The sequence below is a fragment of the Roseibium sp. FZY0029 genome (assembly GCF_036350355.1).
Classification (GTDB): Bacteria; Pseudomonadota; Alphaproteobacteria; order Rhizobiales; family Stappiaceae; genus Roseibium.
The window spans coordinates 229,451-287,121 of sequence record NZ_JAZDVZ010000007.1; the positions used below are offsets into that span (position 1 = coordinate 229,451).

51 protein-coding genes and 1 tRNA gene (2 of these 52 running past the window's edge) are annotated in these 57,671 nt (G+C 59.9%); 16 read left to right on the plus strand and 36 right to left on the minus strand.

What is annotated here, in order from left to right:
• Together rpsU and V1T76_RS20665 are read left to right on the plus strand one after the other, a co-directional pair.
• Nucleotides 1-142, plus strand: the 3' portion of a protein-coding gene (rpsU, locus tag V1T76_RS20660) for a 30S ribosomal protein S21 (RefSeq protein WP_008188883.1). 86 nt of this gene lie to the left of the window's left edge; the window shows 142 of its 228 coding nt (coding positions 87-228); its start codon lies beyond the left edge, outside the window; the stop codon is at nucleotides 140-142.
• Nucleotides 143-310: 168 nt separating this feature from the next.
• Complete coding sequence (locus tag V1T76_RS20665) at nucleotides 311-1,165, plus strand: tetratricopeptide repeat protein (RefSeq protein ID WP_330562572.1); 855 nt, start codon at nucleotides 311-313, stop codon at nucleotides 1,163-1,165.
• Between the two features lie 130 nt (nucleotides 1,166-1,295).
• Here V1T76_RS20665 and V1T76_RS20670 read toward each other — a convergent pair whose 3' ends face one another.
• The 5 genes from V1T76_RS20670 to V1T76_RS20690 form a co-directional block, all read right to left on the minus strand.
• Nucleotides 1,296-1,967: a pseudouridine synthase gene (locus V1T76_RS20670; RefSeq protein ID WP_330562574.1), complete on the minus strand. Its 672-nt coding sequence runs from the start codon at nucleotides 1,965-1,967 to the stop codon at nucleotides 1,296-1,298.
• A gap of 101 nt (nucleotides 1,968-2,068) precedes the next feature.
• The gene (locus tag V1T76_RS20675) at nucleotides 2,069-2,350 is read right to left on the minus strand and encodes an aa3-type cytochrome c oxidase subunit IV (protein ID WP_006932187.1); all 282 of its coding nucleotides are present in this window, start codon (nucleotides 2,348-2,350) and stop codon (nucleotides 2,069-2,071) included.
• Between the two features lie 155 nt (nucleotides 2,351-2,505).
• Nucleotides 2,506-3,885: an ABC1 kinase family protein gene (locus V1T76_RS20680; RefSeq protein WP_330562575.1), complete on the minus strand. Its 1,380-nt coding sequence runs from the start codon at nucleotides 3,883-3,885 to the stop codon at nucleotides 2,506-2,508.
• A gap of 279 nt (nucleotides 3,886-4,164) precedes the next feature.
• A complete protein-coding gene (locus tag V1T76_RS20685) occupies nucleotides 4,165-5,073 on the minus strand; it encodes a heme-dependent oxidative N-demethylase family protein (protein WP_330562576.1) in 909 nt (302 codons plus the stop codon).
• Between the two features lie 11 nt (nucleotides 5,074-5,084).
• Nucleotides 5,085-6,956 carry a M3 family oligoendopeptidase gene (locus V1T76_RS20690; protein ID WP_442970154.1) on the minus strand — a complete coding sequence of 624 codons (1,872 nt, stop codon included), beginning with the start codon at nucleotides 6,954-6,956 and terminating at the stop codon, nucleotides 5,085-5,087.
• A 144-nt stretch (nucleotides 6,957-7,100) separates the two neighbouring features.
• Here V1T76_RS20690 and V1T76_RS20695 point away from each other — a divergent pair, with 144 nt between their 5' ends.
• Nucleotides 7,101-8,675 carry a sigma-54-dependent transcriptional regulator gene (locus tag V1T76_RS20695; RefSeq protein ID WP_330562578.1) on the plus strand — a complete coding sequence of 525 codons (1,575 nt, stop codon included), beginning with the start codon at nucleotides 7,101-7,103 and terminating at the stop codon, nucleotides 8,673-8,675.
• 234 nt (nucleotides 8,676-8,909) lie between these two features.
• Nucleotides 8,910-10,745: a DUF882 domain-containing protein gene (locus V1T76_RS20700; protein ID WP_330562579.1), complete on the plus strand. Its 1,836-nt coding sequence runs from the start codon at nucleotides 8,910-8,912 to the stop codon at nucleotides 10,743-10,745.
• An 82-nt stretch (nucleotides 10,746-10,827) separates the two neighbouring features.
• Here V1T76_RS20700 and V1T76_RS20705 read toward each other — a convergent pair whose 3' ends face one another.
• The 3 genes from V1T76_RS20705 to V1T76_RS20715 form a co-directional block, all read right to left on the minus strand.
• Entirely contained in the window at nucleotides 10,828-11,097 is a 270-nt protein-coding gene (locus tag V1T76_RS20705; protein WP_040439064.1) for a DUF2312 domain-containing protein, read from the minus strand.
• 154 nt (nucleotides 11,098-11,251) lie between these two features.
• Nucleotides 11,252-11,548, minus strand: coding sequence for a DUF1244 domain-containing protein (locus tag V1T76_RS20710; RefSeq protein ID WP_006932200.1), 297 nt, complete (start codon nucleotides 11,546-11,548; stop codon nucleotides 11,252-11,254).
• 37 nt (nucleotides 11,549-11,585) lie between these two features.
• Entirely contained in the window at nucleotides 11,586-12,395 is an 810-nt protein-coding gene (locus V1T76_RS20715) for an N-formylglutamate amidohydrolase (protein WP_330562580.1), read from the minus strand.
• A gap of 461 nt (nucleotides 12,396-12,856) precedes the next feature.
• Between V1T76_RS20715 and V1T76_RS20720 the strand changes: the two genes are divergently transcribed.
• Complete coding sequence (locus V1T76_RS20720; RefSeq protein ID WP_006932202.1) at nucleotides 12,857-13,294, plus strand: DUF1036 domain-containing protein; 438 nt, start codon at nucleotides 12,857-12,859, stop codon at nucleotides 13,292-13,294.
• Nucleotides 13,291-14,727, plus strand: a complete 1,437-nt coding sequence (gene pyk, locus V1T76_RS20725) for a pyruvate kinase (protein ID WP_330562581.1) — start codon at nucleotides 13,291-13,293, stop codon at nucleotides 14,725-14,727. Before V1T76_RS20720 ends, pyk begins: the two co-directional genes overlap by 4 nt.
• Nucleotides 14,728-14,784: 57 nt before the next feature.
• Here the strand turns inward: pyk and V1T76_RS20730 are convergent, their stop codons facing one another.
• The 5 genes from V1T76_RS20730 to cpdR form a co-directional block, all read right to left on the minus strand.
• On the minus strand, nucleotides 14,785-15,663 hold the full coding sequence (locus V1T76_RS20730; RefSeq protein ID WP_330562582.1) for an alpha/beta fold hydrolase: 879 nt from the start codon (nucleotides 15,661-15,663) through the stop codon (nucleotides 14,785-14,787).
• A 229-nt stretch (nucleotides 15,664-15,892) separates the two neighbouring features.
• Nucleotides 15,893-16,555 (minus strand): tetratricopeptide repeat protein, encoded by a 663-nt coding sequence (locus V1T76_RS20735; RefSeq protein WP_330562583.1) that lies wholly within the window; start codon nucleotides 16,553-16,555, stop codon nucleotides 15,893-15,895.
• 162 nt (nucleotides 16,556-16,717) lie between these two features.
• A complete protein-coding gene (ykgO, locus tag V1T76_RS20740) occupies nucleotides 16,718-16,843 on the minus strand; it encodes a type B 50S ribosomal protein L36 (RefSeq protein WP_006932207.1) in 126 nt (41 codons plus the stop codon).
• 149 nt (nucleotides 16,844-16,992) lie between these two features.
• Nucleotides 16,993-17,067: transfer RNA gene (locus V1T76_RS20745), tRNA-Val, on the minus strand.
• Between the two features lie 149 nt (nucleotides 17,068-17,216).
• Nucleotides 17,217-17,576, minus strand: coding sequence for a cell cycle two-component system response regulator CpdR (gene cpdR / locus V1T76_RS20750; RefSeq protein WP_006932209.1), 360 nt, complete (start codon nucleotides 17,574-17,576; stop codon nucleotides 17,217-17,219).
• Between the two features lie 443 nt (nucleotides 17,577-18,019).
• Here cpdR and V1T76_RS20755 point away from each other — a divergent pair, with 443 nt between their 5' ends.
• Nucleotides 18,020-18,865, plus strand: coding sequence for an N-formylglutamate amidohydrolase (locus tag V1T76_RS20755; RefSeq protein ID WP_330562686.1), 846 nt, complete (start codon nucleotides 18,020-18,022; stop codon nucleotides 18,863-18,865).
• A gap of 268 nt (nucleotides 18,866-19,133) precedes the next feature.
• On the plus strand, nucleotides 19,134-19,940 hold the full coding sequence (gene hisN / locus V1T76_RS20760; protein ID WP_330562584.1) for a histidinol-phosphatase: 807 nt from the start codon (nucleotides 19,134-19,136) through the stop codon (nucleotides 19,938-19,940).
• A gap of 30 nt (nucleotides 19,941-19,970) precedes the next feature.
• Here the strand turns inward: hisN and V1T76_RS20765 are convergent, their stop codons facing one another.
• Nucleotides 19,971-21,044, minus strand: coding sequence for an alpha/beta hydrolase (locus V1T76_RS20765; RefSeq protein WP_330562585.1), 1,074 nt, complete (start codon nucleotides 21,042-21,044; stop codon nucleotides 19,971-19,973).
• 214 nt (nucleotides 21,045-21,258) lie between these two features.
• Entirely contained in the window at nucleotides 21,259-21,771 is a 513-nt protein-coding gene (locus tag V1T76_RS20770) for a hypothetical protein (protein WP_330562586.1), read from the minus strand.
• Between the two features lie 182 nt (nucleotides 21,772-21,953).
• Between V1T76_RS20770 and V1T76_RS20775 the strand changes: the two genes are divergently transcribed.
• Nucleotides 21,954-22,400: an Hsp20 family protein gene (locus V1T76_RS20775; protein ID WP_006932220.1), complete on the plus strand. Its 447-nt coding sequence runs from the start codon at nucleotides 21,954-21,956 to the stop codon at nucleotides 22,398-22,400.
• 103 nt (nucleotides 22,401-22,503) lie between these two features.
• Here V1T76_RS20775 and V1T76_RS20780 read toward each other — a convergent pair whose 3' ends face one another.
• From V1T76_RS20780 to V1T76_RS20800, 5 genes are all read right to left on the minus strand, one after another.
• A complete protein-coding gene (locus tag V1T76_RS20780) occupies nucleotides 22,504-23,562 on the minus strand; it encodes a threonine aldolase family protein (RefSeq protein ID WP_330562587.1) in 1,059 nt (352 codons plus the stop codon).
• Between the two features lie 43 nt (nucleotides 23,563-23,605).
• The gene (locus tag V1T76_RS20785; RefSeq protein WP_330562588.1) at nucleotides 23,606-24,190 is read right to left on the minus strand and encodes a DoxX family protein; all 585 of its coding nucleotides are present in this window, start codon (nucleotides 24,188-24,190) and stop codon (nucleotides 23,606-23,608) included.
• Between the two features lie 43 nt (nucleotides 24,191-24,233).
• Complete coding sequence (locus V1T76_RS20790; RefSeq protein ID WP_330562589.1) at nucleotides 24,234-25,019, minus strand: HvfC/BufC N-terminal domain-containing protein; 786 nt, start codon at nucleotides 25,017-25,019, stop codon at nucleotides 24,234-24,236.
• Between the two features lies 1 nt (nucleotide 25,020).
• The gene (bufB, locus tag V1T76_RS20795; protein ID WP_330562590.1) at nucleotides 25,021-25,917 is read right to left on the minus strand and encodes an MNIO family bufferin maturase; all 897 of its coding nucleotides are present in this window, start codon (nucleotides 25,915-25,917) and stop codon (nucleotides 25,021-25,023) included.
• A 188-nt stretch (nucleotides 25,918-26,105) separates the two neighbouring features.
• A complete protein-coding gene (locus V1T76_RS20800; protein ID WP_006932228.1) occupies nucleotides 26,106-26,405 on the minus strand; it encodes a BufA1 family periplasmic bufferin-type metallophore in 300 nt (99 codons plus the stop codon).
• Between the two features lie 613 nt (nucleotides 26,406-27,018).
• Between V1T76_RS20800 and gltB the strand changes: the two genes are divergently transcribed.
• Together gltB and V1T76_RS20810 are read left to right on the plus strand one after the other, a co-directional pair.
• Nucleotides 27,019-31,749 (plus strand): glutamate synthase large subunit, encoded by a 4,731-nt coding sequence (gltB, locus tag V1T76_RS20805; RefSeq protein ID WP_442970155.1) that lies wholly within the window; start codon nucleotides 27,019-27,021, stop codon nucleotides 31,747-31,749.
• 91 nt (nucleotides 31,750-31,840) lie between these two features.
• Entirely contained in the window at nucleotides 31,841-33,271 is a 1,431-nt protein-coding gene (locus V1T76_RS20810; RefSeq protein ID WP_330562591.1) for a glutamate synthase subunit beta, read from the plus strand.
• A 79-nt stretch (nucleotides 33,272-33,350) separates the two neighbouring features.
• Here the strand turns inward: V1T76_RS20810 and V1T76_RS20815 are convergent, their stop codons facing one another.
• The 3 genes from V1T76_RS20815 to V1T76_RS20825 all read right to left on the minus strand — a co-directional run bounded on the left by V1T76_RS20815 (nucleotide 33,351) and on the right by V1T76_RS20825 (nucleotide 37,474).
• Nucleotides 33,351-34,628: an SGNH/GDSL hydrolase family protein gene (locus V1T76_RS20815; protein WP_330562592.1), complete on the minus strand. Its 1,278-nt coding sequence runs from the start codon at nucleotides 34,626-34,628 to the stop codon at nucleotides 33,351-33,353.
• Between the two features lie 34 nt (nucleotides 34,629-34,662).
• Complete coding sequence (locus V1T76_RS20820) at nucleotides 34,663-35,934, minus strand: lytic murein transglycosylase (protein WP_330562593.1); 1,272 nt, start codon at nucleotides 35,932-35,934, stop codon at nucleotides 34,663-34,665.
• 76 nt (nucleotides 35,935-36,010) lie between these two features.
• On the minus strand, nucleotides 36,011-37,474 hold the full coding sequence (locus V1T76_RS20825; RefSeq protein WP_330562594.1) for an outer membrane beta-barrel protein: 1,464 nt from the start codon (nucleotides 37,472-37,474) through the stop codon (nucleotides 36,011-36,013).
• A gap of 205 nt (nucleotides 37,475-37,679) precedes the next feature.
• Between V1T76_RS20825 and V1T76_RS20830 the strand changes: the two genes are divergently transcribed.
• From V1T76_RS20830 to V1T76_RS20840, 3 genes are all read left to right on the plus strand, one after another.
• Nucleotides 37,680-38,693: a KpsF/GutQ family sugar-phosphate isomerase gene (locus tag V1T76_RS20830; protein WP_330562595.1), complete on the plus strand. Its 1,014-nt coding sequence runs from the start codon at nucleotides 37,680-37,682 to the stop codon at nucleotides 38,691-38,693.
• 156 nt (nucleotides 38,694-38,849) lie between these two features.
• Complete coding sequence (locus V1T76_RS20835) at nucleotides 38,850-39,617, plus strand: motility protein A (protein ID WP_006932237.1); 768 nt, start codon at nucleotides 38,850-38,852, stop codon at nucleotides 39,615-39,617.
• A 127-nt stretch (nucleotides 39,618-39,744) separates the two neighbouring features.
• On the plus strand, nucleotides 39,745-40,602 hold the full coding sequence (locus V1T76_RS20840) for a flagellar motor protein MotB (RefSeq protein WP_330562596.1): 858 nt from the start codon (nucleotides 39,745-39,747) through the stop codon (nucleotides 40,600-40,602).
• A 61-nt stretch (nucleotides 40,603-40,663) separates the two neighbouring features.
• Here V1T76_RS20840 and V1T76_RS20845 read toward each other — a convergent pair whose 3' ends face one another.
• The 12 genes from V1T76_RS20845 to V1T76_RS20900 all read right to left on the minus strand — a co-directional run bounded on the left by V1T76_RS20845 (nucleotide 40,664) and on the right by V1T76_RS20900 (nucleotide 54,916).
• Nucleotides 40,664-41,119, minus strand: coding sequence for an NfeD family protein (locus V1T76_RS20845; protein ID WP_330562597.1), 456 nt, complete (start codon nucleotides 41,117-41,119; stop codon nucleotides 40,664-40,666).
• On the minus strand, nucleotides 41,116-42,099 hold the full coding sequence (locus V1T76_RS20850; RefSeq protein WP_442970157.1) for an SPFH domain-containing protein: 984 nt from the start codon (nucleotides 42,097-42,099) through the stop codon (nucleotides 41,116-41,118). Before V1T76_RS20850 ends, V1T76_RS20845 begins: the two co-directional genes overlap by 4 nt.
• A gap of 232 nt (nucleotides 42,100-42,331) precedes the next feature.
• Nucleotides 42,332-43,411, minus strand: coding sequence for a ferrochelatase (gene hemH, locus V1T76_RS20855; protein ID WP_330562599.1), 1,080 nt, complete (start codon nucleotides 43,409-43,411; stop codon nucleotides 42,332-42,334).
• Between the two features lie 297 nt (nucleotides 43,412-43,708).
• Nucleotides 43,709-44,947: a phenylacetate--CoA ligase family protein gene (locus V1T76_RS20860; RefSeq protein ID WP_330562600.1), complete on the minus strand. Its 1,239-nt coding sequence runs from the start codon at nucleotides 44,945-44,947 to the stop codon at nucleotides 43,709-43,711.
• A gap of 40 nt (nucleotides 44,948-44,987) precedes the next feature.
• Entirely contained in the window at nucleotides 44,988-45,842 is an 855-nt protein-coding gene (locus V1T76_RS20865) for an ABC transporter ATP-binding protein (protein WP_330562601.1), read from the minus strand.
• 61 nt (nucleotides 45,843-45,903) lie between these two features.
• On the minus strand, nucleotides 45,904-47,235 hold the full coding sequence (locus V1T76_RS20870) for an ABC transporter substrate-binding protein (RefSeq protein ID WP_330562602.1): 1,332 nt from the start codon (nucleotides 47,233-47,235) through the stop codon (nucleotides 45,904-45,906).
• 104 nt (nucleotides 47,236-47,339) lie between these two features.
• Nucleotides 47,340-48,416: a branched-chain amino acid ABC transporter permease gene (locus V1T76_RS20875; protein WP_330562603.1), complete on the minus strand. Its 1,077-nt coding sequence runs from the start codon at nucleotides 48,414-48,416 to the stop codon at nucleotides 47,340-47,342.
• Between the two features lie 13 nt (nucleotides 48,417-48,429).
• Nucleotides 48,430-49,383: a branched-chain amino acid ABC transporter permease gene (locus V1T76_RS20880; RefSeq protein ID WP_330562604.1), complete on the minus strand. Its 954-nt coding sequence runs from the start codon at nucleotides 49,381-49,383 to the stop codon at nucleotides 48,430-48,432.
• A 12-nt stretch (nucleotides 49,384-49,395) separates the two neighbouring features.
• Nucleotides 49,396-50,223 (minus strand): ABC transporter ATP-binding protein, encoded by an 828-nt coding sequence (locus tag V1T76_RS20885; protein WP_330562605.1) that lies wholly within the window; start codon nucleotides 50,221-50,223, stop codon nucleotides 49,396-49,398.
• Entirely contained in the window at nucleotides 50,220-52,148 is a 1,929-nt protein-coding gene (locus V1T76_RS20890; protein ID WP_330562607.1) for an AMP-binding protein, read from the minus strand. Before V1T76_RS20890 ends, V1T76_RS20885 begins: the two co-directional genes overlap by 4 nt.
• 374 nt (nucleotides 52,149-52,522) lie before the next feature.
• Entirely contained in the window at nucleotides 52,523-53,551 is a 1,029-nt protein-coding gene (locus V1T76_RS20895) for a LacI family DNA-binding transcriptional regulator (protein WP_330562608.1), read from the minus strand.
• Between the two features lie 234 nt (nucleotides 53,552-53,785).
• On the minus strand, nucleotides 53,786-54,916 hold the full coding sequence (locus V1T76_RS20900) for a porin (protein ID WP_330562609.1): 1,131 nt from the start codon (nucleotides 54,914-54,916) through the stop codon (nucleotides 53,786-53,788).
• Between the two features lie 728 nt (nucleotides 54,917-55,644).
• On the opposite strand from V1T76_RS20900, the gene V1T76_RS20905 reads away from it, so the two are divergent.
• Nucleotides 55,645-56,067: a MucR family transcriptional regulator gene (locus tag V1T76_RS20905; RefSeq protein ID WP_006932259.1), complete on the plus strand. Its 423-nt coding sequence runs from the start codon at nucleotides 55,645-55,647 to the stop codon at nucleotides 56,065-56,067.
• A 46-nt stretch (nucleotides 56,068-56,113) separates the two neighbouring features.
• On the plus strand, nucleotides 56,114-56,392 hold the full coding sequence (locus V1T76_RS20910; RefSeq protein WP_330562611.1) for a hypothetical protein: 279 nt from the start codon (nucleotides 56,114-56,116) through the stop codon (nucleotides 56,390-56,392).
• 34 nt (nucleotides 56,393-56,426) lie between these two features.
• Here V1T76_RS20910 and V1T76_RS20915 read toward each other — a convergent pair whose 3' ends face one another.
• Nucleotides 56,427-57,671: the 3' portion of a S8 family peptidase gene (locus tag V1T76_RS20915; protein ID WP_330562612.1), read on the minus strand. Its footprint extends 669 nt past the window's final position; the window shows 1,245 of its 1,914 coding nt (coding positions 670-1,914); the start codon falls outside the window, past its right edge — the gene reads right to left on this strand; the stop codon is at nucleotides 56,427-56,429.

Genomic DNA, 57,671 nt, shown 5'->3' on the forward strand with positions numbered 1-57,671 from the left:
AATGAAACTTCGCGGTCATTTTGAAAAACCGTCTGAAAAGAAGGCGCGTGAAAAGGCTGAAGCAATTCGCCGTGCACGCAAGCTGGCTCGCAAGCGGGCACAGCGTGAAGGCCTGCTCCCGGGCAAGTCCGCTCGCCGCTAAGTTCGGCTTGAGCGTTTCTGGCGGGTTTGGCCGCCAATCTTCTCAAAATTGCCCTAAGGCCGACCGAAGTCCCGGTCGGCTTTTGGCGTTTTGCGGAGAACGCTTCGGGCTCGTCCCAAAGAGCCCTGTGCAGCCATACTCACGCCCTATTGGAGGCAGATGAACGGCATGTCTAATCGTTTGACCCTTAGAGATCGTCTGTGCCGCATGCGCAAATTTCTGCCTCATGCAACGCTGATCGGCCTGGCTTCCATGCTGGCGGCCTGTAACACGTCGGGCGTCTACGACGATGTGCCAACCAACGCTTCCGCCGGGTCTTCGACAAACATTGCCTCATTGACAGCGGTGATCGATGCCAATCCGAACGATGCCAGTGCCTACAGCACGCGCGGCATCGCCTACGGCCAGGCAGGCAAGCTGGACAAGGCCGTCGAGGACTTCAACAAGGCGCTGCAACTGAACCCGCAGTCCTATCAGACCTATGCAAACCGCGGTCTCGTCTACCGCCGCATGGGCCAGAACGAGCAGGCGGTTGCCGACTACACCCGCGCCATCAACATCAAGCCGGATTATGACGTGGCTTATGTTGGACGCGGCAACATCTATCGTCAGCAGGGCAACTACAACGCCGCCCTCGCCGACTTCAATTCCGTCATCACCCGAGACAGCAGCGATGCCCGTGCGTTCTACAATCGCGGCCTGATCTACCAGGCCCAGAACCAGCATCAGCGCGCGATCGAGGACTTTGCGACAGCCATCGGCCTCAACCCGAAGGCAAGCGCGCCCTATATCGCCCGCGGCATCTCCTACATTGCGGTGAACGACCCGAACGCCGCCTTCTCGGACCTGTCGATGGCCGTCAATCTCGACCGGGATTCCGCCATTGCCTGGGCAAACCGGGGCCTCGCCCAGGAAATGCTCAACAATCCGAAGGATGCCCGGCGTAGCTTTACGCGTGCGATTACGCTGGACAACTCCAACACGATCGCCCGCGAAGGTCTCCGCCGCGTCGGCAACGGCTAACCCGGCCCAAACGCAAGCTTTCCAAAAGACCTGAAGTCATCATGCGCGGTGGCTGCCCAGGCCTGTTTGCGGTGTCTCGCCCGGTAACGGCTGAAGCTGGCCGGTGGCACCACTCAGGCCGAAGGGCTATCTAGAACGGCACCTCGGACCGGAAACAGATCCGTCCGCCATGCGCCGGGTGGTGCAGCTCCAGGGTTTCCGCGTGGAGCGCCAGCCTGGGAGAGGCTACCAGCGCCTCACCTTCCGCATAGAACCTGTCTCCGGCAATCGGATGGCCCAAAGCCAGCATGTGGACGCGCAATTGATGCGAACGGCCGGTATGCGGGAACAGGCGGACCCGTGTCGTCATGGCTTTCCGCTCCAGAACCTGCCACCGCGTCAGCGCGGGCTTGCCGTGTTCGAAACTGACCATCTGCTTGGGCCTGTTCGGCCAGTCGCAAATGAGCGGGAGATCGATCTCCCCCTCATCTACCGGCGGACTTCCCCAGATATCGGCAATATAGGTCTTGAGCGTCTTGCGCCGTTCGAACTGAAGCCCCAGATGCCGGTGTGCCGCCGGGTTTCTTGCCAGAACCATGACACCTGAAGTGTCCATGTCGAGCCGGTGAACGATGCGCGCATCCGCATACCGCTCCTGCGCGCGGCTCTCGATGCAGTCAGCATGTTCGGCGGCCTTGCCCGGCACACTCAGCAGACCGCTCGGCTTGTCGACGACAAGAAGATCGTCATCTGCGTGCAGCACCGTCAGGAACGGCTCCAGCGGCGGGGCATAGACAAAGGATGCTGGCGCGGCCTGGCTCATCGCAGTTGGGGTCCAATGACAAAAGGCGCGGATCTGACCGCGCCTTTCCAAAAATATGTGTTCGTCTGTGCTCCTCGAACCTATGAGGTCCGGCAAAAGCCTCAGACGGTCAGGATCGCCAGGATGCCGCTCAGAACGAATACGGCTGCGGGCGGGATCCAGCCGGATGAACCCAGCGCCATGCCGACGGCAGTGGCGACGAGGGTTGCAATCAGCATCAGCCAGCCGAAGACGGTGGCAGCGGTGCCGCCGAAAGCGAACATGATCAGGCAGACAACAATGGTCAGGACTGCGATCGTGCCGATCTTGGAGAAGTTGATGAACCCCTCGTAGGTCTGCTCGTGAGAGTCATAGTCCATTGCGGGCGCAGTTTCGTCAGACATGAAGTCCCCCAGGAAAATTCGTTAGTCGGCAGCCTACATACAATAAAGCTTCCCGGTTCGGCAATGATGGGAAGTGCACAATTCGTCACTGGGGACGCGACTTTTTGACAGTCTGCGGTGCGGCACCCTTGCCGGCAGGACAAACGGGCGGACAATCAGGCGGCGTGCGAGGCTCCCGCAAGGCCTGCAGCAGTCAGGACATCGTCCTGGCGCTTGCGCACGATTGCCGCGTCAAATCCGTCGATCTGTTCGTTGAAGAGCTGGAAGAAATTGAGTTCCGCCCGCAGGTGCAGGAAGACACCCCCCAGTCCGATGGCAGCCCTGTCCATGAAGACGAACTCTTGCGGCACGGTGAGCGGGCCCAGCTCCTTCAAGGCAGAATGCACCCGGAACGCCTCCTTGCGCCCATATTCGGCGGCCGACACGCCATCTGCGATGGAGCGGACACGGTCGCTGAGCAGCGGACCGTAAATGAACCTTGCCCAGATATTCAGGATCTCGATGACTTCCTTCTTCAGATCCTTGAAACCCCAGCGCTCGTAGGCTGCAACGACCCGGTCGTTGTCTTCTTCCAGGAGACCGCGATAAAGCTCGACGACACCCTCGACAAAGGCTTCGGGGAAAATGCGAATACAGCCGTAATCGAGCAGATTGATTCCCGCCGGCTCACCCTCATGCTCGAACACCGTGTAGTTGCCCAAGTGCGGATCGCCGTGAATGACGCCGAAATGGCTGAACGGATGCCACCAGGCGTGGAACATGGTCCGGGCGAGCAGGTTGCGCTCGTCCTGGCTGCAGTCCTTGTAGTCGAGCAGCGGTTTGCCGGTGAGCCAGCCCATTGTGAGCAGGCGTTTCGTCGACAGGTCCTCGATCACTTCCGGTACGCGGATGCGGTCGAAGTCGCCCAGAATTTCCTGATAGACGGCGATATGCCCGGCCTCTCTGGCGTAATCCAGCTCCTCACGGACCCGGGCGCTGATTTCCTTGGCGATTTCCCGCGTATCGATGGCCGGGCTCATGCGACGGTGCAACGAGAACAGCATCTGCAACTGCTTGAGATCCGCCTCGACCGCAGAAGCCATGTCCGGATATTGCAGCTTGCAGGCCAGAACCCTGCCATCGTGGCCGGTAGCCCGGTGCACCTGCCCAAGGGAAGCAGCCGCAGCCGGTTCCTTGCCAAACTCAGCGAACCGCCCCTGCCAGTCCGCGCCGAGTTCAGCACGCATCCGGCGCTTGACGAAGGCCCAGCCCATGGGGGGAGCATTTGCCTGAAGCTTCGCCAGCTCGGTCGTGTATTCGGGTGGCAAGACGTCGGGGATCGTCGACAGAAGCTGCGCCACTTTCATCAAGGGGCCTTTCAGCCCGCCAAGGGCCGCGGCAAGTTCGGCTGCATTCTTGGCATTGTCCAGTTCCATGCCGAACAAACGTGCCCCGGCCACCTTTGCGGCAATCCCGCCCATGTTGGTGCCGACCTTGGCATAACGGCCCATGCGGGCACTGAGGCGATTGCTTTCGCGGTCTTTCGATTCGGCCATGCGGTGGCGGGCTCCCTTGGTGACACCATACGTTCCACGGACCGCCCGATGTGCCAATCGGGTGACTGCGGTCTCTGGAAACTACATATGACCTACCGCAGCAATATCCAGATCCGCCAGCCGCTATTCCGACGCAGGCCCGCAACGAGCACCCGAGGGACGGCTATTTTCAATAGCGTTGCCCGGGCCCCTTCGCAGACCATCCGCGGCGTTGCCGCTATCTGCCCACGCCGGAGCGAAGTCAGGGAACTGCCCGAAACAAGGTAATCTGCGCGGTAGTCACGGCTTTCCGGAGCTGATTTTTTCAAGCGCCCGGGCCAGATCGTCCCGCGTTGCCACAAGCCCCTTGTAGGTAAGCTGATCCGCATCAAGCGCAAGAAGCTGCGTCCGAAGCCCCGCCGCAAGCTCCGCGCACCCATCCTGCGCTTCGAGCGCAGCCAGAGGGTCGTGATGGATCTTGATGGTGAACAGGATGTCGCCGGACCCCGGCAAACGCCGCAAGGTCTGCCGTTCGACCCGGAGGAAAAGCTGAGCCAGCGCGCCGTCGTCAATCTTGACGCGGATCTGTTTCGGCAGGGGATGGTGCAGATCGCCGTCGGGATAGATCGACCAGTTGAAGCGCTCCAGAAACTGTCCGGCTTTCAGATTGTCGAAGATCCGCGCCACCATCATGCCCATTCGGCTTCCGTTGAAACCGGGGACATTGTCGTGAATGCCCGTCATGGACTGCCCGAATTTCTCCGCCAGTGACCAGGATGAGGGAAAACAGAGCGCAGCGGCCACAAGCCTGTAGCCGTCCGGACCGGGCCGCATCAAAACGAGGTCTTCCTGCACGAGACGCGCCGCGATCATCAGAGGCGGCGAGCCGGAAAGCACAACGCGCTCGCCGGTTTCGGCAATCTCGACCGCGTCATCGCCCACCCGGTGGGTCTCTTGATGGAACCTCGAAAGGTTTTCTTTCACGAGCTCCAGCACTTCCTGCTGCGCGGGTGTCGTATCCGCCTCCGCCCGGAACACCGTTTCAAGGTGTTCCGAGAACAGGCGGCTTTTCTCGCGGAGGTGCCTTGCCAGAAAGGGATCCGGCTCCAGCCAGGCCTCCTCACCGATCGGCTTCAGGCCGACAGTGAAGGGCTGGCTGGTGCCGTCGTAGGGCGTGTGGTGGAAGGGTGGCGACGGTTGCCGTGTCATTGGATACCGCGTCAGGCCTCTTCCAGCGCTTCCAGTTCGTCGATGATCCGTTCGATCACCGAGAGGCCCTTCTTCCAGAAATCCGGATCGACCGCGCTCAGTCCGAACGGTGCCAGAAGTTCGGAATGATGCTTGGTGCCGCCCGCCTTCAGAAGGTCGAAATACTTCTCCTGGAAGCCCGTTTCCGCTTCCTCGTAAACCGCATAGAGCGAATTCACCAGGCAGTCGCCGAATGCATAGGCATAGACATAGAACGGCGAATGGATGAAGTGCGGAATGTAGGTCCAGAAGGTTTCATAGCCTTCGCTCAACTTGATCGCGGGCCCTAGGCTTTCACCCTGCACGGACAGCCACAGTTCCCCGATCTTGTCCGACGTCAGCTCACCGTTGCGCCGTTCTGTGTGAACCTTGCGCTCGAAGGTGTAGAAGGCGATCTGGCGCACCACGGTGTTGATCATGTCCTCCGCCTTGGAGGCCAGCATCACCTTGCGGGTCTGCGGATTGTCCGCCTTGGCAAGCAGGGATTTGAACGTCAGCATCTCGCCGAAGACGCTGGCCGTTTCGGCCAGGGTCAGCGGTGTCGGCGCCATCAGCGGCCCGTTGGGCGCTGCCAGCACCTGGTGAACACCATGGCCAAGCTCATGCGCCAGGGTCATCACGTCGCGGATCTTGCCCTGGTAGTTGACCAGCACATAGGGGTGCGCGCTTGGCACGGTCGGATGGGCAAAGGCACCGGGGGCCTTGCCGGACCGGGCCGGTGCATCGATCCAGCGCCGGTCGAAGAACCGGCCCGCGATTTCCGCCATGTCGGGGGAAAACGCGCTGTAGGCGGACAGGACCGTGTCTTTCGCTTCGTCCCAGGGGATCACCCGCGTGTCGGCGTTCGGCAGGGGCGCGTTGCGGTCCCAGGTGTTGAGCTGGTCCATGCCCAGCCACTTTGCCTTCAGCTTGTAGTAGCGGTGCGACAGGCGCGGATAGGCATCGCGCACGGCGGCCACCAGCGCGTCGACCACTTCCCGCTCGACCCGGTTGGACAGATGGCGGCTGTCGGCAATATCCGTGAAATTCCGCCAGCGGTCGGAAATTTCCTTGTCCTTGGCCAGCGTATTGGTGATCAGCGTGAAGGTGCGCAGGTTTTCCTTGAACGTCTTCGTCAGGGCTTCCGACGCCTTGCGCCGGGTTTCGGACTTGGGGTCCACCAGCAGGTTGAGCGTCGGCTCGATGGACAGTTCCTGTCCGTCGACATCGAAGGTCAGCGAGGCCATCGTCTCGTCGAACAGCCTGTTCCAGGCACCAGCGCCGGTAACGGACTTCTCGTGGAACAGTTGCTCCACCCTGTCTTCAAGCTGATAGGGCTTGCCCTTGCGCAGATCCTCGATCCAGGGCCGGTAATGCGCGAACTGGCCATCCTCGAGCGCCTTGTCCATCACGGCGTCGTCGATCTTGTTCATTTCCAGCGTGAAGAACAGAAGATGCGAACTTGCCGTCGTTATCTGCTCCTGCACATCGCCGTAGAATTTCTGCGACGCCGGTTTGATCGTGTTTTCCGAATAGACGAGACCGGCGAAGGAAATCAGCCTGCCCATCAGGTCTTCAAGGTCCTCATAGGCGCGAATTGCCGTGACCAGCGCGGAAACGTTGCTCTGAGCCATTTCGGCCAGCCGGCCCTTGTAGGAGGTCTCGAAGGTTTTTGACCGGTCGAGGATCTCCTTCAGATCGGCAGCAACCTCCGGCGCGTCGACGGCAGGATATAGATCCGTGAGGTCCCATTCGGGAAGAGACCCGAGATCTGCGGAAGCGGCGGCCTGCGGGGCAAAGACGGGATGTGGAATGGGCAAGTTTTCTCTCCGGTGCGTCTGCGGACGAACGGGTCCGGCAATCATCTGTTGTTAGAATTAGTAGGCCGGGAAAAGGTTCGCCCGCAATCAGAGTGTGAAAACTTTTTTGCCGACGCTTGGACGATTTGTTTACCCAATTGCGACCAGAATGGTTCGAAACGAGACAATTCGGGACGAGCGAAACCGCAAATGCAAGCACTCAGCGGCAAAATTCTCATTGTTGACGACGACCCCATCCAGCGCAGGTTGCTGCAGGAAGCCGTGAAGAAATTCGGCTACCGGTCGAAAACCGCCGAGAATGGCGCCGAAGCGGTGCGCATCATGTCGAGCGCAGAAGCAAGCGAGATCGATCTGATCATCCTCGATATGGTAATGCCCGAGCTTGATGGCCTGGGTGTTCTGGAGCGGCTGCGGTCCGACAAGAACGCAACGCCGGTGATCGTCCAGACCGCTCATGGCGGCATCGATACCGTTGTCACCGTGATGAATGCCGGCGCTCAGGATTTCGTGGTCAAACCAGTGGCACCGGAGCGGCTGAATGTCTCGATCCGCAATCTCTTGAAGACATCCGCGCTGGAAGGCGAGATCACCCGGATCCGCAAGCAGGCCTCCGGCACGCTGACCTTTGCCGACATCATCACCCACTCGCCGGCGATGGAACGGGTGATCAATCTCGGCAAGCGGGCGGCCGCATCGAACATTCCGATCCTGATCGAAGGGGAAAGCGGCGTCGGCAAGGAAATGATCGCCAGCGCCATCCAGGGCTCAAGTGACCGCAAATCCAAACCTCTGGTCACCGTCAACTGCGGCGCGATCCCTGACAATCTGGTGGAATCGATTCTCTTCGGACACGAGAAAGGCGCCTTTACCGGCGCGGTCGACAAACACATCGGCAAGTTTCAGGAAGCGCACGGCGGAACCCTGTTCCTAGATGAAGTCGGCGAACTGCCGCAGGATGTCCAGGTCAAGCTGCTGCGCGCCTTGCAGGAAAACGAGATCGACCCGATTGGTGCACGACGTCCCGTGAAGGTGGATTTCCGGCTGATTTCTGCAACCAACCGACGGCTGATCGATCAGGTGAAGGAAGGCGTCTTCCGCGAAGATCTTTATTACCGTCTGAACGTTTTCCCGATCTGGATCCCCCCGCTTCGCGACAGGCGCGAGGATATTCCGGCGCTCACCCGCCATTTCCTGGCCCGGTTCGCAGCCGAGGAAGGCAAGCCCCAGGTGGCAGGTGTTACCGCAGACACGCTCGCCATGCTTCAGGAGTATCATTGGCCGGGCAACATCAGGCAGCTTGAAAACGCTGTTTTCCGGGCGGTCGTCCTGTGCGATGGCCCGCAACTGACGATCAACGATTTCCCGCAAGTTGCCGCCGCTACGGAGCAGACAACGGCTCCTGGCGCTCCGCACCATCCGCAGGCACCAACGTCTTATGCGGACAGGTCGTCCGGCGGCGATCTTGCTGCGGCTCCGGTTCGCCCGAGCGAACCCACGGCCACGCCGCATCATGCTCCTTCAGCCCCGCCCCCTCAGGCAGGCTTCGAGCAAGCAGCGCCATTCGGCTTCATGCGCAACCTTGATCAGGATGGTCATGTGCGCAAGCTGACCGATATCGAAGAGGAATTGATTCGTGCTGCGATCAATCATTACTCCGGGCGCATGACAGAGGTTGCCAAACGGCTCGGAATCGGCCGGTCCACACTCTATCGCAAGCTGAAGGAATACGGGCTCGACGAAAGCGGTAGCGACGCGGCAGCCTGAATTGAGGCAAATCATAGCGCAAGCCGTCGATTTCGACGATATTTTGACGCATTCTCCGAGTAACCACCACTACCGGGGTGTTTTTGCACTACGCGCTTGCGCCGTTGCAGTTCTGCAACGATTATCAGCTAAGCGAAAATAGGGTAAAAACTTCTTAACCTGCGGCAGCTAGGGTATGTGACCTGCTGGGGAGCACGGGATGGGTGAAAGCCCTCAAAAACGGCGAGATAGAGATTGCGTACACGGTTAGTTGATTTCGACGCCGTCGGTTGGCTGAAGCGTGCCGCGAAAGCGGCCGGCGCGTTTGCTGTTGTGTCTGTGTGTCTGGTCACTTTTGCCCAGGCGGAGACGCGCACCCTGAAGCTGTACAACACGCACACGAAAGAGCGTGTCTCCATTACCTTCAAGAAAAACGGTCGCTATTTGCCCGACGGTCTGCGCGAAGCCAACCGCTTTCTGCGCGACTGGCGCCGCAACGAGATGACCAAGATCGATCCGGAGCTTCTGGATCTGGTCTGGGAAGTGTACCAGCAGGTGGGCGCGAGCCAGCCGATCCACGTCGTTTCCAGCTATCGGTCTCCCGCGACCAACAACATGCTGCGCAAGCGGTCCTCGGGCGTAGCCAAGAACAGCCAGCACACGCTCGGCAAGGCCATGGACTATTTCATTCCCGGCGTAAAACTTGCGACCCTGCGCGCCACCGGCCTGCGCAAGGAAGTGGGCGGCGTCGGCTACTATCCAAGGTCCGGCTCTCCGTTCGTTCACATGGACACCGGCAGCGTCCGTCACTGGCCGCGCATGAGCCGCTCCGAGCTGGCGCGCGTGTTCCCGGACGGCAAGACCCTTCACATTCCTTCCGACGGTAAACCGATGAGCGGCTACAAGGTTGCTCTCGCAGAAAGCAAATCCGGCCGCTCGAGAAGCTCCAAGCCCACGATCGTTGCGTCCAACTCGCGCTCCAGCTCCTCCAATGGCCTGAGCACCCGCGACCAGAAACTGACGAGCCCGGGCAAGCCCATTCCGGTGGCCGCGCAGAATGACAAGCCGTCTTCTGGCGGCGGCAACCTCTTCGCCAGCCTCTTTGGTGGTGGCAACAACCGCGACGGCAATGCAGCCAAGCGTCCGGGAGCCGTCGGCAACAATACACCGCCCGCGCCGATTACGGCCGAAGCGCCCGCCGTCGTGATCGAAAATCCGCCGGTTCCCAGCCGGAAAATCCTGGGCGACGAACCGGAAGCACCGGCAGCAGCACCGATTGTCGTTGCCAGCAGCGCTCCCATCGTGAAACCGCCTGCGGATATTCCCGCCGTCGCAGCAAGCAAGGCGCCACCGCCTGCGCCGAACACGCTTGACGCACAGCGGTTTGCCATCGAAACCGGTCAGCCGGGTGCTCAAAGCCCCGCGACGGGCTCCGTTCCAGAGAAAACGATCGATTCGCGGTTCCAGGTTGCCACGCGCACGCCGTTGCACAAGCCGAGCAAGGGCCTCAGCGACGCAGCCAAGGTCGCTGCAGCAAATCTTGGCCTGAGTGGCGATGTCCCCGTTCCGGGGTCCGCACCGACCGACGATCCGGTCGCTGCAATCGCGGCAGCCACTGGCACGTCGGTGCCCTCTCCGGTGCCCGCTCCCCGGTCGGACACCACGCTTGCCTACGCATCAGCCTCGGCGACACCGCCCAGCCTGAGCCGCTCGCTGCGGCCGTCAGTGACCGAACCTGCACGGACACAGGCCAACCGGCCGGCAGCTCCCGCCGCAACAGCCAAGGCCGCCCCGGCCCGCCAGCCGTCGGTTTCGGGCCGGATCCCGCGTGACCAGATTGTCGATCCGCTTGCCGGCTTTGCGAGCTTGCCAGACAAGTCCGCACCGACGCTTCTGTCCGGAGCAGGCACCACGCGGCATCAGGCGTTCGCTTCGCTCAGCCACCCCAACCAGCGCCAGCTGAAGAATGTGATGATGCCCGGCAACCGCTTTGTTTCCGCCAGCTTTGAAAGCAATCCTTACGGCGGCCTGCGCACAGACCGGTTCGACGGTCCGGCCGTCGTCATCCTTCCGGTCCGCTTCGCGCGCTGACCGGTCAGACGGAAAATTCAGACAAAAAAAGAGCGGCATTTCTGCCGCTCTTTTCATTTCAGAGTGCGGATCTTGCCGCTGATCAGCCTTCAGCGCCGCCGGCGCCGCCAGCCATGCCAAGTGCGTGCAGGTAGAGATCGAGAACCGCCTCTTCTTCTTCACGCTCATGAGGCTGCTTCTTGCGCAGGGAAACCACCTTTCGCAGGATCTTCACGTCAAAGCCGTTGCCCTTGGCTTCCGCATAGACGTCCTTGATGTCATCGGAGATGACTTTCTTTTCTTCTTCAAGACGCTCGATACGCTCTACGAATGCGCGCAGCTGGTCGCCTGCCACTCCACCGGGATCGGACATGTTTACTGTTTCTCCTTCTCGTTCTTCCTTGTCGCGCTCAGCGCGGTCTTAATGGCTGCGGCTGGTCTTCAGCCGCCGTCAATCACCTGGGCCGTGCGTTGCCAGACTGCGCATCGCCCGTCAAGCAGCGATGCGCGTCCAGGCAGATGCGGGCTCAATGCTGGGGTTTGTTCTTTTCGAAAGCGGCCTGCTGATCCGCCGTTGCCTCGGTCTGGTATTTGGCCTTCCAGTCGTCATAGGGCATGCCGTAGACGATTTCGCGGGCTTCCGACTTTTCCAGGGGAACACCCTTTTCCTGCGCAGCGTCCTGATACCAGTTGGACAGGCAGTTGCGGCAGAAGCCGGCCAAGTTCATCATGTCGATGTTCTGCACGTCGGTGCGCCCGCGCAGATGGTCCACAAGGCGCCTGAATACGGCAGCTTCCAGTTCGAGTTTCGTCTGATCGTCCATAGCGAAGGTCTCCCTGTCCCGGACCGGTGGCCCGGCCTTAAGCGGCGTCGCTGCGCGACTTGAAATGCTGGATGCGCCGGCAGTCGGACATGCCGGCAATTTTTCTGATGACCGGCTCGAGGCGGTCCGCCCATTCAAGCGCTCCGGCATCGTCGGCAATCAGGTCCTGTCGCAATTCCAGAAGCGCATGCGCCAGCCCACGGCGCGTTGCGTGCCGATACATTGTGTCGTTTTTGAGAGCCCCGTCATAAGGCTCATTGTCGCCCACAATGATGTCGTTCTGCGCCCTCAACCCCTCCAGCAGTGGATCAACGGCCCGCGGGTCGCTGTCCCAAAGGACGGTGACATGCCAGGGCCGCGGCACACCGCGCCAGACCGGCGTGAAGCTATGAATGGAAAAGATCACCGGCGGATCGTTCACCTTGATCATCGCGTCCAGTGTCTGGTCGATGAGGTCGTGATAGGGTTTGTGAAACCGGTCGATCCTGTTCGCCCGCTCGGTCGTGTCGACCTTGGCATTGCCCGGCACGACAGCGCCGTCCGACAGGCGCATGATCAACGTCGGATCGTCATCGCCCCGGTTGGGATCGATCAACAGACGCGAATAAGTGGTCAGGCACGCCGGCGCATTCAGCCGCTTCGCCAATTCGAGCGTAACCGCGCGCGCGCCGATGTCATAACCGATGTGCCGCTCGAACTGTTCGGCCGGAACGCCGAGATCGCCATAGGGCTCCGGAACGGTATTGCGGGCATGGTCGCACAGGAGCAGCAATCCGGACGCTAAATCGCCATTGACATATTCGGTCGGCTGAAAGGCCCGGCCGGTTTCGGCAGCTGGTTCTATCATGTCTCGCTTCGTGGAAACTTCTGTGGCTCACTATCGTGCAGGCGGTCAGGTTTACGGCAAACCAGCGAAGGAACCAAGCCCGAAAACACCGCTTTCAGACGGCGTTTCTGCAGACCATCCACACCTTCCGCACGCCAGCGCCCGATCTGTACCCCTGCGATTTTGCCAAGGTCTTCACAACGCGGTATACGCTTTATTGACATCTATCGACGATCTGAGGCGGAGCGGTCATGTTCCCGCCCCATTTCTGACGGCATAGGGGGTGGGACTGTTCAATTGGACAAAAAATCCGGGCGGTTCGGGAAACAAGTCTGGGCGAAAGACTGCGTATCCCGTTAACGACGTTGACAAGGCCCCCTTGTCGACGCAAAAAGCGAATGTCTGTAAAGCAGCAAAGCGAACGACTGCATATGTTTAAGGTTGGGGAACGGAACCAGGGCGGGTCTCGGGCATGTGTCAGCGTGCCTGTGAAATTTGCCTTTGCTGCTTTCCTTGCCGTGCTGTTTTTCTCCGCATCCAGTGACGAAGCCAGAGCCGATCTGCGGCTTTGCAACAAGACCGACAGTCAGGTTGGTGTGGCCATCGGCTACAAGGACAAGACCGACTGGGTTACCGAAGGCTGGTGGAACCTTGCTTCCAACTCCTGCGAGACCCTGGTACCCGGGGCACTGGTGTCACGATACTATTACATCTACGCAGTTGATTATGACCAATTCGGCGAATGGGGTGGCCGGGCGTTCATGTGCACCCGGGAAAAGGAATTCACCATTCGCGGAATTGAAGACTGTGTGGCTCGCGGATTCGAGCGGACGGGCTTTTTTGAAATCGACACGGGCGAACAGAGCAGCTGGACGGTCCAGCTGACCGAACCCGTGCAACAGGGGACAGGTGGGCGATGAGGCGTAACCGGCGAGTCAAAATTCTTGCAACTCTCGGACCCTCTTCCTCAGAACAAGACATCATCGAAAAACTGTATCGCTCAGGTGCGGACGTCTTCCGCATCAACATGAGCCATACCGATCATGATCGTCTGAAGATGCTTGTCGAACGCATCCGTTCTGTTGAGGAGAAGGTTGGACGGCCGATCGGCATTCTGGCCGATCTGCAGGGGCCCAAGCTGCGCGTGGGAACCTTCGCCGACGGTCCGGTCATGCTGGAAAACGGCGCAACCTTCACACTGGACGCCGACAAGTCCAGCGGCAACGTGGACCGTGTGCATCTGCCGCATCCCGAAATTCTTCAGGCGCTCGAGCCGGGCCACCGCCTGCTGCTCGACGACGGCAAGATCCAGCTCAAGGTTCTGGAAGCCGACCGCACCAAGGCGGTGACGGAAGTCATCGTCGGCGGCAAGCTGTCCGACCGCAAGGGCGTCAGCGTTCCCGATTCGGAAATCGCGACCAGCGCCATGACCGAAAAAGACCATAAGGACCTGATCGCGGCGCTCGACCAGAATGTCGACTGGGTTGCCCTGTCCTTCGTGCAACGCCCGGACGATATCGCCGAAGTGCGCAAGATCACCCGTGGCCGCGCCGGCGTTCTGGCCAAGATCGAAAAGCCCCAGGCCATCGGCCGGCTGGACGAGATCATCGAGCTGTCCGACGCCATCATGGTTGCCCGTGGTGACCTGGGTGTTGAACTGCCGCTGGAACAGGTTCCCGGCCTTCAGAAGCGCATCACCCGCGCCTGCCGCCGTGCCGGCAAGCCGGTCGTGATCGCCACGCAGATGCTGGAATCCATGATCAACGCACCGGTGCCGACCCGCGCCGAGGTGTCCGACGTTGCCACCGCCGTCTTCGAAGGCGCAGATGCCGTCATGCTGTCGGCAGAATCCGCCGCCGGTGAATTCCCGATCGAGGCGGTCTCCACCATGGACAAGATCGCCCAGCAGGTGGAACAGGATCCCAACTACCGCACCATCATCTACGCTCAGCGGACCGAACCGGAAGCTACCGGCGCCGACGCGATTTCGGCAGCAGCCCGGCAGATCGCCGAAACGCTGAACCTGGCCGCTGTCGTCTGCTACACGACCTCCGGCGCGACGGGCCTGCGCGCCTCGCGTGAGCGTCCGTCCAGCCCGGTGATCGTTTTGTCGCCGGTGCTTGCGACCGCACGCCGCCTGTCGCTTGGCTGGGGCCTGCACTGCGTGGTCAGTGAAGACGCCGCCAACGAGGAAGACATGATCGACCGCGCCTGCCGCATCTCCTTCTCCGAGGAGTTTGCAAAACCGGGCCAGCGTATCATCGTGACCGCGGGCGTTCCCTTCGGCACGCCGGGCTCCACGAACATGCTGCGGATTGCCTTCGTCGGCAACGACGGCCAGGGCGGTATTTGACGATCTAATCGGTTAAACAGACCGGATCACGAGAAGGCGGCCTCCAGGCCGCCTTTTTCATTCCGCCGGCACGGCTTCGGTCTCTGCTTCAGCCGCCCTCGCCTTGCGACCGGACCCAGCGACCCGTTCCACCAGCCTGTCGATACCGGACACGATCTGAGCCGTGTGGGTATGCTGCGGCATGTGCCCCGCCGCGCCCAGCATCAGCAGTTCCGCGTCCGGAAGATCCTGCAACAAGCCTTCACAATGGATCGATGGCCAGACCACCGTATCTTTCGTTCCCGTGATGATCAGGGACGGTTGGCCAAGTTGCCCATATCGCCTCGACTGCTGCCGAACAGCCTGCTTCAGACTGCAGATGTCCGCCGCATTCGAGCGAAAGCTTTCGGGCCGGAACAGCAGCGGCAGACGGACCGACGCAGCATAGCCGGCAACCGGCGGATCGGGATGGAAGACATGCTTCAGCATTTGCGGCACCAGCCGCTCACCGACCGGGATCGTCAACGTTCTGGAAAACAGCCAGCCGACGACGGGCAGTGCCGCAACCGTGTAGTACCAGTTGACCCCACCGGGCCACACGTGGCTGACGGGTGCCAGGAAGACGAGCCCTTTTACCCGCTCCGGCGCGGCAAGGCCCACTGCCGCCGTTACGGCCCCTCCGAGCGAATGTCCCACCACAATGGCCGACTCGATGCCAAGGTGCGCAATCAGACCGGTGATCAGCTTTGCCTGGCTTTCCGGTGTGTTACGCCCTGATCTGGAGCGCTGCGAGAACCCAAGCCCAGGCCGGTCGATGAAGAGCAGCGGGTAACGGCCCTCAAAAGCCCCTTCAAACGCAAGCTTCATGTCATAGGCATTGCCGCTGGCTCCATGCAGGAACACCAGCACAGGCTGCCCACTGGCCGCCTGAGATGCAGGCACGAAGTGATAGTGCATTTGCGCTCCATCCACCTCTGCAAGACTGCCGTCGGGTACATAGACACGCGAAATCTGCCTTGCCCTGAAAAGAGAGTAGGCGACAAACAAAACGGCGGCGGCGAGGAGGACAGTCAGGAATGAAATCATAATGCGGACATAGCACTGCGCCATCTGCAATCAAGTCTGGCGGCAAACAAGTCTGCACCATTAAAGTCTGGCAGCACGCGAGGAAAAGGGAGAGCCGTCCTCAGGCGGGTTCGCCCTCGGCATCCTTTTCCAGGTCCTTCACGGCCTTGTTGGCATTTTCCAGGCTGGGGTTGATTTCAAGTGCTCGCTTGAAAGTCGTCAGCGCTTCGCTTTCAAAGCCCAGACGCCGCTGGATAATCGCAAGGCCCGACAAGGCACCCCAATGACGCGGTTCCAGCGCCAGCGTGCGCTCGATATCCACCAGGGACTTGCCGAAATCCTCTTGCATGTAGTGGACGGTCGCACGCCTGTTCCAGCCTTCCGCATAAGTCGGCTTCAGGATCACGACCGTGTCCAGCAGATCAAGCGCCAGGGCATGATCGTCGGCCTGGATGGCCTTGCCGGCGCGGGACATCAGCACGTCCACCGTATCGCTGCCCGAATCCATCCAGAGCATCTGAATTTCCCGCCCGATACGCGCGGCTTCCTTCGGATTGTCCGATTTGGCCAGGTTGGCAAAGAGTTCATCCAGACGGGATTGCTCGTCGTCGGGATCGCTCTCCTCGACAACCACCTGCCCACCTTCTTCCGGAAGTTCGTCGGGTAGCGCGTTGAAGTCTTCGGCAGACGGCGGCTCTGCCTCCGGACCAAGATCCGGAACAGGTTGGGCGCTCGCGATACTGGCGCCGGCGAAAAACAGAAAGGGAAACACAAAAATCCGCATCCGACGATTATGGATCGTTGGATGCGGCGGTCAATCCTGCAATTTGACACATCTTCGTGCGCCACGTTGGCGGGGACCCGTTCCACTCCCGCTACAGCAAGACAATGTCTTGTTCAGCAAGAGATTTCCTGGTCTTCCGCCACGCGATGCGCAGCAGCAAGATTAGCCCTGGCGCGCTTTGAAACGCGGGTTTTTCTTGTTGATGATGTAGACGCGGCCTTTGCGGCGAACCATGCGGTTGTCGCGGTGGCGGGTCATGAGCGCTTTGAGCGAGTTCTTGATCTTCATGTCACTGTCCCCACAAGGGTCCTGCTTCTTTAAACCAAATGAGCGCCAAAGGCGCTCACGTTTGACTGGATTGGCCTTGAAGCAGCGGCAGGTCCTGCGCCTATCTTCAGATCAACCCGCGCTTCTCGAAACCTCAATCAGCGCAATAATGGTGGGCGTGACAGGGATTGAACCTGTGACCCCTTCGATGTCAACGAAGTGCTCTCCCGCTGAGCTACACGCCCGAATTTCTCGGTAGTCCGGCGCCCCAGCGCCGTGGTGGAGTGCGATATAACGGGGATCGGCAAACTGTGCAACCCCCCTTTTTCACCGAACCGTCAAAATTTCCCCAGCCCGGTTGGCACTCCCAGTTTTCCGCGGCGTCAACGCCTTGTCAGGCCGCCAGCATGCGCTCCACTTCCTGCACGAGGTCTTTCAGATGGAACGGCTTTGAAAGGACTTTCGCGTCCTTCGGAGCATCCGATTCCGGGTTCAGCGCAACGGCGGCAAACCCCGTGATGAACATCACCTTTAGGTCCGGATCGAGTTCGGTCGCCCGGCGGGCCAGCTCAATCCCGTCCATTTCAGGCATCACGATGTCGGTCAGCAGCAGTGAGAACGGTTCTTCGCGCAGGCGCTCATAGGCGCTTCTGCCGTTATCGAACGAAACGACGTCGTGACCGGCATTTTCCAGCGCCTTCGCCAGAAAGCGGCGCATGTCATTGTCATCTTCGGCAAGCAGGATACGCGGCATCGTAATTGACCAGGTCCTTTGTTCGTGTGGGTTATGTTCCCTTTCTGCCGGTTATAGCTCGAATTCCACAGAATGATAGGGTGAATTGGATCACACAGCCACGGTGTGGATAGCCAGTTGTTGAGAACGCCGCCCCTTTGACGTTTCCGCACGGCAAGGCTTCTTACGCAAGGGAAAAGCGCCCGACCGTCTCCCTTGACTGCGCACGGTGGGTGCACGAAGCCCGCACGGACCGTCCGGCCCCGCCGTCAACCGAGGCATCATTGCCCACAAGCGCGCACGCTTTTGATGCTGTCGAGGTGGACGGCGCACCGATTCCTTGGCACCATAGGAAACGGCCTGCACCGGGCGCCAACCAGGACACAGCATTGACGGACGACAAGCAGCCTTCCTCCCCAGCCTCTTTCGAGGCGGATTTCAACGGCTTTCCCGCTTTCGAAGTTCTGTGCCCGGCAGACCAGAGGGTGCCGTTCGTTTTCAATTCGCCTCATTCCGGCCGGCAGTATTCCAAAGGCTTCCTTGCCTCCTCCCGTCTGGACGAAATAGCGATCCGGCGGTCGGAAGACGCTTTTGTCGATGATCTTTTCGCCCATGTCGTGCCGCTCGGCGCGCCGCTTCTGCGTGCGCACTTTCCCAGAGCCTACCTCGATGTGAACCGCGAACCCTACGAACTCGATCCGAAAATGTTCGACGGACGCCTGCCGACCTATGCGAACAGCCGCTCGATCCGGGTGGCAGGTGGTCTTGGAACCGTGGCCCGCATCGTCAGCGAGAACCACGAGATCTATCGGCACAAGCTGCCTGTTGCAGAAGCGCTCAGCCGGGTAGAGGAAATCTACAAGCCGTATCACACCACATTGCGACGCCTGCTGGCACAGACGCACGTAACCTTCGGCTACGCCGTTCTGATCGATTGCCACTCGATGCCGTCCAACGTGAAATGCCAGACAACCGACACAAGGCCGGACTTCATCCTTGGCGACCGCTACGGCACAAGCTGCAGCAGCGACCTGACGGAATTTGCCTGCTCGGTTCTGAAGGAAATGGGCTATACCGTCTCTCGCAACAAACCCTATGCAGGCGGCTTCATCACCGAACATTACGGTCGCCCCACAAGCGGCCTCCATGCCCTCCAGATCGAAATCAACCGCGGCCTCTACATGAACGAGGTCACGCACCAGCCAACTCCGGGCTTCGGCGACCTCTTTCATAACCTGCGCCAGTTCGCCCGCGAGCTGACCTCCATGCCGGACGCCGCCTTACCGGCGGACTCCATCGCAGCGGAATAAAATCTCAGGACAAAAAAAAAGGCCGCTCTCGAAAGAGGCGGCCCGAGTCTAGGGAGGAAACGCCCAAGGAGGGCGGTACGACACAACGTATCGCACCGCAATAAAATCGCATTGCACCGCACAAACGTCAAGACCGACAGCCCTCTCAAACTGATCAAAGTATGAGCAGTCATTCAGGTTTTGCAGATTCATTTTTTTGCAGAACAGGTTATACAAGCGGCAATTCGTAATAATTTCGGTTTCGCGCGGTTTCCGAAGCCAGGAGGTAATGATGTCGACAGGGCCTGTTTCCAGCTCAAATATGTTTGCCCCGTTCCTGGACAGGCTCGCGGAAGCAGCCAGTGGCGCGATCATGCCGCATTTCCGCCAGGGCTTTGCAATCGACAACAAGCGGGAAGCCGGTTTTGACCCTGTCACCATTGCCGACAGGAACGGCGAAACCGCAATGCGCGCCCTGATCAACGAAACCTATCCGGACCACGGAATCCTTGGCGAAGAACACGGTCCGGAAAATCTCGACGCGGAACATGTGTGGGTGCTCGACCCGATTGACGGCACGCGCGCCTTCATCACCGGCCTGCCCACCTGGGGAACGCTGATCGGCCTCAGGACCAGCGGCATTCCGAGCCTCGGAATGATGGTTCAACCCTATATCGGCGAGCGCTTCGGCGGCGATGGCAAGACGGCCTGGTACGATGGCCCCCTGGGCGGAAGACAGCTTCAGACACGCCCCTGCGCCAGCCTGGAAGATGCCACTATTTTCACCACCACTCCTGCGCTTTTTACCGAGGGGGAACGCCAGGCTTTCGACAAGATCGAAGATGCCGTGCAACTGTCCCGCTACGGGACCGACTGCTACGCCTATTGCATGGTCGCGGCCGGCCATGGCGACGCGGTAATCGAATCCGGTCTGCAAGCCTATGATATCGTTGCCCTTGTGCCGATCATTGAAGGCGCCGGCGGTGTTGTCACCACATGGACCGGCGGCTCACCGGCAGATGGTGGCCAGATCGTTGCGTCAGGCGATCCGCGTCTGCATGAAATTCTTCTGCGGGACCTGGCAAGAGCTGCCTGACGGCCCCCACGGCCTCATCAGGGTGCAGGATCAGCTTGTGGCGCGGTCCAGCGCCTGTTCGGCCTCAAGACCCGGAACAAAGGCATCGAACGCCGCCCAGAACTGATCGCGGAAGACATCACGCTCCATCATGAGTTCATGCTCGGCGCCTGCGATTTCCACATAGGCTGCCGCCTTCGCCCGTGCGACGAAATCCTCGATCATGGGCGTTGAGACGATCCGGTCGTTCCCTGCCGCAAGCACAAGGCAGGGCAACTTGATGTTCGGCCCGGCTGCCCGCCGGCGCAGCGCCAACATGGCCCGACCGGTCGCGGCCAGCCATCCGAGCGTCGGGGAGCCGACACCCAGTTCCGGTGCCTTTTCCAGAACCTTGTTGAATCGTTCGAAGCGAACCCTGTCGGTGGTTTGCCGGTTGACCTCATAGGCCACGGCAATCTCGGCGTTTCCTCCGGGCACAAACAGCCTGCCCAGGCCGAAAAGGGACAACACCCGCGCAGTTGGAATGGCAACCTTTTCGATCAGCCAGGATGTCTTGGGGGCGGTTGCCTTCAGTCCCGGACGCCCGAACAGACCGAACGTGAGCTTGCGCAAGATCCAGCGATAGCCGGTTACAAGGCCGGGTGACCATGTTCCCGTCGGCAGGCCCAGAAGCGGTGCGGTCAGCACCGCCCGGTCCAGCATGGTCCGCAGCCTGTCGGTATCGGACAGGACCACGAGCGCGCCGGTGGAATGGGCCAGCGCAAAATGCGGCCCGGGATAGGTCGCCAGCGAGACTTCCTTGAGCACCGTGCGCAGATCCAGCTTGTACTTGTTGAAGTTCGAAACGTGGCCGCGCCTGGGGTTGCGGGTCAATCGTTGAGAGCCGCCCTGCCCGCGCCAGTCGAACGCAATGACGGCAAAGCCCCGCTTGCGAAGATCCCCGATCACCTCGAAGTATTTTTCGATAAACTCCGCCCGCCCCTGAAGCAGGGTAACCGTGCCCTTGCGCCGGGCGCCCGCGGCCGGCCAGTGTGCATACCGGATCTTCTTGCCGTCCGGCGTCGTGACGAACCCGGATCGCGCGCCGTCTGGCACCGGATTGTCGGGATGATCGATCAGGGTCATGCGATGCGAATCACTCGGGTTCGTTGGGAGCTTATTTCTCAAACAGATAAAGGTTTTTCGTCAAGAACTCGTCACCCGTGCCGGCGCTGGTGGCTCCGTTCGGCGCACACGCGTACCCTACGTCATACCCGGCTCTCGCATCCGCCTCAACAAGGTTCAGGCCGGCTCCCTGGGAAGCCGGCCCTGAAAATGTCAGATAAGGTTGATCAGCCGATCAGTACCAGCGGCGCTGCCACTCACCGCGATGACCGATCGGCTGGCTGCGAACGATGTTGGCATTCCGGCTATCGACAACCAGCCGAACCGGCATACCGCGCCAGCCCTTTGCCCGCACGATGTACATCGGGCCGCGGCGGTCGAGGATGCGGATATGGTCAAAACCACGGTGGCGCAGGCTGCGGCGGATCTGGCGCGGGCCCATTTCGAAGTGGCGGCCACCATGACGGCCATCCCAGTTGCCACCACGCCCGTTCCCGCGGCGATGATCGACCTTGACCACCAGCTCGGCCTTGGCCGGTTCGATCTGGGTCTTGCCGGCCAGCGGCGCAGCAGACGCGGTGGAAATGAAACCGGCGGAAACCAGCAGAATGGCACCGGCGATCGGGGCGGACAATTTCGAAACATTGGCAAACATCTTCAAATCTCCAGTCTGTTCCGCCAGCGCCGTGCTGACGTTGGACTGAAGATGCACCGGGCCACTTGAACGCAAACGGAAGGCATCGTTCATGTGGCGTTCATGTTTCGGCGACAGCCGCTCTTGCCTGCCCTCTTGAAATGAAAATCCGAATTACCAAATCTCCTCATGCAAGCGCCAACATGGGTTTGCACCGCAGCCTGTCCCGCCATTCCGGGGGACGAAGGACTGCTCAACATCAGTGAAGTATCAGTTGCTCAAGAGAGGACAGACACATGCGTCACTTCGACTTTTCTCCGCTTTACCGCTCCACCGTCGGTTTCGACCGGCTTTTCTCGATGCTCGATGCCGCCGGCAACGAAGCCCCGAGCTATCCGCCCTATAACATCGAGCGCACGGGCGAAAACGCCTATCGCATCACGATGGCAGTGGCCGGTTTTTCCGACGACGAACTGAGCGTCGAAGCCAAGGAGCACACGCTCACGATCAAGGGTGAAAAAGCTGAAGAAGATGCCGGCCGGGAAATTCTCTACCGTGGCATTGCCTCGCGCACCTTTGAACGCCGCTTCCAGATTGCCGAACACGTTCGCGTGGAAGGCGCAAGCCTCGAAAACGGCTTGCTGCACGTCGATCTTGTCCGGGAAATTCCTGAAGCCATGAAGCCGCGCAAGATTGAAATCACCAGCGGTGAAACCAAGCAGATTGAAACCACGGCGCACTAAGCGTCGGGTTCAGCTTGCTGAAATCGCATCTTTGGGGCGCCTGGGTAACCAGGCGCCTTTTTTAATGGCTTGTGTGCGGAAGATCACTAACTGCAACCGGCTCTCAAACCGTCCCGGCAAGCACTTTCAAAAACGCGTCGACGTCTTCATCCGTCGTTGCGAAACTGGTGACCAGACGCATGCAGGCTTCGTCTGCGGCAGGAGCGTGACCTTTGGCAAGACCCTTGGCAGGCCACTCGTAGAGCCTGGCTCCGGCCGCCTGCAGCGCTTCCATCTGGCTGCGCTTGAGGATCGGAAACAGCTCGTTGGCCTCCACCGCCCAGGCAGTTCGCCCGCCGGCTTCCCGGATGCCTTCGGCAAGGCGCGTCGCCATGCCGTTGGCGTGGCTTGCGGTCGCCAGCCAGGTGTCGTCTTCGAAATAGCCTTCGAACTGGGCAGCCACAAACCGGCTCTTGGAAAACAGGTGACCACCGCGCTTGCGGAAATATTCGAAGGATTTTGCCGCTTCCAAGTCGAAAAACACCACCGCTTCGGCGCACCAGCAGCCGTTTTTGGTGGCTCCGAAGGACAATACGTCTACCCCGGCCTTCCAGGTCATGTCGGCAGCCGAACAGCCCAGTGTCACAAGGGCGTTGGCGAACCGTGCACCGTCCATGTGAAGCGGTACGGACCGCGAGCGGCAGACCTCCTTGATGGCGCTGATTTCATCCAGCGTGTAAACAGTGCCGCATTCGGTTGCCTGGCTGATGGAAACGGAGGCCACCTGACCGTGATGAACAACGCCGTCCGGCACCTGCGCCATCTTTTCACGAAGCGCATCAGCAGAGAACCGGCCATTTGCCCCTTCGACGCTGAGGAGTTTGTTGCCGCCGGTCATGAACTCGGGGCAATTGCACTCGTCAACCTGGATGTGTGCGGCGGAATGGCAGAAGATCGCCCCGCCCGGCTTGGCAAAGGCAGCCAGCGCCAGAGAATTCGCCGCCGAACCGGTCGCCACGAAAAACACGGCAACTTCCCGTTCGAAGATCTCGTTGAAGGTGGCGGAGACGGCCTCGGTCAAAGGGTCGGTGCCGTAGGCAGGCGAGAACCCTTCATTATGGCGGGCCAGCGCCGACATCACCGCCGGAGCCGCACCCGCCCAATTGTCGCTAGCAAAATTCATGTGCCGGTTTAATCACTTGGCATCACAACCGGCAACTGGTTTTTCAGTAGTACATCTCGCGTTTGCGATAAGACCGGCCAAGCAGCCAATCGAGCGAAACCACACCCGGCCCCTTGAGCACCGGCACCAGCAGCAGGAAGATCCAGAGCAACCGGTCGTCGGCAATGATCGCGTAAGGCTCGCCGTCGAACAGGGCTCCGATGGTCTTTGCATCGGCCCCATGCCCGTAAACATCGACATAGGTCATCACGCAGATGAAGACGATCATGCCGAGGCTGGCAAAGCGGGTGAAAAGACCGACAACCACCATGACCGGCAGAACGAATTCACCCCAGGTGCCCAGAAGCACCATGAGACCATAGGGAAAGAAGGCAATCTGGCTGGTGTCGTAGCTGACCTGCTCCATCATCTTCGGCAGCATCTGCGCATAGGCACCTGCGGTCGGCGTGAAGATGTTCATGATGCTGCCACCGATTTTCGTCATCGCCGAGTTCAGGAAGAACTGCAGCAGGATCGCGGCAAAAATGAACCGGGCGGCGAGCCCGATGAACCAGCCGTCCGTCAGCCTTTCCAGAGCTCCGAACACCATCGTGTAGAGCCTGACAAAAAATCCAATCAGCACACCCATTTAATCCCCCTTGATCAGGCAGCTTCCATTTGCTGCGTGATTGTTAGTCGTTCAGAAGCAGACCGGAAAAAGCGCCTGCTGCAAGACAGTCCGACAGGCAATCGGACAAGGAAAACGATCCGTCTTCTTCCTGTGCCCGGCCTGCCGCATCTGCAAGCGTTTGCCCTTGCAGGAGATCCATCGCGAATGCGGCCCCGCCCGCACGCAGCAGAAAGACATTCACATCCACGTCAGGCCGGGTGATCAGCACCGATTGCGGTTCTGCAAGATCGATAGCGCCGGCCTCATCGGGCTCGAACCTGTTGGCCCGTGCGATCGCCCACACCGGCCAGTTGGACGACACCACATGCGCCGCCGGATGCGGCGTGAAACGAACATCGCCCAACCGCTGCGGATCGATCTGCGCCAGTGTGGCCGGATCGAGAGGCGCAGCATCCGCTGCATGGTAGGCCTGCAGCCAGGCCCATTCCAGCCGGGCAACGTCGCCCAGATAAGGATACGCCTGCAGCGGCGGGAAGGCGTTCAGAAAGTCCGCGAATTCGGCGCCATACCAGATCAAGACCGGCGATAGAGGCGGATGGGCCGTCACGAAGGCCCGGGCAAGCGCCTTGAAATAGTCCTCTCCCAGCAGCGTCTTCACCGCGGGAAAGGTTTCGCCCAGCGCGTCGCTCAGGCTGACGATAACGTTGTTGCGGTAGACATTGAACCGCTTGGGCGCCGTCTGTCCGTCTGGGCCGGTCAGCCCATCGGGCGTTGCCAGTTGCGGGTCGAGCAGCGCGCGTCCGAAAGAGGCGGCGTCGACCTGCGGAAGGGACAGGGAGCTGCGCATCTCAGACCGCTTGCTTTCTTCCGGCCCTTGCAGGCTGTGCCAGGATCCGGTCCGCCGCTTGCGCTTCGGCAAGCAGAACCGGCCAGGCAGGAACATTGTTGTCCCACTCGATCAGGGTCGGCAACGGGCCATTTGCGCCAATGACGTCTTCAAAGAGCTGCCAGACCGCCTGGTCGACCTCCCGGTCGTGAGCGTCGATCAGAAGCGGCCGGCCGGCGTCGTCCCGGTCCGGCGCATGGCCTCCAAGGTGAATTTCGCCCACAGCGGCCATCGGGAAAGCCGCGAGATAGTCGGTGGCAGATCTCTCGTGGTTTGTGCAGGACACATGAACGTTGTTGATGTCGAGCAGCAGACCACAGCCGGTCCGGCGCACGATCTCGCCCAGGAAGTCCAGTTCGCTCATCGTGCTTTGCGCGAACGCGACATAGGTCGACGGATTTTCCAGTAGCATCCGCCGGCCGACGGTTTCCTGCACTTCGTCGATATGGTCGCACACCCGGTTCAGCGTTGCCTCATCGTAAGGCACCGGCAAAAGATCGTTGAAATAGGTGGTGTCGTGGGACGACCAGGCCAGATGCTCTGAAAACAGCCCCGGCTCGTATCGCCGGTTCAGATCCGACAAGCGCTTGAGATGATCCTTGTCGAGCGGCTGTTCACCCCCGATCGAAAGACCGACGCCGTGAAGGGACAAGGGATACCGCTCGCGGATGGCTTCCAGCTGTCGATGCGGCGGACCGCCGGCCCCCATGTAGTTTTCGGCATGGACTTCGAAAAAGCCGATATCGGCGCCTGTTTGCAGAATATCCGCCACATGGTCCGCCTTCAGCCCAGCTCCGGCGCGTGCCGGAACAGCGGCTCCGCAACGCAGTGCCGGATCTGATCGGGTGTCGGAAACCATGGTGCTCTCCAGGTGGAAAATAGCGTGTCAGGCAGGCGCACTGGCTAGGGACAACTTCAGACCGGTTCGGCTGAAGCACCATGGCTGATGGCGTTGAAACACCTTGCATCTTACGCCCGGAGGGTAAATGCGGGCTTTCCAATTGCCTGCCTGAACAGGTGGCTGCGAACGCAGCCGGTTGAGGCCTATCAGGCTTCCGGAAGGTCGCGCTTGAGTTCCGTCAGAGAGCCATGACGGCCGCCGGGAACATCCATCGTCACACAGGTGCCTTTCGGAACAAGCGTCCAGGCATTGCCCTGATAGTCGACGGTCGACGTGCCTGCGCAGGTCGTGCCAGGGCCGGCCTTGCAGTCGTTTTGGCCCTTCAGGGACACCCCATAGCATTTTTCCTTGGCCTGGGCATGGGCCGGCACAGTTGACGAAAGCCCCGCAACCGCGGTTGCAACCGCACCGGCAACAATCGCTGCAGACATGGCCTTATGCTTCATATCGATCTCCTCTCTTCGTTCCAAATTCTCTACGATCCGGCGTTTTTGATGGGCCGCCAGTCACCCTCCGTAGATGACCCTATTGAAGATAAATAGGAAATCAAACGCATGTGACTGTTTTGCGAGCATAACCGCACAAAGTTTAACAAACGCAAGATTCTTACTTATTTCTCATCGGTTTTGAGCTTTCCGGACGATTGGCACTTTTTGCGCGAAACAATTATAATGAGGCGACGCAGAAACACTCTTGCTCATGACCGCGAAATCTGTCATGTTCGCGCCGCTTGGAATAGGACAGGTATGCTGTCCCAATTATCACCGTGCTCAAAACGGCCCAAACAGGGCGCATGACAACGCGGCACGGACGATAGACAGGCTGACCACTGGGCGGATCCGGGGAGGATCCGTAAGGAAGCGAGACGGAACGTTTCGGCAGCGGAGGACCGCTGCGTCAATGCGGCGGTTTGCTTTGATAAACTGCCGTGGTTAATACAACAACAGAGCCGGGGCGGGAAAGCCAGGGTTCGCCGGACCGCATTCTTGATGGAATGCGACCCGAACGGAACCGGACGCTCCCTACCACGGCGCACTGGGGTTAACAGTGAGGGCGCACATGACGAAGATAGAGCTGACGACCAGCACAGCCATGCAAGCGGGGAGCGTGGACACGAAGACCACCGCAACCACAACACTTGCGGAGCGACTGAGCACGGCCGCCGACAAAGGGCTCTATAATCCGTCGCGCGAACACGACGCCTGTGGCGTGGGCTTCGTCGCTCACATGAAGGGCCAGAAATCCCACAAGATTGTCGCAGATGGCTTGCAGGTTCTTGAAAACCTCACCCACCGCGGTGCGGTTGGTGCCGACCCGCTGATGGGTGACGGTGCCGGCATGCTGGTGCAGATCCCGCACGCATTCTTTGCCGAAGAGCTGGCGAACGCAGGCACCCCGCTTCCCGAAGCCGGTGAATATGGCGTCGGCTTTATCTTCATGCCGCAGGACGATGAACTTCGCGCCAAGTGCGAAGCAATCATCGAGCGCGTGATTGAAGACGAAGGCAAGGAGCTGATCGGCTGGCGCGACGTGCCTGTCGACAATTCGTCGCTTTCCAAGGCCCCGGACATCGCCGCCACCGAACCCGTGTCCCGTCAGGTTTTCATCCGCAAGACCGGCGGCGACTCTGATTCCTTCGAACGCCGCCTTTATGTGCTGCGCAAGGTTATCTCCAACCGAGTGCGCGCCGAAACCGATGCGGTTTCCAAGGGCTTTTATATCGTTTCAATGTCCAGCCGGACCATTGTCTACAAGGGCATGTTCCTGGCCTATCAGCTCGGCGCCTATTACGCCGACCTGCAGGACGAGCGCTTCTCGTCCGCCCTCGCCCTTGTCCACCAGCGTTTCTCTACCAACACGTTCCCGTCCTGGGATCTGTCACACCCCTACCGGATGGTCGCGCACAACGGCGAGATCAACACGCTGCGCGGCAACGTCAACTGGATGGCGGCGCGTCAGGCGTCGGTGTCGTCCACGTTGCTTGGTGACGACATCTCCAAGCTCTGGCCGATCTCCTATGAAGGCCAGTCCGATACGGCCTGCTTCGACAACGCACTCGAATTCCTGGTGATGGGCGGTTATTCGCTCGCCCATGCGGCCATGATGTTGATCCCGGAAGCCTGGGCCGGCAACCCGCTGATGGACGACAACCGCCGGGCTTTCTACGAGTACCACGCGGCCATGATGGAGCCGTGGGACGGTCCGGCAGCCGTTGCCTTTACCGATGGCCGCCAGATCGGCGCGACACTGGACCGGAACGGCCTGCGTCCGGCTCGTTACATCGTTACCGACGACGATTTTGTCATCATGTCTTCCGAAGTTGGCGTCTTGCCGGTCGAAGAAGAGCGCATCGTCCAGAAATGGCGCCTGCAGCCGGGCAAGATGCTGCTGATCGACATGGACGAAGGCCGGATCGTTTCCGACGACGAAATCAAGCGCCAGCTTTCCACCGCCAACCCGTACAAGGATTGGCTGCACCGGTCGCAGATCGTTCTGGAAGACCTTCCGGGCGTGCGCCAGCGCGCGCCGGTTGCCGGTGAAAGCCTGCTCGACCGTCAGCAGGCCTTTGGCTACACGGAAGAAGACATCAAGCTTCTGATGACGCCGATGGCAACCGTCGGACAGGAAGCCATCGGCTCCATGGGCACCGACACGCCTATTTCGGCGCTCTCCGACAAGTCGAAGCTGCTTTACACCTACTTCAAGCAGAACTTCGCCCAGGTCACCAACCCGCCGATCGACCCGATCCGCGAAGAACTGGTGATGAGCCTTGTCTCCTTCATCGGTCCGCGTCCGAACATCTTCGACCTGGAAGGCATGTCGACCTCCAAGCGGCTGGAAGTGCGCCAGCCGATCCTCACCAACGAGGACCTGGAGAAGATCCGCGCCATCGGCGACATCGCCGACAACCAGTTCTCCGCCAAGACGCTGGACATCACCTACAATTCCGAAAAAGGCGCCGTCGGCATGGAAGGCGCCCTGGACGAGTTGTGCGAGCGCGCCGAAAAAGCGGTTCTGGACGGATACAACATCATCATCCTGTCAGACCGCCTGATCAGCCGGTCGCGCATCGCGATCCCGGCCCTTCTGGCAACCGCCGCCGTGCACCATCATCTCATCCGCAAGGGTCTGAGAACCTCAGTCGGCCTGGTGGTGGAAACCGGTGAAGCCCGCGAAGTGCACCATTTCTGCGTTCTGGCCGGCTATGGCGCGGAAGCGATCAACCCCTATCTGGCGTTCGAAACGCTGCTTTCCATGCACATGGAAATGGACTTCCCTGAGGAAGTCGACCAGGACGAAGTCGTCTACCGCTACATCAAGTCCATCGACAAGGGCATCCTCAAGGTCATGTCCAAGATGGGCATCTCGACCTACCAGTCCTATTGCGGCGCGCAGATTTTCGACGCTGTCGGCCTCGGTTCGGAGTTCGTGAAGAAATACTTCTTCGGAACGGCAACCATGATCGAAGGCATCGGCCTTGCCGAAGTCGCCAATGAAACCGTCTTGCGTCACGAGCAGGCCTTTGGCGATGTCGCCATCCTGCGCCGGTCGCTGGAAGTCGGCGGCGAATACGCTTACCGCACCCGCGGCGAAAGCCATATGTGGACGCCGGATTCCGTTGCCCTGCTGCAGCATGCAGTGCGCGCGAAACTTCCCGAGACCTATCGCGCCTTCGCCAAGGAAGTGAACGAGAAGAGCGGACGCTATGCGATCCGTGGCCTCTTCCGGATCAAGTCCGCGGACGAAATCGGCCGTTCGCCGATCGCGCTCGATGAAGTTGAACCGGCCGAAGCCATCGTCAAGCGCTTCGTCACCGGCGCCATGTCCTTCGGCTCGATCTCGCGCGAAGCCCATACGACGCTGGCTATCGCCATGAACCAGATCGGTGGCAAGTCGAACACGGGTGAAGGCGGCGAGGAGCCGGAGCGTTTCAATCCGCTGCCGGACGGCTCGTCCAACCCGCAGCGCTCCGCCATCAAGCAGGTTGCTTCTGGCCGCTTCGGCGTGACCACGGAATATCTGGTCAACTCGGATATGATCCAGATTAAGGTTGCCCAGGGTGCAAAGCCCGGCGAAGGCGGCCAGTTGCCGGGTCACAAGGTGGATGCGGTCATCGCGAAAGTGCGTCACTCCACGCCGGGTGTCGGCCTGATTTCGCCGCCGCCGCACCATGACATCTACTCCATCGAGGATCTGGCGCAGCTCATCTACGATCTGAAAAACGTCAATCCGGAAGCCGATATCTCGGTCAAGCTGGTGTCGGAAGTGGGCGTGGGCACGGTTGCGGCCGGCGTTGCCAAGGCACGTGCCGACCACATCACGATTTCCGGTTACGACGGCGGCACCGGCGCTTCGCCGCTGACCTCGATCAAACACGCCGGCTCTCCGTGGGAAATCGGCCTTGCCGAAACCCAGCAGACCCTGGTGCTGAACGGGCTGCGTTCGCGCATCGCCCTGCAGGTCGACGGCGGCATCCGCACCGGCCGGGACGTCATCATCGGCGCCCTTCTGGGGGCTGACGAATTCGGCTTCTCGACCGCGCCGCTGATTGCTGCAGGCTGCCTGATGATGCGCAAATGCCATCTCAACACCTGCCCGGTCGGCATTGCCACCCAGGATCCGGTCCTGCGCAAGCGCTTCAAGGGCACGCCGGAGCACGTCATCAACTACTTCTTCTTCGTCGCCGAGGAAGTCCGCGAGCTGATGGCAAACCTCGGCTTCAAGACCCTGGAAGACATGATCGGACGGTCCGACTTCCTCGACAAGGAAGCCGCCATCGATCACTGGAAGGCAAAGGGCCTTGATTTCTCCCGTATTTTCTTCCAGCCGGAAGCAAAGCCGGAAGAAACCCGCTGGACCAGCCGTCAGGATCACCCGATCCACGACATTCTGGACCGTCGCCTGATTGCAGCCGCCAAGCCGGCCCTCGACAACAAGGAGCCGACGATTATCGACGAGACGATCTGTTCCGTCGACCGCTCGGTTGGTGCCATGCTCTCCGGCGAAATCGCCAAGCGCTATGGCAACAAGGGCCTGAAGCTACCTGACACGCTCAAGATCAATCTGAAGGGCACTGCCGGCCAGGCATTCGGCGCCTTCGTCGCGCGCGGCGTCACCATCGATCTCGTCGGCGATGCCAACGACTACGTCGGCAAGGGTCTTGCCGGCGGCAAGCTGATTGTCCGTCCGCCGGAAAACACCCGGATCGTGCCGGAAAACTCCATCATCGTCGGCAACACGGTGCTCTATGGCGCCACCGAGGGCGAGTGCTACTTCCGTGGCGTTGCCGGGGAACGTTTCGCGGTTCGTAACTCCGGCGCTCTCGCTGTTGTCGAAGGCGTGGGCGACCACGGCTGTGAATACATGACCGGCGGCGTCGTCGTCGTGATCGGTCAGACCGGGCGCAACTTCGCGGCCGGCATGTCCGGCGGCATTGCCTATGTGCTCGATGAAGACGGCACGTTCGGCTCCCGCTGTAACTTGGCCATGGTCGAACTGGAACCGGTGACCGAGGAAGACGATCTTCTGGAGAAGCTGCACCACCATGGCGGCGACATCGAGCACAAGGGCCGTGTGGACCTGTCCTGCGACATGACGCGCCATGACGACGAACGCCTGCGCCAGATGTTGACGAAACATCTGGAACTGACTGGCTCAACAAAAGCCAAGGCAATCCTCGACAACTGGACCCAGTACCGGCCCAAGTTCGTCAAGGTGATGCCGGTCGAGTATCGCCGGGCCCTGCGCGAAATGGAAGAACAGCGCCTCGGCATGGTCGCCGCCGAATAATCCGGCCAAACGCACGAACAGGCTCTCGGCCGCTTGACGCGGCCGATTGCAGCCACTCTGGACAGACGCATGACATTTTGAGGAGGTCGCCTTGGGCAAGGTAACCGGTTTTATGGAAATCGATCGGCAGGAACAGAAGTATCAGCCTGCCTCTGACCGTATTCGCCATTTCCGCGAGTTCACCATTCCGCTGAACGACCAGGACGTCATGAACCAGGCGGCGCGCTGCATGGATTGCGGCATTCCGTTCTGCCATGGCCCGACGGGCTGCCCCGTCAACAACCAGATACCGGACTGGAACGATCTGGTCTATCAGGGCGACTGGGACTTCGCGCTCAAGAACCTGCATTCCACCAACAACTTCCCCGAGTTCACCGGCCGCATCTGCCCTGCCCCGTGCGAGGAAGCCTGCACGCTGAACCTGGAAGACATTCCGGTCAACATCAAGAGCGTCGAACAGGCGATTGCCGACAAGGGCTGGGAAGAAGGCTGGATCGTACCGGAGCTGCCTGCCTCCAAGACCGGCAAGGCCGTTGCCATCATCGGTTCCGGCCCCGCAGGCATGGCGGCTGCCCAGCAGCTCGCCCGTGCAGGCCACACGGTGCATGTCTATGAGCGCGAGCCGAAGGCCGGCGGCCTGCTGCGCTACGGCATTCCCGACTTCAAGATGGAAAAACACTACATCGACCGCCGCGTGAAGCAGATGGAAGCCGAAGGCGTGACGTTCCATTACGGCGTCAACGTCGGTGTCACGGTTTCCCTGGAAGAACTCGCCGAGCGTCATGACGCGGTCATCCTGTGCGCGGGCGCTGAACGTCCGCGTGATCCGGGCGTCTTCGGCATGGAACTGGAAGGCTGCCATTGGGCAATGCCGTATCTCGTCCAGCAGAACCGCCGTGTCGGCGGTGAGCCGGAAGGCGACGAGGCCCCGATCTGGGCCGGCGGCAAGCATGTCGTCGTCATCGGTGGCGGCGACACCGCATCCGACTGTGTCGGCACCGCGTTCCGTCAGGGTGCCCTGTCGGTAACCCAGCTTGATATTCGCCCGATCCCGCCGCTGAAGGAAGACAAACTGGCCATCTGGCCTTATTGGCCGACCAAGTTCCGCACGTCCTCTTCGCAGGCTGAAGGCGCAGAGCGTGAGTTTTCTGCCGCGACACTGGCACTGGTCGGTGAAGACGGCAAGGTCACCGGTGTCAAATGCGCCCGCGTCGATGAAAAGCGCCGCCCGATCGAAGGCACCGAGTTCATCCTGCGTGCCGACCTCGTTCTGGCCGCCATCGGCTTTTCCGGCCCTCTGCTCGAAACCTACATTGCCGAAGCCGGCGAGAAGCTGGAGCTGGATGGCCGCACCAACGTCAAGGCCAACACCGACGATTACAAGACCAGCCTGGACAAGGTGTTTGCTGCCGGTGACGTGCGCAAGGGCCAGTCCCTCGTGGTCTGGGCGATCCGTGAAGGCCGCCAGGCTGCCCGCGCCGTCGATGAGTTCCTGACCGGTTCCACCGACCTGCCGCGGTAAGCTCTTTCCGCTGAGAATGAAAAAACCCCGCGGACAAACGTCTGCGGGGTTTTTTGTTTGTTCCGTACCTGATTGTGTCTCAGGGCAATCCCGGACGCAATGTCACCGAGACGCGGCCTTGCGCGTCCTGACTGGAGGCAGCGCTCAATCGATCACTCAGAGCGCTACCTGCAGGCGGCGTTTGGTCCTCGACAGCAGAAACAGGTGCGGACTTCACCACCACAGGCACGCGCGGATCGTCCACACGCCCCTGCATCGGTGGCAAAGGCTCTCCCTTGACGAAGAAGCGGTAGGTTCTGCTAGCCGGATCGATCGCCTCATCGTCCTCGCCGCCCAGAAGCAATGCCTCCGGCGAGGTGGTGCGTCCGGTCAGGACGATGAAATTGGGATCATCCTCCACGCCTTCGAAGGCAAGTCCGCCATAGCCCCCCAGAAGACGGGAGAGTTCCCGCTCAACGAAGAACGCGACTTTCCGGTAGCCGGCCCAGGTGAAATCGATCTTGTCGTTGGTGCGCAGCCGCGTGTTCTTGCCGTCGACATCCGGGCCGTAGGAGGAATAACTGCCGTCTTCGGCCAGAAAGATATCCCAGATATCCACATATCGAACGCGCCTGTCTTCCGACGCACTCTGGAAAATCGAGTTGAGCTGGGTGAAATCGGCATTCACCAATTCATCGCCTGTGGGCGGCAGTCCGGCCCAGACAAGCGGCTTCTTTTCCTGCCGCACCACGCGCACCAGCGCGTCGACCTTCTTGCGATAGCTGTCCAGCCATTCCGCTGTCATGAACTCCACGGGCGGGTCGCCGGGGAAGGCTTCACCAAGGTCCTGCCGGCCGATCATCACCACAACGGCCTGCACATCCGCGCCGCGAATTCTGGAGACCACCTGCGTTGCCCAGTCAGGCGATCCTTCGCCAACGAAGCCCTTCTTGTCCTCGGTGATCGCCTCGACACGGATCTGAGGTTTTTGCGCGAGCGTGTATTTCAGCCCGTCGGCAACACCACGCGCCATCCGGTCTCCAACCACCAGGATCAGACCGGCATTGGGGTCCTTCTCCAAAACGTCGAATTTGGGTGGAGCACCGGCGGGTCGGGAAACCCTCGGTTTTTTCTGTGTCTTTTGCGGCTTGGTGACACGTTTTTCGGCGCCGCCGCCAAACAGTCGCTGAAGCGGTGCAAAAGGGTTGAAGCCCCGGAAAGGTCCGTTCTGCGCAACCACGATCTCGCCGCGCGGTGCGTCCTGCGCGGCCGATATCCCGGCGGAGCAGAAAACCAGCACAAGCCCAAGAGCAACGGCAAAGCGGAGCGAGGCGGCGGGCCCGCCCTTACCTACGTTTTGCCGTTTCCCAATTCTCACGCTGCGCTCCTGCTGCGGCTGAACTGCCCCCAGTTTAGCCGTCCAGCTTCAACCGTGCCAGCAAAACAACGGATGCATAGCCGTCGGGAACCATTCCGCGGGACCGCTGATAGGCACGGATCCCCTTGCGGGTTGCAGGTCCGATCCGCCCATCCGCAGTGCCTACGGAAAATCCGCGCTGGTTCAAAAGCGCCTGCAGTTCGGCGGTTTCGGAGCGATTGAGCGGAAGATGTTCACGCGACCAGTCGCCCTCGATCGGGCCGCCGCCGATGATCCGGTCTGCAAGATGCCCAACGGCAAGCGCATAGGCTGTCGCGTTGTTGTAGCGCTTGATCACGTAGAAGTTCTTCAGCATCAGGAACGCCGGACCGCTTGCACCAGCCGGCAGAACCAGGATGGCATTGTCGGAAGGACGCGGAAAATCCTTGCCGTTCGACCGGCGGATTCCGTATTTGGTCCATTCGCCAAGTGTCAGGGTCTTGTCACCGTCGGCCAGGTGATAGTCAAACCCGGATGGCAAAGCCACCTCGTACCCCCAGGTCTTGCCTGTCTGCCAGCCATGCTTTTGCAAGTAGGCTGCGGTAGAGGCTAGCGCATCGGGAATGGAGGTCCAGATGTCCCTGCGCCCGTCCCCGTCATAATCGGCAGCATAGGCCTTCCAGCTCGACGGCATGAACTGGGTGTGCCCCATGGCACCGGCCCAGGAGCCTTCCATGTCCTGGAAGCGCACATGACCTGCCTGGACGATCCCCAGGGCGGTCACGAGTTCCTTTTCCCAGAAGCTTTTCCGGCGCGGCGCCGCATAGGCCAGCGTCGCCAGGGCTTGGATCACGTTGTGGCGCCCCATGAAGCCGCCGTAGTTCGTTTCCATGCCCCAGATTGCCAGCACGGCTTCACGATCGACACCGTAGCGGTTCTCGATGACCGCCAGCACCTGGCTGTATTCCTTCAGCATCTCGCGGCCCTTCTCGACCCGCGTATCTGAAACGGCGCTGTCGAGGTAATCCCAGATCGGTTTCACGAACTCGGATTGCTTGCTCATCAGCCGCAAGGTGTCTTCGTCCGGCTGCATGCCGGTAAACACCGCGTTATAGGTCTGGGATGAAATGCCTGCAGCCCTGGCCGTCGGCCAGAATCCGGAAACGAACCGGCTGAAACCCTGATCGGCCTGCGCCGGCAGCGAAACGGCCAGCAGAGTGCCCGTCGCCGCAGCTGTCACAAGCAGCCGGCGCCCAAGGGTTCTCAGTCGTCCTGAAAGAGGCAGTATTGTTTTCACGTTCGCAGTCAGCTGCGCAAGGTTCAGCATCAGGGCCTCCTCGATGCCCAGGTCCGTAAGTTTCTGCCCCCGCCCCATGAATGATGTGAATTTGGTTACCGTGACGTTAATGCCGGAATCTAAAGCCAGCTTCAACAGCGTTTTCGGAATAGTCGTTTCCCTGCTGCGAGCTGTCGAAACGACGATGGGTGTAATCCGCTGTTACCGCGATGTTTTTGGTAACCGCGAAGGTCAGACCGCCGAAACCGGTCATTGTCCGCTCCTCGATCGAAACACCTTCATACGTCCGGTAACTGTAGCCGACACCAGCCTCGCCGACCAGGCGGTCGCTGAAGGCGTGGGCAAGGCGCAGGTCGCCGGAATAGATGATCGAACCGCTGGCGCCATCGATATCGGTTGCCTCGAAAGAGGTTCCAAGCCCGCCCGTGACAGTCGTCAGGCGGCTCGGCGACCAGACCAGCGAAGCCTCCGCAATCAGACCTGACAGATTTTCCAGCCGGTCGTCCTCGATGTCCTCGATGCGCCACCCCGCACCCAGCTCACCGGTGAGCTTGGGACCGGACGCAATGGTGACACCACCCAGGACCTGGTACCCGTTGGCGTTTCGTTTTTCGCACAGGGCATCGCTGCAGGTGTCGTCATACCGCCGCAGGAGCAATGAACCTTCCACGAAGGGCGAAAACACGCTGCCGGTATTGCCGTCCAGCCGCAGGCTGGCGGAATAAAGCGTATTGTTCCGCCCCGATTCCGAACCGCTTTCCGATGTATAGAAGTTCCGGTCGACGCCAAGCGAAGCGGTTGCCGCAACGATGCCGATTGCGCGCGTGCCGCTGACACTGCCCGACAATTCGTGATCATAGTCGGTTCCGGCCGCGGATTCCGCGCTGCCATCGTCTTCCTGGCTGAGCGAATAGGACACTGTGGTGGTGACCTGTGTTGCTTCGCTGATATCGAGCCTCAGGTTCGTGGCCGCAAAGACGGTCGCTTCATTGTCGTCGCTCTCTCCGGGATAACCGGTAAAGGAGCCCCTGAGGGACGTATCCAACTGGTGCCGGGACCAATTCGAGGTCAGGGAAACATCGGGAGAAATCCGGTAGAACTTGCCAGCCGAGCCGTTTGCCGACTGCGATCTGTTGTCGGTCCAGCCTGTCGAGAGGGTCAACTGAGGGGTCAGGGTAAAGGCTCCAAGCCGAATGCCCTGCACGGCATCGAAAGTGGTGTCGCCTCCGAACACGCTGTCATCGATGCCGCTGTCGGAAAGCGGAACGGCCCTGTCGACCGCTGTTATCCTGTCGGCAAAGGGCCTGACAGGCGTCGCTCTGCCGTTGGTTCCAAGGCCGCTCGATCCGGTTTCCGCCGTGGCTGAGTTCAGCGTTGAGCGCAGGGAAAAGACATTGGCCTGCGTCGGATTACGGTCCGCCGCCTGCGCTGCCTGATCGGAAGGGTCGACTGATTCTTGCGCTCCGCCCGGGTCGTCCGATCCCCGCAAATCGTCAAGCGTCGTCTGCGCAGCCGCGGAAACGGCCTGCAGAACGGCAAGAAAAGTGATCAGGGGCAGAAAGCTGCGCATGAAATTCGGGACCAGTCGACTTGGTATGTCGGGTCCAACCTGACGAAGGATGGTTAATCCTTCGTTTCTTTTTCGCAAATTGGAAGGTTACACAAAGTTACATAAAGTCACCTGATCTAATGCATTTAATAGATCACGGGTCCTTGATCCCCGTCAGCGACTGGCATAGAGACTAGGCAGTCTTCAAAGAAAAAGAAATATATTCATGACCACCGTGCTGCGTGACCCGGTTTCCGAAGAAAATTCTGACATGACGTCCCTGTGCCTCGTCTCCGCAGAGCGGACCCTTGAAACGGAAATTGCCGGCCTGAGCGCCGTTCGCGCAGCTCTGAAGAACGGACTTGCCGTTCCGTTCCAGAAGACCTTCGAGCTCATTCAGAAAAGCAAGGGGCGCGTTGTCATCACCGGCATCGGCAAGAGCGGTCATATCGGCACCAAGATCGCCGCCAGCCTGGCGTCGACCGGAACGCCGTCCTTCTTCGTCCATGCCAGTGAAGCCAGCCACGGCGACCTTGGCATGATCACGGAGGGCGATGTCGTGATCGCGCTCTCCTGGTCGGGTGAAACGCAGGAACTTGCAGGCATCGTCAGCTACACCCGCCGCTTCAAGGTGCCCCTGGTCGCGATTACCTCGCGCAAGGACAGCACCCTCGGCCGCGCTGCCGATATCGTCATGAACCTTCCGGCCGTCACCGAAGCTTGCCCGCATGGCCTGGCACCGACGACATCCGCCCTCATCCAGCTGGCGATCGGCGATGCCCTTGCCGTGGCGCTTCTGGAAGGGCGCGGCTTCACCGCGCAGGATTTCCGCGTCTTCCACCCGGGCGGCCGCCTTGGCGCCAGCCTGAAAACGGCCAAAGATATCATGCACACCGGCGAACGCATGCCGCTGGTGTCCGCGAACACCCCGATGAGCGAAGGCATCGTCCTGATGACCCAGCGCGGTTTCGGTGTGCTGGGCGTCGTCGACGAACTGAAACAGCTGATCGGCATCATCACCGATGGTGACTTGCGCCGCCACGTTTCCTCCAATCTCCTGGCGAAATCGGCCGGCGAGATCATGACCCGCGCACCGAAAACGGTCTCGACCGACACGCTGTCGGCCTCGATCCTAGAACTGGCCAACAGCCTGTCGATCACATCCGTGTTCGTGATCGAGGACGGCCGCCCGGTCGGCATCGTCCATCTGCACGATCTTCTTCGGATCGGCGCTGCCTGAGCAGCATCCGAGACGGCAATACTGCCGCATCAGGCCGAAAAAGATTGTTTTCGGGCCTGCGAGTGGCATGCCATTAGGATTTGATTAGCCATAGACCTCTTACACTGCCCCGAAGTTTCATCGGCTTGACGCCGCAGACCTTGGTGCGTGTACAGAATGGATCTGGCGACATTAATCGGCATTGTGGGTGCCTTCGGCATCGTTACGACCGCTATTTTTCTTGGTGGCAGTTTCGGTCAGTTCATTGACGTGCCGTCGGTCCTCATCGTGGTCGGTGGCGGTCTCGCCGCCACACTGATCCGCTTCCAGCTTTCCGACATCGCCGCCGCATTCGTCACGGGCTTCAAGGTTGCGCTTGCGGGCAAGAACGCCAACCCGCGCGACCTCATTACCGAAATCAGCAACCTGGGTGAAATCGTCCGCAAATCCGGCCCGCTCGGTCTGGAGAACGTGGACGTCTCGGACCCGGTGCTGGCCAAGGGCGTGCAATACATCGCGGATGGCTATGAGCTGGAGTTCATCCGGGAATCGATGGAGCGCGAGCGCGACCTGCAGCTTTCCCGCCTGTCGGAAGGCAAACGTGTCTTCAAGGCGCTCGGCGATTCAGCCCCGGCGTTCGGCATGATCGGGACGCTGGTCGGTCTGGTGCAGATGCTTGCCAACATGGACGACCCGGCCGCAATCGGCCCCTCCATGGCCGTCGCCCTTCTGACGACCCTTTACGGCGCGCTGATCTCCAACATCCTCTGTCTGCCCCTGGTGGACAAGCTGGACGCGAAATTCGATGTCGACGATCTCAACCAGACACTGATCATCGACGGTGTATGCCAGATCCGTGAATCCAAGAGCCCGGCCTTGATCAAGGAAATGCTGATCGCATATCTGCCGGACAAATTGCGCGCCGAACTGGCAGACGCGGCCTAAAGCAGTCCGGGGTCCCGATGCCCCCGGGCAGAGCGTTCGCCAACCCTGGAAGCGATTGGTAAGGGCTCAATCGCAATCGATCGTACCAAGTCTGATCCGGAACTGACAAAAGAGCGACAACAGCGCGATGGCAAAGAAACAGAAACCTCAAGGCGGCGGCGGTGCACCGGACTGGCTGGTGACCTTTGCCGACCTGATGTCCCTGCTCGTGTGCTTCTTCGTTCTGATCATTTCCTTTTCCATTCAGGACAAGGAAAAGCTTCAGGTTGTCGCCGGGTCCATGCGCGAAGCCTTCGGCGTGAAAGATACCTCCCGAAAGACCGGCATCATCGAGGTCGAGGGCATTCCGATCCGCGATTACATGAAGGATATCAGCCAGGTCGAACAGGAAATGGACTCCGATTTCTCCCAGGTGCGCCATGAACAAAGGCGCAAACAGGGTCCGGAAGCCAACACGCACGACACGCTGGAAGCAGATATCGAAAAGCCGCGGCAATTCGCGACGGCCGCCGCCTCGCTGCGTCAGGCCTGGCAGGAAATGCCGGAAATCACCGAGATTTCCAGCAACATCATTCTGGAAGAAACCGAAGATGGCCTGAACATCATGCTCGTCGATCAGGACGGGCGCTCGATGTTCCGGGAAGGCTCGAAATATCCTTACGAAACGACCCGCCGCCTGATCGCCAAGATGGCACCGGTGCTGTCACAGATGCCCAATCGCATCGAAATCACCGGTCACACGACCGCCGGTCGCCAGTCGATTGACCCGAGTTATACCGGCTGGGAATTGTCCAGCGAACGCGCCAACATCGCCCGGCAGATCCTGTCCGAATACGGTGTGCCGGACAATCAGTTCTACTCTGTGGTCGGCAAGGCCGACACGGAACCCCTGTTTCCCAACGACCCCTATCTTGCGGCAAACCGCAGGATCGGCATTCTGCTCAAGGCTGAAGAACCGCCGCTGCCCGCGGGGCACAAACTTTAGCCCCACGACACAGGCAACACCGTCGCGGAAAGAACGCGCTTGCCAAGATAGCAAGTGTGATCTAGCTGACCTTGGAGACAACCAGCCGCGCACCATCGATTGCATCGACACGCACCTTCGTGCCCGCAGGCAGATCGGGTCCGGTGATACGCCAGATGGTGTCATCGATGGAAAGGTTGCCGGCGCCCTCTCTCAGCGGAGCGGCAAGGGTGAATTCCCGGCCGACATAACGGCTGCCGCGCTGGTTTAAGCCCGGATCTCCCTTCTCCGACGCAAGTTTCAGCATCAGACGGCGTCCGATCAGCAGGCTGACGAGTGACAGCACGAGGAACAGCCCGACATCCACCTGCCAGGCGAAGTCGAACAACAGAGCTACGACGCCGACGACCAGCGCCGACAGGCCGAACCACAGGAAGATCGTGCCGGGCGCGAGTATTTCCAGCCCCAGCAGCAAGAGCCCCAGAACGAACCAGCTCCAGGGCCCCAGGGCCGCGATCGTACTTTCAATCAGGCTCACCGGTTCTCCTCTCCCTGATCACTGCTTGTATTGGGAATGCGCGCGGACGACCGTTTGGAAGATCCGTCTTCACCGAACGCTTCCTTGGCAATGGCGCCGATACCGCTCAAGGCCCCCAGCAGCGAGGTCGCTTCCATCGGGAGAATGAGTGTCTTCTGATTGCGCGAGGTTGCCAGTTCCTTGAACGCTTCAACGTATTTGTTGGCAACGAAATAATTGATGGCCTGGACGTCACCGGAGGCGATGGCCGCACTCACCAGCTGCGTTGCCTTGGCTTCCGCTTCCGCCTCGCGTTCGCGGGCTTCCGCATCGCGGAAAGCGGATTCACGGCGGCCTTCGGCCTCCAGGATAAGCGACTGTTTCTGGCCTTCCGCTTTCAGGATTTCCGACTGACGCTTGCCTTCGGCCTCGAGGATGTAAGCGCGTTTCTCGCGTTCCGCCTTCATCTGCCGGGCCATGGCATCCACCAGATCGCGCGGCGGATTGATGTCCTTGATTTCGATACGGGTGATCTTGATGCCCCAGGGCTCTGCCGCTGCATCGACGACGCGCAGGATCTGGGCGTTGATTTCGTCGCGGTTGGACAGAAGGTTATCGAGATCCATCGACCCCATGACCGAGCGGATGTTGGTCATGGTCAGGTTTAAAATGGCGTTTTGAAGGCCAAGCACCTCGTAGGCAGCACGAGCAGCATCAAGCACCTGGTAGAAGGTGACCCCGTCAGCGCTCACCGTCGCATTGTCGCGGGTGATCACTTCCTGCGTCGGAACGTCCAGCACCTGCTCCATCATGTTGAGCTTGTGGCCGATCCTGTCGATGAACGGGATGATGAAGTTCAGACCCGGCGTCAGCGTCTTCCGGTACTTGCCAAAACGTTCGACCGTATAATTGTAGCCCTGCGGCACCGTCTTGACGCCGGCGAAAAAGACCAGAATGACCAGCACGACAAGGCCGATCAGGAAAATGTCAAATCCCGCGATTGGCATATACGTCTCCCGTAATTTTCCAAAAAAGCGCTGTCACTATGCGACGAACTTCAAGGCGTTGCCAGAGCATTTGCAGCCTTGAACCCATGCGCACGCACAGACGCCGCCCCGCTCCAGCGAACACCTAAGGCGTTCGCGGAACAGTCACATGACTTATGGGCAGGGCTGCGGAAATTTACGAGTTTTTTCCACTGGCAAGGTTAAACGCCTGTGGATGGGCGGCGGGTCAGATCCAGCCGCCGAGTTCGCGCCGAACAATGTGGGCCAGCACGTCCATGCCAAGATCGCTGTCGTTCAGACAGGGGATGTGGCTGAAATGCTCGCCGCCGCTTTCTTCGAAGATCTCCCCGGCTTCACCGGCAATTTCTTCGAGCGTTTCAAGGCAATCGGCGACAAAGCCCGGGTTCATCACCGCAACGTTTTTGACGCCGTCCTTGGCCAATTGCTCGACGGTCTTGTCCGTGTAGGGCTGCAGCCATTCTTCCGGTCCGAACCTGGATTGGAACGTGACCCGAAGTTTCTCTGCATCCCAGCCGAGAACTTCGCGCATCAGTCGCGTCGTCTTCATGCAATGGCAGTGATAGGGATCGCCGCGTTTGAAATAGGACTGCGGAATGCCGTGGTAGGAAGTCAGCACCACATCCGGCTTGAAATCGAGGCTTTCAAGATGCCGCTCTACTGATTTTGCGAGAGCGGTCACATAGACCGGGTCGTCATGATAGGGCGGCACGGTACGGATCGCAGGCTGCCAGCGCATCTTCAACAGCGTCTGGCAGACAACGTCATTGACCGTCGCCGTGGTGGTTGCCGAATACTGAGGGTAAAGCGGGAAGATCAGGATCCTGTCGCAGCCTTCGTCCTTCAGCGCCTTCAGCCGGTCCGGAATTGACGGCTGGCCGTAGCGCATCGCCCAATCGATTTTCAGCCGTCCGTCCGAATCCCCCATCATCTCGGCCAGCTTGTCCGACTGGCTGCGCGTGATCGTGCGCAGGGGCGACTCGTCCTTTTCCTTGTTCCAGATTTCTTCGTAGGCCTTGCCGGATTTGCCCGGCCGGGTCATCAGAACAATGCCATAGAGGATCGGATACCAGATTGCCCGCGGCCATTCGATGACGCGTTTGTCCGACAGGAATTCGCGCAGGTACCGGCGCATCGGCCAATAATCCGTGCCATCCGGTGTGCCCAGGTTGACCAGAAGCACGCCGACCTTGCCGCTCTTGACCGAAGGGTGGTCTTTCGGCAGGGCAAGTTTTCTGAATGCGGCTTCTTGGTCGGCTGCGATCGGCGCGGTCGGTTGAACGGTCATCTGCGGGATAAGTCCTAAAACGGTCTGTCTGTCTGACGCCATACATAGGCCAAGCAGGGGGCTGGGCCAATGCGGCATTTGTCATACGCAGAGCCGCGGTTGCAGATCACCGGAAAGTCTGATGGAAAATCAACAGGCAAAGACCTCCCAGAGAAGGCCCGCCAAGCCCGTCTCGAAGAATGGCAACTTGGTCCGATGTATGCCGCCCGCCCTTCGAGACAGCGCAAGCGCGCTTCCTCAGAACGGGACTGAAATTTGCATCAACTCCGGAGGCACGTCTGTGCGTTGCTCCAAGCCTCAGCCATATTCCCGTTCATCGGCAATCACCTTGCCGTCATTCGGCAACGCTCCCGGAGCAACCGTCAGAACATCTCCCTTGAGATGGGTCACCTCGCGCAATGTTTCCGCGACCCGTTCCGGCAAGCCATTGCCGGCAGCTTCGGTTTCCACTGTCAGGGTCATGGCGTCGGCCTCGCCAACGCGGCTGACGGCAAGACGGGCCTTGCTGATTTCCGGATGCGCCGCGACGATTTGCGCGATCTGTGCCGGGTCAACGAACATGCCCTTGACCTTTGTGCGCTGGTCCGCCCGCCCCATCCAGCCCGCAAGCCGCATGTTGGTGCGCCCGCACGGCGATTGTCCAGGGATGATCTTGGAGAGATCGCCGGTGGCAAAGCGGATCATCGGATAGAGGCTGTTGAAGTTGGTGACCACCAGTTCGCCTACCTCGCCATCTGCGACTGGCTCGCCGGTTCCAGGCCGCACGATCTCGACGATGTAATCCTCGTTGACGACCATGCCTTCCTTCGCTTCCGTCTCATAGGCGATGACGCCAAGATCCGCGGTCGCATAGCATTGGCCGACACGGATGCCACCAGCCTCGTATTCCTCACGCAAGGACGGGAACAGCGCCCCACCCGAGACCAGGGCCTTCTTGATGGAGGAAACATCCCGGCCCTGGTCCCGGCCACGATCGAGGAGAATCTTCAGATAGTCTGGCGTGCCAACGAAACCGGACGGTTTGAGCACCTCGATCGCTTCGACCTGACTGTCCGTATTGCCAACACCGGCGGGAAACACCGTGCATCCGAGCGCAATCGCGCCCTGGTCCAGAATGAAACCACCGGGCGTCAGGTGATAGGAAAAGGCATTGAGAACCACATCGCCCTTGCGGAATCCAGCCGCGAACAGACTACGGGCTCCGTTCCACGGGTCGAGCCCGGGCGCTTGCGGCTCCCAGATCGGCCCCGGCGACATGAAGACCCGGGCCGCGCCCGACAGCTCACCTGCCAGAAAGCCACCAAAGGGCGGCTGCGCCCGCTGCTTTTCCAGAAGCTCCGACTTGCGCAGAACCGGCAGACCGGCAAGCGCAGCCCGGTCGGTAACGGCAGCAAGTTCACACCCGTCCAGATGCGCGGCCCACCCGGCGGATTTACCGGTGGCATGGGCCAGAAGGTCCGGCAATCGGGCAAAAAGATCCCGTTCGCGCAGAGCGGCGTCTTGCCGCTCGCGCGCGTCAAACTGAATGTCGCTCATGGTCGTCTCCGCCTGTTTCGGCCCTGTGTCTGAAACCCCGTCAGGCCAGCCAGCGCTTCCTTCGCTTGTAATGTTTGACATTCCGGAACGAGCGGCGGCCTTCGCCGCCAACGCCCAGATAGAATTCCTTGACGTCCTCGTTCTCCCGCAATGCCTTGGCATCGCCGTCGAGCACAATGCGGCCGGATTCCAGGATGTAGCCGTAGGTCGCGTATTTCAGCGCCACGTTGGTATTCTGTTCGGCAAGCAGGAAGGATACGCCTTCCTTGTCGTTGAGCTGGCGAACGATCTCGAAGATTTCCTCCACGAGCTGGGGTGCCAGCCCCATGCTCGGCTCATCCAGCAGGATCATCTTCGGCCGGCTCATCAGGGCGCGGCCGATGGCGCACATCTGCTGTTCGCCGCCGGAAGTGTACCCGGCCTGGCTGCCACGCCGCTCGCGCAGACGCGGAAAATAATTGTAGACCATCTCAAGGTCCGCCTTCACGGCGCTATACCCGTCCTTGCGGGTGTAGGCGCCCGTCAGCAAATTCTCTTCAATGGACAGATGGCCGAAACAATGCCGCCCTTCCATCACCTGGATGCATCCCCGTCGAACCAGATCGTTGGGCGACAGAGCCTGAACTTCTTCACCCTCGAACACGATCTTGCCTTTGGTCACTTCGCCGCGTTCGGCACCCAGCAGGTTCGAAATCGCTTTCAGCGTGGTCGTCTTGCCTGCGCCGTTCGCGCCGAGCAGCGCCACGATCCCGCCCTTGGGGATCGTCAGCGAAACACCCTTCAGCACCAGGATCACGTGGTCGTAGATGACCTCGATATTGTTGACCGACAGGATTGTCCCGGCAGCGTCCCGGGCGCCCTGCGAACCGGGCTGTTCTACATCCAGCAATGCCATTCCCTCTTCTCCCTGGAAGCTCCGCCGCACGTTGATGCGGCGCGGCGGAGCGGACTGCCTATCAGTTCGGGCAGGGTTCGGTGCGCGCCGGCCACGGCGCGTTCTTTTCTGCATATTCCGCAGCGGCTGCTTCCAGCAGCGGACGGACCACATCGGTCATCGGCTCGATCCAGTCGGAAGCCTGACGCCACTTCTTGCCGTCCCACTCCTGGATGAACACCGGATGGCTGCCAGCATGGTCTTCGCAGGTCACTTTCATCGGATGGGCAAAGCCCTTCAGACCGAGCTCAGCCAGACGGGCTTCGTCCAGGTTGAGAGCTTCCAGACCAAGACGCATGTCTTCGCCCGTGATGACCTTCTTGCCGGTCAGTTCCTGCGCGGTGCGAATACCCTCCGCGATGATGACCGAGTTCAGGACGCCGCGGTTGTAAAGCGTGCTGCCGATGGTGCTTGCATCCGTGGAGGACTTGCCGGCATCGACGACATGTTTCTTGATGTCGTCGAGAGCCGGGAAATCGGCACCGACACCGGAGAAGTTCAGAGCCTTGTAGCCCTTCGCGCCTTCGCCACCAGCAGAAGCATCGTCGTCACCCGCGGACCACCACACACCGATGAACTTGTCCATCGGGAAGCGGATCTTGACGGCTTCCTTGACGGCCGTCGGGTTCATCGCCCCCCAGCCCCACATGACCATGTAGTCCGGACGATCGCGGCGAACGTTGAGCCACTGTGAAGACTGGTTCTGCATTTCCGCACCCGGAACCGGATACTGCAGCAGCTCGAAGCCGTATTTTTCAGCAAGCTGTTCCAGAAGCGGCAGGGGCTCACGGCCATAACCGGCGTCGAGGAAGATGTAACCGATCTTCTTGCCCTTGAGATTTTCAAGGCCACCTTCCTGCTCACCGATGTACTTGATGACCACGGAAGCCCCGTCCCAATAGGTGTCCGGCACGTTGAAGATCCAAGGGAACGTGGAGCCGACAGCGGCGGCCGAGAGGCCATAGCCCATTGAAAGAACCGGGATCTTGTCAACACCCGCCTTTGGAATCAGCTGCAGCGTGATGCCGGTGGAATACGGGTTATAGACCAGCGCGCCCTTGCCTTTCGTGGCTTCGTAGCACTCGACGCCCTTCTGGGCGTTGTAACCGGTTTCACACTCTTCCAGCGCCAGTTTGACGCCACCGATGCCGCCGTCGCGCTCGTTCAGCATCTGCAGATAGTCATGCATGCCGTTGGCGATGTGGATGCCGGAGCCGGCGTAAGGCCCGGTCCGGTACGTCAGAAGCGGCACATAGTTGGCATCTTCTGCCTGGACCGCGGTCGTCATGGCGCCGGAAAAACCGACCCCAAGCGCAACAGCGGTTCCCAGCGCGAATTGCTTAATGCTTTTCATATTCTCCTCCCACGCGGCATCGAAAGGAATACCGCCGGACCGGTTACGCCATTCCTCACCGGATCGGTCCATGTCCGGATGGCGGGCGAAAAGGCTGGCAGTCCCTAGTAAGGGAACGGCCAGACCCTGAGCTTCTGCTTCGCGATCTGCCAGAGCCGCGCAAAGCCGTGCGGTTCGACGATCAGGAAGAAAATGATGAGCGCACCGACGATCATGAAGGTCGCGTGTTCCACTGTTTCCGCGGCCAGGTCGAAGCCGAGGAGGCCCGGTACGAATTTCAGAACGACCGGCAGGATCCAGATGAAGGCAGCCCCCATGAAGGCCCCGCCGAGACTGCCGAGACCGCCCAGGATGACCATGAACAGCACCTGGAAGGACAGCCGGATGGAATAGGACGACGGCTCGGCCGCATTCAGCCAGAAAAACACCATCATCGCACCGGCAACACCGCAGATATAGGACGACACGGCAAAGGCCATCAGCTTGGTCTGCAGCGGACGGATGCCCATCAGTTCGGCTGCAATGTCCATGTCCCGGATCATCATCCACGACCGGCCGATGCGGCCGCGCAGGACGTTCGCCATCAGGAACGCGATCAGAACCGTGATCCCGAGAACGATGAAGTAACGCGCAAGCGGCGTTGCCTCGGCCCCTGTGGCGATGATGCCGAAGACTTCGCGGCGCGGCACTTCGATTGCGCCAGAGGCGTTGTAGTTGTAGAGCCACGGAATGCGGATGAAGCACCATTCCAGGAAGAACTGGGCCGCAAGCGTCGTGACCGCCAGATAAAGTCCCTTGATGCGCAGGCTCGGAAGACCGAAGACCGCGCCGATGGCAGCCGAGAACACCCCGGACAGAAGCACCATCACGATGACATTGGCATCGGGAAAGATCGACGTCAGCTTGTAGGCGGCATAAGCACCAACGCCCATGAACGCCCCGGTTCCAAGCGACAGCTGCCCGCAGAAGCCGGTCAGGATATTCAACCCGATTGCCGCCAGGGAGAACACCAGGAACGGGATCATGATGGATGTCAGGAAGAAGTCATTGGCAAGGGCCGGAATGACGGCAAATGCGGTGATGAGAATAACGGCCAGGCCGACGCGGTCCTGGAGGATCGGGAACAGCGCCTGATCCGCCTTGTAACTCGTCTTGAATTGGCCAGCTTCGCGATAAAACATGGGTCAGAAATCCCTAGATCCGCTCGATGATACGTTCGCCGAAGAGGCCCTGTGGCCGGAACAGAAGGAAGATCAGGGCGATGATGTAGGCGAGCCAGGATTCGATCCCGCCACCGACAAGACCGCCCCAGTAGAGTTCGCCGATCTTCTCGCCGAAGCCGATGATCAGACCACCGACGATGGCGCCCGGGATCGACGTGAAGCCGCCGAGGATCAGCACCGGCAAGGCCTTGAACGCAACGATTTCCAGCGCGAAGGACACGTCGGAGCGCGCCCCCCACATGATGCCTGTCGCCAGCGCGACGAGGCCGGCTGCGAACCAGACGATAGCCCAGATCTGGTTGAGAGAGATGCCGACGGAAAGCGCGGCCTGGTGGTCATCCGCCACGGCCCGCAGGGCGCGGCCGATCCGCGTCTTGTTGAAGAAGAGGCCGAGCGCCGTCACCATCACCACCGCGATCACGGCTGCGGCAATGTCGATGTGCTGCAGGATGACGAGACCCCGATCGCCGAATTCGAAGGCCGTTGACCCTGTCGGCAGCCCCAGTTGTTCGGTGATCATCTGCTTCGGTTCGCCGCCGAAGACGAATTCGCCAAAACCGACGAGGAAGTATGTGAGGCCGATAGTGGCCATCAGGAGGATGATTTCCGGCTGGTTCACCAGAGGCCGCATGACCACCCGTTCAACGCCATAGGCCAGAACCCCCATCACCCCGATGGTCAGGATCAGCGCCAGATAGGCGGGCACACCGTTTTCGTTGAGGCCGACCAGTGTCAGGCCTGCGAACACCACCATGATGCCCTGGGCGAAGTTGAACACCCCGGACGCCTTGAAGATCAGTACGAAACCGAGCGCGATCAGCGCATAGAGAATTCCGGCGACAAAACCTTCCCACAGGACCTGCAGGAAGAAATCCGGCATCTGGTACATCTGTACGAAGGGATCGATGAAAATATCGTAGAGCATGGTTCGTCCCTCCTAGTGGCTCACACCGAGATAAGCGTCGATAACGGCCTGACTGGCCTGCACTTCTTCCGGTGGCCCGTCGGCGATCTTCTTGCCGTAGTCGAGCACGACCACCCGGTCGGAGAGATCCATGACAACACCCATGTCGTGTTCGATGAGGGCGATTGTCGTGCCGAATTCCTGGTTCACGTCGATGATGAACCGGCTCATGTCTTCTTTTTCTTCCAGGTTCATGCCGGCCATCGGTTCGTCGAGCAGCAACAGGTCCGGTTCCATCGCCAGCGCGCGACCGAGTTCGACCCGCTTCTGCAGGCCGTAGGGCAGCCGCCCGACCGGCGTCTTGCGGATCGCCTGAATTTCCAGAAAGTCGATGATGTCCTCGACCTTGCGCCGATGTTCGATTTCCTCGCGCTCCGCTGGCCCGCGCCACAGAAGCTGCCAGAAGAAGTTCCTGTGCATCCTCAGGGATCTACCGGACATGATGTTGTCCAGCGTGGTCATGCCCTTGAACAGCGCCACGTTCTGGAAGGTCCGGGCGATACCCTGGCTGGCGGCCTCGTAAGGCTTCATCTTGCGGCGAACCTGCCCCTGCCAGGTGATCGTGCCTTCCTGCGGGTGATAGAATCCGTTGATGACGTTCAGCATCGACGTCTTGCCGGCTCCGTTGGGACCGATGATCGCGCGGATTTCACCCTTCTGGATGTCGAACGAAATGTCGGTGATCGCCTTCACCCCGCCGAAGGACAGCGAGACGTTATCGACCCGCAAAAGCACCTCGCGCTCCGCCGCCTCCTTTGCGTCTGCCGGCGGCAGCGTCTTTTCGGTAACAAAGGCGTTCATTCGGCGGCCTCCTGTACGCCGGCTCCGGCGTCATGGGTGGTCATGTCGCGGATTTCGACAGTGGCTTCGATGGTTCCCTTGCGGCCATCTTCGTAGGTCACTTCCGTGCGCACATGCTTGGAGGTGGATCCATCGTAAAGCGCGTCGATCAGCGGGCCGTAGCGTTCTGCGATGAAACTGCGGCGAACCTTCTGCGTCCGGGTCAGTTCGCCATCATCCGCATCCAGCTCCTTGTGCAGGATCAGGAACCGTTTGATCTGAGCACCTGCCATCATCGGCTCGCGGGCGAGATCCCGGTTCACCTGATCGACATGGCTTTCGATCATGCCGTAGACATCTGGGTGCGCGGCAAGTTCCTGATAGGACGCATAATTGACGTTGTTGCGTTCCGCCCAGGAGCCGACTGCCGTCAGATCGATGTTGATGAAGACCGCCACCATGTCCTTCTCGTGACCGAAAGCCACCGCTTCCTTGATGTTCGGGAAGAACTTCAGCTTGTTCTCGATGTATTTCGGTGCGAACAGCGCGCCGTCGTTGAGTTTGCCGACATCCTTGGCGCGGTCGATGATCTTCAGGTGGCCGTTATCGGCGATAATGCCCGCATCGCCCGTGTGCACCCAGCCGTCCGGCGTCTTCGTGCTGGCGGTGGCTTCGTCATTCTTGAAATAACCGACGAAAACACCCGGCGAGCGGTACATCACCTCGCCGCTTTCGGCGATCTTCAGCTCCACATCGGGGGCAGGTTTGCCAACCGTATCGCCAAAGATCTCGCCATCCGGCTGCAGCGTGATGTAAACGCTGGCCTCGGTCTGGCCGTAGAGCTGCTTGAGGTTAAGCCCGAGCGAGCGGAAGAACTGGAAGATCTCCGGCCCGATGGCTTCCCCGGCCGTGTACCCGACCTTCATGCGGGTGAGGCCCATACGGTTCTTGAGCGGTCCATACACGCAGAACTCGCCGAGGGCGTAGAGCGCCCGGTCCTTCAGGCCGACCTTCTCACCGTTCAGGATCTTCTCACCCACCTTCCGGGCGACATCCATGAAATAGTCGAACATTGCGCGCTTGGTTTTGCCGGCATCTTCCATGCGCACCATGATCCGGGTCAGCATGTTCTCGAATACGCGCGGCGGCGCGAAGAAGTAGGTCGGCGCGATTTCAAGCCGGTCCACGTCGATCGTGTCCATGCTTTCCGGGCAGTTGACGCAATAGGCCGCCGTGAAGGCCTGCGCCAGAGAGAACACATGGTCGCCGATCCAGGCCATCGGCAGATAGGCGAGCACTTCCTCGGTCTCGTCCAGATGGTCGAACTTGTTGCCGTTGCGCGCTGAAATAATGAGATTGTCGAAGGACAGCATCACGCCCTTCGGCCGGCCGGTGGTACCGGAGGTGTAGAGCATCACCGCAATGTCGGACCCCTTGGCCTCGCTGAACCCGGCCTCCCAGTCGGCCGCCAGCGACGGTTTGGCCGAGAGCAGTTCGCGGCCCTTGTCCTGAACCGAAGCATAACTGTGCAGGTGGGTGTGATCGTAGTCCCGCAGGCCGCGCACCTCGTCATAGATGATCTGGCTGAGCGACTTAACTTCGTCTGCCATCGACAGCAGCTTGTCGACCTGCTCCTGATCCTCGACCACCGCGAAGGTGACTTCGGCATGCCCGAGCACGAAGGCCATTTCCTCGGCAACGCTGTCCGAATAGACAGGCACCGGAACGGCGCCGAGTGCCTGTGCGGCCACCATTGCCCAATAAAGCCTTGGGCGGTTGGCGCCAACGATGGCGATCTTGTCTCCGGTCTTCAGACCCAGAGATTGCAAACCGATGGAGAATGCGCGGATTTCTTCACACACCTCGGACCAGGTCCAGCTTTGCCAGATCCCGAAATCCTTTTCCCGGAACGCCGTCCGGACACCGAAGACTTGCGCATTGCGCATGAGAATCTTCGGAAAGGTGTCCTCCCCGCGCGATGAAGCGCTGGCCGACCCTACCATGAACTGTTTCTTCCCCTGAAGCACCCTGCATTCGGATGAACACAGATGAGATGCCACGTCATTTTTGTCGATCGACAGTCCGCATCCGGCGCATTTGACCGTTTGCGGCTTGATCTGGAAGGCGCCCCAATTGTTCGGGGTCGTTACCTGACGGGTATGAAACAATCTGGCGCGCCAACCTTCAACCGGTAAATTGTTAAAGGTGAACAGGCCAGGAGCTCCAAACCCGATAGATGCAGGCTAGGAGGCCGGATTTTCAGCAATATGTTTCAATCATGTCGAATTGTTGCAATTGCGCTGCAGGTGCGAAATGCAGCCTAGGCAGGCGGCACCGCGCTCTTGCGCACAACCAGCCATGGCTCGAGCTGTACGCTGCCATTGTCGTGCTTTGCTCCACCGAGAAGGTTGAGCAGCAGCTTTGCGGCCTGTTCACCCACCGCACGACGTGGCTGGTGGATCGTCGTCAGCGGCGGCAGGTAATGCGCCGCGATGTCGATATCGTCGAAACCGACCACCGAAACGTCTTCCGGAACTCGGACACCGGCTTCGTTCAACGCGGAAATAAATCCGAAGGCGGTCCGGTCGCTGCCACAGAAAACCGCGGTCGGCCGGTCTGGCTGCTCCATCCAGGCCTTCGCGGCCCTGACACCGGCGTCCAGGGTGTAATCCCCTTCAAAGATCCAGGCTTTTTCCGGATCGAGCCCCGCGCCTCCCAACGTTGCCCTGAACCCGTCGAGCCGGTCCCTGCCCGGCTTGTGCGACAGCAGCCCCGTGACGTGGCCGATGTTGGAATGTTTCAGCTCAAGCAGATGAGACACGGCCAGATTCGCACCCAGCAGATTGTCGACAACGGAGATCGGAACGGCTGGATCGTCGCTCCATTCGCCGGCAAGTACGATGGGCGGCGCTTTCGGGTTAGACGCCCTGATCCGGGAAATCGAGAAATGCCCGTCCAGAATCACGATCCCGTCGCAATTGTTCTTGCTGAAATAATCGCTCAGACGCGAATGCGACATGGAGGGTTTGCGGGTGTCGGCGATCAGCACCTTCAACTGCCGTTCCGCACACACGGTCTCGATGCCTTGCAGAATATTTGAAAAGTGGGAGTTACCGATATCGGGAACGAGGGCAACGATTGTTCCAGTGTCCCTGCGGCGTAGATTGCGCGCTGCATGATTGAGGACGTAGCCGGTCTTCTCGACCGCCTCGGATACCCGGCGCCGTGTTTCGACGGTCACCCTGTCCGGCGTTGTCAGCGCACGGCTGACCGTGGCCGTCGACACATTGGCTGCGCGAGCGACATCCTGAACTGTGGGATTTTTCTTTTTGAATTCGGACTTTGGCATTTGCGCGAATGTTAGCCGAGAACATTCTGGCGCCGCACGTTTTTTCAAACGCGGAGGAAAAGAATTTTTACGGCCTGATGTTTTGCGGTCCGGATTCACATCTGCCAGTCAGGTCTTTTCCGCTAGACCATAGTGCCCCGCCCTTGAAAAGGGGGAGGCCCGGCAGTTTGGAGTCTGCCGGGCCGATTGACTGACTGGAGGTCATTTTTAGTCAGTCAGAGTCTAACCGTAAGATTAGAACGTGCGCTGCATACGAACACCGAAGAGGAGTTCGTCCTGGTCGCCCTGAGTGTCCGTGTCGACGTTTGCGTAACCAACGTCAGCACCCATGACGAAGCCGGAGACCGGCTCCCACTGAACGGAACCGTCGATTGCGTAACGGGTCACGTCGTTCAGGCCAGCTGCGGCGTCGATGTCGGCGTAGGAACCGTCAAGTGCGAGGCCGATCGTGGAGGTTGCCTGGATGTAGGCACCAGCGGACAGCGAGTAACCGGTGGAGGTGTCGCCGTTGTTGAAGTCGGCTACGCCATCATACGTGGTGATGTAGGACAGTGCGCCATCAGCGTAGAAGCCCTGGAAGAAGACGTTCGAACCGGAGTTGAGCATCGGCAGATTGATGACTGCACCACCGCCGACTGCAAAGCCGAGTTCATCTTCGCCACCACGATTGGTCCTGTTGGTCGCCGCATCCGGGTAAACCTGGTGCAGAGCACCGGACAACTGTGCGGAACCCCAACCCTGGGAAACGCCGAGAGCTGCAACGAAGTCCGGTGCACGGGTGCCGCCGTAGTTGCCGTATTCACGATCGGAACGGTCTTCCAGAGCGATGGTCGCGGAGAAGCCGTTGCCGAAAGCTGCGGTGTAAGCAATCTGGTTGGTGGTCACGTCGGACCAGTCACGATCCACAACACCAATAAAGGCCTGGCCGGTGAAGATGTCGAAGTTCGAGGTCAGACGACCAGCGGTCAGACCGCCCCACTGGATGTAGGCGTTGTCCAGCGTGGTGCTGTTTTCGCCGTTGGTGACGGTGGAGTAGATAGACACGTAGGTGCGCAGCGTGCCGAATTCGGTAGCCGTGCGAGCATCCAGGTACAGGTAACCACGAGACAGCCAGGAATAACCGTCAGAATCACGGTCGCTGAATGCGCCGTCTTCCAGAACGTTGTTGACGACGACCTGGGTACGAACACGGCCACCAACGCGCAGGCAGGTTTCGGTGCCTGGGATGTAGTAGAAGCGTGCGCCGTATGCGTCACAAACACGAACGTAGTCGACCGGCTCCGGAGCTACCGGAAGGTCAGCCGCCTGGGCGGTAGTAGCAGCAGCAGCCGCGGCCGCGCCGAGCATCAGACTCTTGAGTTTCATTACATTACTCCAGTTTCAAATTCAGTCGGAAGGCTGAAGGAACGGATTCGAATACTTTGACGCGACCCCTTCAAACTAACCCTTAGACTACCAACAACAAGCATTTACTTGCACCCCGTTGGCCGTCTCCGCATCAAAAAGCCAGTTCCATCGCTCGAATTCAAGTGCGAATTTCCGTTCTGAGAACATTGGAATTTGGAGTCATATTTTTGCAACACATTGAAATTCAGGCTATTTTTACAAATTTTCACTTTTTCATTTTTCCCCTTGAACTCCCGCAACCTCGTCCCCATATGGTCCGCCCTCGCACTACTTTAAATACTTTACGAATATTTGTGACGTTTTTCTTCCAGTTGCTTTTTCGAAAATGAAGAAAATCGTGACTACACTGTTCAGTTTACAGACTTCGGAGTGAATGCGATCAAGAAAGAAGAAATCATCGAATTGATTTTGTCCGATATTCCTGCGGTTTTCCGTGCTTTTCTGAACATATCAAAATTAGTGACCAGTATTTCTTGAAAACTACAGTCGAGATTATGCAAAGCGAAAACTCGCGGGTTTCCTAAATCGATCAAAATCGTTCGTTGGAATTTTTATTTGATAAAATTGTGATAGCTACTTGAAAACGGAAGTCATTGGGGAAATATATTTGGCACGGATTGCCTGCGCGCGCGGCACCGCCCTGCCCACGCCCCTCTCCAGCCCCCAATTTCGGAAAAGGAAGTCCCATGGCTGAATCAGAAGAAGGCGCGACATACGATTCGCCGAACCTGATGGCACTCACCGCGGGAATCGTTTCCAACTACGTGACGAACAATCCGGTACCGCAACAGGACCTGATCGAACTCATTCTCGATGTCCACGTCGCCCTGGAAACTGCAACCAACAACACACCGACAGTGTTTCGCGCACCGCTGGTTCCGGCAGTGCCGATAAAGCAGTCTGTCACACCGGAATTCATCGTCTGTCTTGAGGACGGCAAGAAATTCAAGTTTCTGACGCGTCACCTGAAGACGAAGTTCAATCTGACGCCGGCCGAATACCGCCGCAAATGGGGTCTGAGCGCAGACTACCCGATGGTTGCGCCAAACTATGCGCAAAAACGTGCTGAAATGGCCAAGGCGGCAAAGCTGGGTCACCGGAAACGCTGACGCGTCGACAAGGTTTTGAGGACCGGCTACGGAGTGCTATATTCCGATGATGGACTTCAGTCAGATGAAACTCAGCCCGCAGGCACGCAAGGCGATCATGAAAAACGATCCCTTGGTGCAAATGAAGGCCATCGTGGAACTCGCACCGGGAAAGACCCCCGATGACCTGGCCATGAGCGACAGCGGAACGGGCGGTCCCGAGCTTTTGTCCTGGAGCCCGAAAAGCCACATGATGACGCTTCTGGCTACCGCAGAAACCCTCGATGCACTCGCCAAGGATACCGCCGTTACCTATATCCAGGTCGGCGGAGCGATGCGACGCTGAAAGCGCCGCATCCAGCAATTGATAGACCCCGAAATCAGACCACGGCATCCGTGCGTCCGGGCTGATCCGGATCGCGCAGAAGACGCAGAGCGCGCGCCGCATTTACCCGGCCGAACCCCCATGAAATGTCGAATCCCGGCGTGCCGTCAGGATTGTCAGACGTGGCCATGAGGATGTTTGCAACCTGAAGCGCAGACAGGGACCGGGCTTCCTGAAACAGCAAGGCGACGATCCCGGCAACATGCGGCGCAGCCATGCTTGTGCCGGATTTGAGCACCCGCATCGGATGAACCCCGCCATTGCCGTTGCTCCGTCCGCCTTGCGCGCAGGAAGCAACGATGTTCGTTCCAGGGGCGGCAACCTCGGGCTTGTTCCGATTGTCGCGTGTCGGCCCTCGGCTCGATGAAGCGGCCGGTGCCAGCGAATAATGGCTGTAATTGGCGACCGCAATCGCCCGACGTGTTGTCGCCGGCGTGCCGAGCGTCCGGACAGGATCAAAGTCGCCTCCCTGGAAAAAGGATTGGTCGGCATAATTATTTTTCTTGTCCCGCAGGTCACGTTCGATCCAGGCATCGAACTGGCCGTTCTCCCCTTCCAGCGCGTCCAGTTTTACGGTCCAGACACCGGACCTGAGCATTCCGAGCCCGAAAGGCGCCTCCAGTTGCATGTAGATCCGCGCCTGCCCGTTCAAACTCGAGAACCGCTCCGAATCGATGAAGACCTCATCCTGAAGCAGGGATTTTCCGGGGGTTACCGGCCCGTATTTTGTCCCGTCCGGTGCGGTCAAGGTCACGGCGAACCTGTCGACACTGGAATACCAGATCTCCAATTCGCTTGACGTCCTGTCCGTTCCCGTCTGTGTGACGGAGCCATCGGGCAGAGGCATGCCACCACCCGTTTTCCAGCGCAGTTCCCGGCTTTCACCCGTTTTGATTTTGCCAGCCGCATGCCCGTGCCAGATGTGTTCGTTGCCCGCCGCGCTCACGAACGCCCGGCCCAACGGCTCCAGCAGTCGATCGATGGCGCGTTCGACAAGGCTTTCCCCGTCATGGCTGCCACCGTTCTGCCCGAGGCTCATATTGATGACGCAAGGCATGTCGAGTGCATCCGCCTTGCCCATGATGTAGGCGACCGCATCGACCACATGGCTCGAATCGGTGAAGGTTCCCGACCCGTCACGCGTGTCCGGCTGAACGAAAATCAAAGTGGCTTCGGGGGCAGCACCAAGATGCGTGCCTTCCGCAAATTCATCATCGTGCGACCGGCCATTGCCTGCCGC

Coding starts and splice junctions, on each gene's coding strand:
- V1T76_RS20780 (WP_330562587.1), bottom strand. CDS start 23,562: ATGAATTTTGCTAGCGACAATTGGGCGGGTGCGGCTCCGGCGGTGATG.
- V1T76_RS20765 (WP_330562585.1), bottom strand. CDS start 21,044: ATGACCCTGATCGATCATCCCGACAATCCGGTGCCAGACGGCGCGCGA.
- V1T76_RS20690 (WP_442970154.1), bottom strand. CDS start 6,956: ATGATTGCCGGACCCGTTCGTCCGCAGACGCACCGGAGAGAAAACTTG.
- V1T76_RS20835 (WP_006932237.1), top strand. CDS start 38,850: ATGGATCTGGCGACATTAATCGGCATTGTGGGTGCCTTCGGCATCGTT.
- bufB (WP_330562590.1), bottom strand. CDS start 25,917: ATGGTTTCCGACACCCGATCAGATCCGGCACTGCGTTGCGGAGCCGCT.
- V1T76_RS20900 (WP_330562609.1), bottom strand. CDS start 54,916: ATGAAACTCAAGAGTCTGATGCTCGGCGCGGCCGCGGCTGCTGCTGCT.
- V1T76_RS20730 (WP_330562582.1), bottom strand. CDS start 15,663: ATGCACTATCACTTCGTGCCTGCATCTCAGGCGGCCAGTGGGCAGCCT.
- V1T76_RS20870 (WP_330562602.1), bottom strand. CDS start 47,235: ATGAAAAGCATTAAGCAATTCGCGCTGGGAACCGCTGTTGCGCTTGGG.
- V1T76_RS20830 (WP_330562595.1), top strand. CDS start 37,680: ATGACCACCGTGCTGCGTGACCCGGTTTCCGAAGAAAATTCTGACATG.
- V1T76_RS20825 (WP_330562594.1), bottom strand. CDS start 37,474: ATGCGCAGCTTTCTGCCCCTGATCACTTTTCTTGCCGTTCTGCAGGCC.
- hemH (WP_330562599.1), bottom strand. CDS start 43,411: ATGACCGTTCAACCGACCGCGCCGATCGCAGCCGACCAAGAAGCCGCA.
- V1T76_RS20775 (WP_006932220.1), top strand. CDS start 21,954: ATGCGTCACTTCGACTTTTCTCCGCTTTACCGCTCCACCGTCGGTTTC.
- V1T76_RS20670 (WP_330562574.1), bottom strand. CDS start 1,967: ATGAGCCAGGCCGCGCCAGCATCCTTTGTCTATGCCCCGCCGCTGGAG.
- V1T76_RS20895 (WP_330562608.1), bottom strand. CDS start 53,551: ATGCCAAAGTCCGAATTCAAAAAGAAAAATCCCACAGTTCAGGATGTC.
- cpdR (WP_006932209.1), bottom strand. CDS start 17,576: ATGCCGCGTATCCTGCTTGCCGAAGATGACAATGACATGCGCCGCTTT.
- ykgO (WP_006932207.1), bottom strand. CDS start 16,843: ATGAAGATCAAGAACTCGCTCAAAGCGCTCATGACCCGCCACCGCGAC.
- V1T76_RS20905 (WP_006932259.1), top strand. CDS start 55,645: ATGGCTGAATCAGAAGAAGGCGCGACATACGATTCGCCGAACCTGATG.
- V1T76_RS20820 (WP_330562593.1), bottom strand. CDS start 35,934: ATGCTGAACCTTGCGCAGCTGACTGCGAACGTGAAAACAATACTGCCT.
- hisN (WP_330562584.1), top strand. CDS start 19,134: ATGATGTCGACAGGGCCTGTTTCCAGCTCAAATATGTTTGCCCCGTTC.
- V1T76_RS20840 (WP_330562596.1), top strand. CDS start 39,745: ATGGCAAAGAAACAGAAACCTCAAGGCGGCGGCGGTGCACCGGACTGG.
- gltB (WP_442970155.1), top strand. CDS start 27,019: ATGACGAAGATAGAGCTGACGACCAGCACAGCCATGCAAGCGGGGAGC.
- V1T76_RS20880 (WP_330562604.1), bottom strand. CDS start 49,383: ATGCTCTACGATATTTTCATCGATCCCTTCGTACAGATGTACCAGATG.
- V1T76_RS20705 (WP_040439064.1), bottom strand. CDS start 11,097: ATGTCCGATCCCGGTGGAGTGGCAGGCGACCAGCTGCGCGCATTCGTA.
- V1T76_RS20675 (WP_006932187.1), bottom strand. CDS start 2,350: ATGTCTGACGAAACTGCGCCCGCAATGGACTATGACTCTCACGAGCAG.
- V1T76_RS20890 (WP_330562607.1), bottom strand. CDS start 52,148: ATGCGCAATGCGCAAGTCTTCGGTGTCCGGACGGCGTTCCGGGAAAAG.
- V1T76_RS20710 (WP_006932200.1), bottom strand. CDS start 11,548: ATGGACGATCAGACGAAACTCGAACTGGAAGCTGCCGTATTCAGGCGC.
- V1T76_RS20680 (WP_330562575.1), bottom strand. CDS start 3,885: ATGGCCGAATCGAAAGACCGCGAAAGCAATCGCCTCAGTGCCCGCATG.
- V1T76_RS20695 (WP_330562578.1), top strand. CDS start 7,101: ATGCAAGCACTCAGCGGCAAAATTCTCATTGTTGACGACGACCCCATC.
- V1T76_RS20685 (WP_330562576.1), bottom strand. CDS start 5,073: ATGACACGGCAACCGTCGCCACCCTTCCACCACACGCCCTACGACGGC.
- V1T76_RS20885 (WP_330562605.1), bottom strand. CDS start 50,223: ATGAACGCCTTTGTTACCGAAAAGACGCTGCCGCCGGCAGACGCAAAG.
- V1T76_RS20715 (WP_330562580.1), bottom strand. CDS start 12,395: ATGATAGAACCAGCTGCCGAAACCGGCCGGGCCTTTCAGCCGACCGAA.
- V1T76_RS20665 (WP_330562572.1), top strand. CDS start 311: ATGTCTAATCGTTTGACCCTTAGAGATCGTCTGTGCCGCATGCGCAAA.
- V1T76_RS20910 (WP_330562611.1), top strand. CDS start 56,114: ATGATGGACTTCAGTCAGATGAAACTCAGCCCGCAGGCACGCAAGGCG.
- V1T76_RS20790 (WP_330562589.1), bottom strand. CDS start 25,019: ATGCGCAGCTCCCTGTCCCTTCCGCAGGTCGACGCCGCCTCTTTCGGA.
- V1T76_RS20770 (WP_330562586.1), bottom strand. CDS start 21,771: ATGAACGATGCCTTCCGTTTGCGTTCAAGTGGCCCGGTGCATCTTCAG.
- pyk (WP_330562581.1), top strand. CDS start 13,291: ATGAGGCGTAACCGGCGAGTCAAAATTCTTGCAACTCTCGGACCCTCT.
- V1T76_RS20800 (WP_006932228.1), bottom strand. CDS start 26,405: ATGAAGCATAAGGCCATGTCTGCAGCGATTGTTGCCGGTGCGGTTGCA.
- V1T76_RS20785 (WP_330562588.1), bottom strand. CDS start 24,190: ATGGGTGTGCTGATTGGATTTTTTGTCAGGCTCTACACGATGGTGTTC.
- V1T76_RS20865 (WP_330562601.1), bottom strand. CDS start 45,842: ATGGCATTGCTGGATGTAGAACAGCCCGGTTCGCAGGGCGCCCGGGAC.
- V1T76_RS20860 (WP_330562600.1), bottom strand. CDS start 44,947: ATGAGCGACATTCAGTTTGACGCGCGCGAGCGGCAAGACGCCGCTCTG.
- V1T76_RS20735 (WP_330562583.1), bottom strand. CDS start 16,555: ATGCGGATTTTTGTGTTTCCCTTTCTGTTTTTCGCCGGCGCCAGTATC.
- V1T76_RS20875 (WP_330562603.1), bottom strand. CDS start 48,416: ATGTTTTATCGCGAAGCTGGCCAATTCAAGACGAGTTACAAGGCGGAT.